General features: G+C 60.2%; 53 protein-coding genes and 3 pseudogenes (1 of these 56 only partly in view). 33 read left to right on the top strand and 23 right to left on the bottom strand.

Going from position 1 to position 57,281, the window contains the following annotated elements; all coding sequences use genetic code 11:
- The first annotated feature begins 199 nt into the window (after positions 1-199).
- From AC244_RS18605 to AC244_RS18500, 22 genes and pseudogenes are all read left to right on the top strand, one after another.
- A complete protein-coding gene (locus AC244_RS18605; RefSeq protein WP_053250304.1) occupies positions 200-586 on the top strand; it encodes a hypothetical protein in 387 nt (128 codons plus the stop codon).
- A gap of 211 nt (positions 587-797) precedes the next feature.
- A pseudogene (locus AC244_RS18600) lies at positions 798-1,205 on the top strand (LysR substrate-binding domain-containing protein); the annotation flags it as partial.
- Between the two features lie 94 nt (positions 1,206-1,299).
- Complete coding sequence (locus tag AC244_RS18595) at positions 1,300-1,788, top strand: GAF domain-containing protein (RefSeq protein ID WP_053250302.1); 489 nt, start codon at positions 1,300-1,302, stop codon at positions 1,786-1,788.
- 58 nt (positions 1,789-1,846) lie between these two features.
- Complete coding sequence (locus AC244_RS18590) at positions 1,847-2,977, top strand: NAD(P)-binding domain-containing protein (RefSeq protein WP_082366913.1); 1,131 nt, start codon at positions 1,847-1,849, stop codon at positions 2,975-2,977.
- A gap of 313 nt (positions 2,978-3,290) precedes the next feature.
- Entirely contained in the window at positions 3,291-4,310 is a 1,020-nt protein-coding gene (locus tag AC244_RS18585) for a winged helix-turn-helix domain-containing protein (protein WP_053250301.1), read from the top strand.
- The gene (locus AC244_RS18580; protein WP_063934116.1) at positions 4,261-5,028 is read left to right on the top strand and encodes a hypothetical protein; all 768 of its coding nucleotides are present in this window, start codon (positions 4,261-4,263) and stop codon (positions 5,026-5,028) included. The genes AC244_RS18585 and AC244_RS18580 overlap by 50 nt, the downstream gene beginning before the upstream one ends.
- Before the next feature lie 106 nt (positions 5,029-5,134).
- Positions 5,135-6,271, top strand: a pseudogene (locus AC244_RS18575) (M20/M25/M40 family metallo-hydrolase); the annotation flags it as partial.
- 272 nt (positions 6,272-6,543) lie between these two features.
- Positions 6,544-7,803, top strand: coding sequence for a plasmid partitioning protein RepA (repA, locus tag AC244_RS18570; RefSeq protein ID WP_053250300.1), 1,260 nt, complete (start codon positions 6,544-6,546; stop codon positions 7,801-7,803).
- 5 nt (positions 7,804-7,808) lie between these two features.
- Positions 7,809-8,873 carry a plasmid partitioning protein RepB gene (repB, locus tag AC244_RS18565; protein WP_053250299.1) on the top strand — a complete coding sequence of 355 codons (1,065 nt, stop codon included), beginning with the start codon at positions 7,809-7,811 and terminating at the stop codon, positions 8,871-8,873.
- Positions 8,874-9,223: 350 nt separating this feature from the next.
- Positions 9,224-12,136, top strand: a complete 2,913-nt coding sequence (locus tag AC244_RS18560) for a DNA translocase FtsK (RefSeq protein WP_053250298.1) — start codon at positions 9,224-9,226, stop codon at positions 12,134-12,136.
- A gap of 364 nt (positions 12,137-12,500) precedes the next feature.
- Complete coding sequence (locus AC244_RS18555) at positions 12,501-13,568, top strand: LacI family transcriptional regulator (protein WP_053250297.1); 1,068 nt, start codon at positions 12,501-12,503, stop codon at positions 13,566-13,568.
- A gap of 26 nt (positions 13,569-13,594) precedes the next feature.
- Positions 13,595-14,341: a transporter substrate-binding domain-containing protein gene (locus AC244_RS18550; RefSeq protein ID WP_053250296.1), complete on the top strand. Its 747-nt coding sequence runs from the start codon at positions 13,595-13,597 to the stop codon at positions 14,339-14,341.
- A gap of 77 nt (positions 14,342-14,418) precedes the next feature.
- Positions 14,419-16,074 carry an amino acid ABC transporter permease gene (locus tag AC244_RS18545; RefSeq protein ID WP_053250295.1) on the top strand — a complete coding sequence of 552 codons (1,656 nt, stop codon included), beginning with the start codon at positions 14,419-14,421 and terminating at the stop codon, positions 16,072-16,074.
- Positions 16,075-16,099: 25 nt separating this feature from the next.
- Positions 16,100-16,762: an SDR family oxidoreductase gene (locus tag AC244_RS18540; RefSeq protein ID WP_053250366.1), complete on the top strand. Its 663-nt coding sequence runs from the start codon at positions 16,100-16,102 to the stop codon at positions 16,760-16,762.
- A gap of 17 nt (positions 16,763-16,779) precedes the next feature.
- Positions 16,780-19,812: an aminotransferase class III-fold pyridoxal phosphate-dependent enzyme gene (locus AC244_RS18535; protein WP_053250365.1), complete on the top strand. Its 3,033-nt coding sequence runs from the start codon at positions 16,780-16,782 to the stop codon at positions 19,810-19,812.
- 202 nt (positions 19,813-20,014) lie between these two features.
- On the top strand, positions 20,015-21,163 hold the full coding sequence (locus tag AC244_RS18530; protein WP_053250294.1) for an ABC transporter ATP-binding protein: 1,149 nt from the start codon (positions 20,015-20,017) through the stop codon (positions 21,161-21,163).
- Between the two features lie 20 nt (positions 21,164-21,183).
- Positions 21,184-22,416: an ABC transporter substrate-binding protein gene (locus AC244_RS18525; RefSeq protein WP_053250293.1), complete on the top strand. Its 1,233-nt coding sequence runs from the start codon at positions 21,184-21,186 to the stop codon at positions 22,414-22,416.
- A 19-nt stretch (positions 22,417-22,435) separates the two neighbouring features.
- On the top strand, positions 22,436-23,392 hold the full coding sequence (locus tag AC244_RS18520) for a carbohydrate ABC transporter permease (protein WP_053250292.1): 957 nt from the start codon (positions 22,436-22,438) through the stop codon (positions 23,390-23,392).
- A complete protein-coding gene (locus AC244_RS18515; RefSeq protein WP_053250291.1) occupies positions 23,385-24,197 on the top strand; it encodes a carbohydrate ABC transporter permease in 813 nt (270 codons plus the stop codon). The genes AC244_RS18520 and AC244_RS18515 overlap by 8 nt, the downstream gene beginning before the upstream one ends.
- A gap of 3 nt (positions 24,198-24,200) precedes the next feature.
- The gene (locus AC244_RS18510; RefSeq protein ID WP_053250290.1) at positions 24,201-25,907 is read left to right on the top strand and encodes an amylo-alpha-1,6-glucosidase; all 1,707 of its coding nucleotides are present in this window, start codon (positions 24,201-24,203) and stop codon (positions 25,905-25,907) included.
- A 14-nt stretch (positions 25,908-25,921) separates the two neighbouring features.
- On the top strand, positions 25,922-26,956 hold the full coding sequence (locus AC244_RS18505; RefSeq protein ID WP_053250289.1) for a LacI family DNA-binding transcriptional regulator: 1,035 nt from the start codon (positions 25,922-25,924) through the stop codon (positions 26,954-26,956).
- Between the two features lie 128 nt (positions 26,957-27,084).
- Positions 27,085-29,097, top strand: coding sequence for a beta-galactosidase (locus AC244_RS18500; protein WP_053250364.1), 2,013 nt, complete (start codon positions 27,085-27,087; stop codon positions 29,095-29,097).
- A 45-nt stretch (positions 29,098-29,142) separates the two neighbouring features.
- Here AC244_RS18500 and AC244_RS18495 read toward each other — a convergent pair whose 3' ends face one another.
- Both AC244_RS18495 and AC244_RS18490 read right to left on the bottom strand, forming a co-directional pair.
- A complete protein-coding gene (locus tag AC244_RS18495; protein WP_053250288.1) occupies positions 29,143-29,637 on the bottom strand; it encodes an SRPBCC family protein in 495 nt (164 codons plus the stop codon).
- 1 nt (position 29,638) lies between these two features.
- On the bottom strand, positions 29,639-30,022 hold the full coding sequence (locus AC244_RS18490; RefSeq protein ID WP_053250287.1) for an ArsR/SmtB family transcription factor: 384 nt from the start codon (positions 30,020-30,022) through the stop codon (positions 29,639-29,641).
- Between the two features lie 107 nt (positions 30,023-30,129).
- Here AC244_RS18490 and AC244_RS38875 point away from each other — a divergent pair.
- A pseudogene (locus tag AC244_RS38875) lies at positions 30,130-30,300 on the top strand (hypothetical protein); the annotation flags it as partial.
- On the opposite strand, the gene pcaF reads toward AC244_RS38875, so the two are convergent.
- Genes pcaF through AC244_RS18475 form a run of 3 tightly spaced genes read right to left on the bottom strand, consistent with a single transcriptional unit; the run spans position 30,297 to position 33,156 of the window.
- Entirely contained in the window at positions 30,297-31,502 is a 1,206-nt protein-coding gene (gene pcaF / locus AC244_RS18485; RefSeq protein WP_053250286.1) for a 3-oxoadipyl-CoA thiolase, read from the bottom strand. The pseudogene AC244_RS38875 and the gene pcaF sit on opposite strands and share 4 nt — an antisense overlap.
- The gene (locus AC244_RS18480; RefSeq protein ID WP_053250363.1) at positions 31,503-32,285 is read right to left on the bottom strand and encodes a CoA-transferase subunit beta; all 783 of its coding nucleotides are present in this window, start codon (positions 32,283-32,285) and stop codon (positions 31,503-31,505) included. It lies immediately after the preceding gene.
- 10 nt (positions 32,286-32,295) lie between these two features.
- The gene (locus tag AC244_RS18475; protein ID WP_053250285.1) at positions 32,296-33,156 is read right to left on the bottom strand and encodes a CoA transferase subunit A; all 861 of its coding nucleotides are present in this window, start codon (positions 33,154-33,156) and stop codon (positions 32,296-32,298) included.
- Between the two features lie 240 nt (positions 33,157-33,396).
- On the opposite strand from AC244_RS18475, the gene AC244_RS18470 reads away from it, so the two are divergent.
- Together AC244_RS18470 and AC244_RS18465 are read left to right on the top strand one after the other, a co-directional pair.
- Positions 33,397-34,152, top strand: a complete 756-nt coding sequence (locus tag AC244_RS18470; RefSeq protein ID WP_053250284.1) for an IclR family transcriptional regulator — start codon at positions 33,397-33,399, stop codon at positions 34,150-34,152.
- Positions 34,153-34,224: 72 nt separating this feature from the next.
- On the top strand, positions 34,225-34,887 hold the full coding sequence (locus AC244_RS18465; protein ID WP_053250283.1) for a sulfite oxidase-like oxidoreductase: 663 nt from the start codon (positions 34,225-34,227) through the stop codon (positions 34,885-34,887).
- An 80-nt stretch (positions 34,888-34,967) separates the two neighbouring features.
- Here AC244_RS18465 and AC244_RS18460 read toward each other — a convergent pair whose 3' ends face one another.
- The 5 genes from AC244_RS18460 to AC244_RS18445 form a co-directional block, all read right to left on the bottom strand.
- Positions 34,968-35,171, bottom strand: a complete 204-nt coding sequence (locus tag AC244_RS18460) for a hypothetical protein (protein WP_053250282.1) — start codon at positions 35,169-35,171, stop codon at positions 34,968-34,970.
- A gap of 424 nt (positions 35,172-35,595) precedes the next feature.
- On the bottom strand, positions 35,596-36,057 hold the full coding sequence (locus AC244_RS18455; protein ID WP_053250362.1) for an acyl-CoA thioesterase: 462 nt from the start codon (positions 36,055-36,057) through the stop codon (positions 35,596-35,598).
- 196 nt (positions 36,058-36,253) lie between these two features.
- A complete protein-coding gene (locus AC244_RS18450; RefSeq protein ID WP_053250281.1) occupies positions 36,254-36,532 on the bottom strand; it encodes a GNAT family N-acetyltransferase in 279 nt (92 codons plus the stop codon).
- A 52-nt stretch (positions 36,533-36,584) separates the two neighbouring features.
- The gene (locus tag AC244_RS36560) at positions 36,585-36,743 is read right to left on the bottom strand and encodes a type II toxin-antitoxin system VapB family antitoxin (RefSeq protein WP_152976007.1); all 159 of its coding nucleotides are present in this window, start codon (positions 36,741-36,743) and stop codon (positions 36,585-36,587) included.
- Positions 36,744-36,819: 76 nt separating this feature from the next.
- On the bottom strand, positions 36,820-37,119 hold the full coding sequence (locus AC244_RS18445; protein ID WP_234716973.1) for a hypothetical protein: 300 nt from the start codon (positions 37,117-37,119) through the stop codon (positions 36,820-36,822).
- A gap of 336 nt (positions 37,120-37,455) precedes the next feature.
- Between AC244_RS18445 and AC244_RS18440 the strand changes: the two genes are divergently transcribed.
- Entirely contained in the window at positions 37,456-38,043 is a 588-nt protein-coding gene (locus AC244_RS18440) for a TetR/AcrR family transcriptional regulator (protein WP_053250280.1), read from the top strand.
- Between the two features lie 77 nt (positions 38,044-38,120).
- Here AC244_RS18440 and AC244_RS18435 read toward each other — a convergent pair whose 3' ends face one another.
- Complete coding sequence (locus AC244_RS18435) at positions 38,121-38,672, bottom strand: Crp/Fnr family transcriptional regulator (RefSeq protein WP_234716972.1); 552 nt, start codon at positions 38,670-38,672, stop codon at positions 38,121-38,123.
- Positions 38,673-38,742: 70 nt separating this feature from the next.
- Between AC244_RS18435 and AC244_RS18430 the strand changes: the two genes are divergently transcribed.
- Positions 38,743-39,261 carry a hypothetical protein gene (locus tag AC244_RS18430; protein ID WP_053250279.1) on the top strand — a complete coding sequence of 173 codons (519 nt, stop codon included), beginning with the start codon at positions 38,743-38,745 and terminating at the stop codon, positions 39,259-39,261.
- Between the two features lie 157 nt (positions 39,262-39,418).
- On the opposite strand, the gene AC244_RS18425 is transcribed toward AC244_RS18430, so the two are convergent.
- From AC244_RS18425 to AC244_RS36555, 9 genes are all read right to left on the bottom strand, one after another.
- Positions 39,419-40,633 carry an acyltransferase family protein gene (locus AC244_RS18425; RefSeq protein ID WP_053250278.1) on the bottom strand — a complete coding sequence of 405 codons (1,215 nt, stop codon included), beginning with the start codon at positions 40,631-40,633 and terminating at the stop codon, positions 39,419-39,421.
- 581 nt (positions 40,634-41,214) lie between these two features.
- Complete coding sequence (locus AC244_RS18420; protein ID WP_053250277.1) at positions 41,215-42,570, bottom strand: adenylate/guanylate cyclase domain-containing protein; 1,356 nt, start codon at positions 42,568-42,570, stop codon at positions 41,215-41,217.
- A gap of 118 nt (positions 42,571-42,688) precedes the next feature.
- Positions 42,689-42,973, bottom strand: coding sequence for a copper-binding protein (locus AC244_RS18415; RefSeq protein ID WP_053250276.1), 285 nt, complete (start codon positions 42,971-42,973; stop codon positions 42,689-42,691).
- A 23-nt stretch (positions 42,974-42,996) separates the two neighbouring features.
- A complete protein-coding gene (locus tag AC244_RS18410; protein WP_053250360.1) occupies positions 42,997-43,476 on the bottom strand; it encodes a plastocyanin/azurin family copper-binding protein in 480 nt (159 codons plus the stop codon).
- 39 nt (positions 43,477-43,515) lie between these two features.
- Positions 43,516-44,865 (bottom strand): multicopper oxidase family protein, encoded by a 1,350-nt coding sequence (locus AC244_RS18405; protein ID WP_053250275.1) that lies wholly within the window; start codon positions 44,863-44,865, stop codon positions 43,516-43,518.
- Between the two features lie 14 nt (positions 44,866-44,879).
- On the bottom strand, positions 44,880-46,283 hold the full coding sequence (locus AC244_RS18400; RefSeq protein WP_053250274.1) for a TolC family protein: 1,404 nt from the start codon (positions 46,281-46,283) through the stop codon (positions 44,880-44,882).
- Positions 46,280-46,507 carry a hypothetical protein gene (locus AC244_RS38180; RefSeq protein WP_082366910.1) on the bottom strand — a complete coding sequence of 76 codons (228 nt, stop codon included), beginning with the start codon at positions 46,505-46,507 and terminating at the stop codon, positions 46,280-46,282. Before AC244_RS38180 ends, AC244_RS18400 begins: the two co-directional genes overlap by 4 nt.
- A gap of 88 nt (positions 46,508-46,595) precedes the next feature.
- Positions 46,596-46,973: a hypothetical protein gene (locus AC244_RS35490; RefSeq protein WP_082366909.1), complete on the bottom strand. Its 378-nt coding sequence runs from the start codon at positions 46,971-46,973 to the stop codon at positions 46,596-46,598.
- Between the two features lie 322 nt (positions 46,974-47,295).
- Entirely contained in the window at positions 47,296-47,790 is a 495-nt protein-coding gene (locus AC244_RS36555) for a hypothetical protein (protein ID WP_152976006.1), read from the bottom strand.
- 118 nt (positions 47,791-47,908) lie between these two features.
- Here AC244_RS36555 and AC244_RS18385 point away from each other — a divergent pair, with 118 nt between their 5' ends.
- The 5 genes from AC244_RS18385 (at position 47,909) to AC244_RS38175 (ending at position 52,219) form a co-directional block, all read left to right on the top strand.
- The gene (locus tag AC244_RS18385) at positions 47,909-48,820 is read left to right on the top strand and encodes a CheR family methyltransferase (protein WP_053250271.1); all 912 of its coding nucleotides are present in this window, start codon (positions 47,909-47,911) and stop codon (positions 48,818-48,820) included.
- A gap of 105 nt (positions 48,821-48,925) precedes the next feature.
- Positions 48,926-50,452 (top strand): oligosaccharide flippase family protein, encoded by a 1,527-nt coding sequence (locus AC244_RS18380; protein WP_152976005.1) that lies wholly within the window; start codon positions 48,926-48,928, stop codon positions 50,450-50,452.
- 54 nt (positions 50,453-50,506) lie between these two features.
- Positions 50,507-50,977, top strand: coding sequence for a YqaA family protein (locus AC244_RS18375; protein ID WP_053250269.1), 471 nt, complete (start codon positions 50,507-50,509; stop codon positions 50,975-50,977).
- Between the two features lie 446 nt (positions 50,978-51,423).
- The gene (locus tag AC244_RS18370; RefSeq protein WP_053250268.1) at positions 51,424-51,852 is read left to right on the top strand and encodes a DUF305 domain-containing protein; all 429 of its coding nucleotides are present in this window, start codon (positions 51,424-51,426) and stop codon (positions 51,850-51,852) included.
- A 31-nt stretch (positions 51,853-51,883) separates the two neighbouring features.
- A complete protein-coding gene (locus AC244_RS38175) occupies positions 51,884-52,219 on the top strand; it encodes a four-helix bundle copper-binding protein (RefSeq protein ID WP_053250267.1) in 336 nt (111 codons plus the stop codon).
- 65 nt (positions 52,220-52,284) lie between these two features.
- On the opposite strand, the gene AC244_RS18360 is transcribed toward AC244_RS38175, so the two are convergent.
- The 3 genes from AC244_RS18360 to AC244_RS18350 form a co-directional block, all read right to left on the bottom strand.
- On the bottom strand, positions 52,285-52,791 hold the full coding sequence (locus AC244_RS18360; protein WP_234716971.1) for an SRPBCC family protein: 507 nt from the start codon (positions 52,789-52,791) through the stop codon (positions 52,285-52,287).
- Positions 52,788-54,998 carry a copper-transporting P-type ATPase gene (locus tag AC244_RS18355; protein ID WP_053250266.1) on the bottom strand — a complete coding sequence of 737 codons (2,211 nt, stop codon included), beginning with the start codon at positions 54,996-54,998 and terminating at the stop codon, positions 52,788-52,790. The genes AC244_RS18360 and AC244_RS18355 overlap by 4 nt, the downstream gene beginning before the upstream one ends.
- 106 nt (positions 54,999-55,104) lie before the next feature.
- Entirely contained in the window at positions 55,105-56,586 is a 1,482-nt protein-coding gene (locus AC244_RS18350) for a multicopper oxidase family protein (protein ID WP_053250265.1), read from the bottom strand.
- A 577-nt stretch (positions 56,587-57,163) separates the two neighbouring features.
- Here AC244_RS18350 and AC244_RS18345 point away from each other — a divergent pair.
- Positions 57,164-57,281 carry the 5' portion of a cytochrome c gene (locus tag AC244_RS18345; protein ID WP_053250264.1) on the top strand. The gene runs 455 nt beyond the window's last position, so the window shows 118 of its 573 coding nt (coding positions 1-118); it begins with the start codon at positions 57,164-57,166; its stop codon lies off the right edge, out of view.

The raw sequence follows: 57,281 nt of genomic DNA, 5'->3' as shown, positions 1-57,281 counted from the left end.
CCAAGACTGTCGTCTTGGAAAAATTTCAAAAAACTTGCCAGTCGGTTGGAACCATTGCTGCGTTTTTGCATTTCGCCATGGCCTGCAGTCTACCGATTGTGTGGTCGTCAAAGTACCGGCCACACGGCACGATGACAAATACATGCTGACAGAATTGGCCATTCGCGTTTCCCGGCCTTAACCACTGAAGGAGACACAAATGACGAATTTGCTGCCCGCTCTTCATGAAGGGCATGCCTCCATCATCCTGCAGAATCTCTTTAGAGATGCCCTTGAGGCCTATGATGATTGGGGCGAGGGGATGCCTGAACCCGTGGTTTCGTTTGAAGGCAAGTTGCTGCCGATCAGTATCGCCTTCGACTGGATGAAACCTTGCACCGACATCATGCCGGCAAACATGATCGGCATCGTCACCGACGGGTTGAGTAAACCCTGGAGTGGCGACGGCCCACTCGATGAAATGACGTTTTCGACGGCGGCGCGCGTCATGTCCGTTCTGACCAAACGTCAGTTGCGTCGTTATGGCCGCGGCTCGATCGAGGTCTTTGCCGAACGCTTCAAGCCATCGCTGCGCGTCGACGTCTGATCGACGACAAGGCAGCCTGAACAAGCCGGAGAGCGCAAGCGTGCTCTTCGGCAGACGCATCCATATATTCTTCCGGTCCATCGGCGCATTGCGCACCCGTGCGATCCGTCGCCGCAAGGAGCCTGTCCGCCCGCTGCCGTAGAATCCGGCTTCCTAGATCCGTCGCCTTTTCGTAAACACGAAGGAGAAGACGGCAATGGGATGGATGCGGGGTCGGCATGTCTGCGTTATGGCGAAGAACCATCCGTTGACCGCGCTCGACCCCGTCACCCCGAAGGAGCTCAGAGGCACACCGCTGATCCTGATCGGCCGCCGCCGGCCGACGCGGGTCATGCTCGACGAGATCTTTCGAAAGGCAGGCGTACCGCAGAAGGTCAAGATCGAGACGCACAGCAACAGCTCGGCCTGCGCCTATGCCGCCCATGATCTCGGCGTGGCGACCATCAGCAGCTTCTTCGCCAACCTGCATCGGCACCTGCCGATCGAGATCAGAAGCTTTTCGCCGCACCTGACCCAGGACTTCGGTGTCGCAACCGCCGCAGGCGTGCCGCTGTCGATTGCGGCGCAGGCGATGATCGATTGCCTCAAAAGACAAGTCGCCGCTTCGCAGCAGCCGTGAGCACCTAATTCGTCGGGGCAGATGCGCTGCAATTGGCAAAATGTCGAGCGTGACACTACATTGCCTGTCCACGCGTTAAGAGAGTGAAGAGATCATGTTCCAGCCAGCGGTCATCGACACAGGCGACAAGGCCGAATTCTACAGGGAATTGGCGCAGCAACTCGAATCCCTGCTGCATGGCGAGCCCAATATGATCGCGAACGCGGCCAACACCTCGGCGCTGATGTACCAGGCGATGCCTGACCTCAATTGGGCCGGCTTCTATTTCCTCGATACCGATGACGAATTGGTGCTCGGGCCATTTCAGGGCAAGCCTGCCTGCGTGCGCATTCCTGTCGGCCGCGGCGTCTGCGGCACGGCTGTCAAAGAAGGGCAGTCGATCCTCGTGGAAGACGTTCACGCCTTCCCGGGCCACATCGCCTGCGATGCGGCGTCCCGCTCCGAGCTCGTCGTTCCTGTCCGACGCCATGGCCGGGTGATCGGTGTCATCGACCTCGACAGCCCAGAACCCGCGCGCTTCGACCGGGACGATCAGGCCGGCATCGAAAAACTGGCGGCGATCTTTGCTGCGGCGATTGGTTGAAGGCCGCCGCCGTGGATGATCTGGCAGGGAACGATCGGCTTTCGAATTTGACCGCGCGATGACGGAGATCCAGCATCCCTTTCCGCCCGCCGTCGAGGCCGAAACGCATGCGCGCGTGGCCCGCAAGATTGATATCGTCGTCATCGGTGCCGGACAGGCGGGCCTGTCTTCGGCCTACCACCTGAGCCGGCTCGGGCTGTCGCCTCAGATGCAATACGTCGTTATCGACCGATCGCCACTGCCGGGAGGCGCCTGGCAGTTTCGCTGGCCGTCGCTGACGCTGAGCACCGTCAACGGAATTCACGATCTTCCCGGCATGAAGTTTGCCGACGCCGTCGACACCAGCAAAGGTGAGGTCCATGCGGCGGTTGCCGTGCCGCAATATTACGGCGCCTACGAAAAGGCGTTCGACCTTCCCGTGCGCCGCCCGGTTGCCGTCAAGGTCGTGTGCAAGCGAGGTGAAGGTTTCAGGGTAGAGACGGACGCCGGCGTCTATGCCGCGCGTGGCATCATCAACGCGACCGGCACATGGGAGTCTCCCTACATTCCGCCCTATCCGGGAGCGGACCTTTTCAAGGGGCGCCAACTGCACACGAAGGATTATCAAACCGCCGAGCAGTTTGTGGGGCAACACGTGCTGGTGGTCGGCGGCGGCATCTCCGCCATCCAGCTGCTGGATGAAATATCCCAGGTCACATCGACCACATGGGTAACGCGCGAGGAGCCGGCGTTCCGTGACGAGCCGTTCACGCCTGAGGTCGGACGCGCGGCTGTTGCGATGGTCGAAAACCGTGTCCGCCGCGGTTTGCCGCCGGGCTCGGTCGTCTCCGTGACCGGCATTCCGGTGACGCCGGCGATCATGGCCGCCCGTGCGCGCGGTGCACTCGATCGCCAGCCGATGTTTGCCGGGATCACTGAGCACGGCGTGCGCTGGCAGGACGGGCGCGAGCAATCCGTTGATGTCATTCTCTGGAGCACCGGCTTTCGAAGTGCGCTCGATCATCTGGCACCGCTGCAGCTGCGCAATGCCGACGGCGGCATCCTGATGGCTGGCCGGCTTGCGACACAGGTGGCAAAGGACCCGAGAATTCATCTGGTCGGTTACGGCCCCTCGGCGTCCACCATCGGTGCGAACCGGGCAGGGGGTGCTGCCGCCCACGAGCTCGCCGATTACCTTCATCTGCTTTAATGCCCGCTGCTACGATCCCTTCGGAGTTGACGGTCGAGGTGGGCATAGCGTGTGCCAGACATATGCATCGGCTCTTCACGGCGCCGACCTTCGCGCAATGCGTTCAATGGATGCGATCTGCGATATCAGACTAAAATTCCGCTTGAGCCGAACCTTGCGTCATACCTTAAGCACGATTCCCGAAGGCGCTATGAAGAACCAACCGTCGGGCAAAGGCGAGCAAGCTTTTCAGACCCTTGATTCCGAGGCTTTGTAACTTTTATTTGCGATGATAACTTTTTTTCGTTACGATCGCAAAAAAAGGTTACGATCCATGAAAATCAATGAGGCTTTGCTCAATTCGTATCTGCAGTCGGTGGTAAACGAACCAACGGACGTTACGCGCGCGCACGACCGGCAAGCGAGGTTCATCGAGAATGCTTACGACAGATATATATTGAAATTAGGGGAACATTCCTTCCTCGCCATAGTCGTCAAGGACGCGAGAGAATTCACTCCGGCAGTCTTCCGGAAACACCTCAAGGCCCTCAAGCAATCTCAACCGATGGACTGGGTGTTAGTGTTTGAAGACCTTCCCCCTTACGTCGCTCACCGGCTGAGAGCCTACAACATCCCATTCATGGTGCCTTTTCAACAACTGTACTGGCCGTTCATTGGGCACGTGGTATCGAGCAGAGCCGAGCGGACCGCGCCCGCTCGGCTAGTGGAAAAGCTTACGCCTGCTTCCCAAGGAGCCGTTATTGCCACGCTCACCGGCAAGCTACCATCGCCGGTATCGGTGACCGAAATTGCCGCAGCTCTTGAGCTCTCAAAAATGTCGGCATCTAGAATAGCAGACGAACTCGTCGCGGCGGGCATCGCAGAGGATAGCCGTGTTGGTCGCGAACGTATGCTGACTCTCCCAAACGGTACGGAGCTCTGGGAAACAGCGCTGCCCTACCTAACATCTCCAGTTCGGCAATCGTTCTTCGTTTCTTTAGACGACGTACCATCCGAGCGGCGTCTGCAAGCAGGGGAGACGGGGTTGGCCGCGAAGACGATGCTCGCCCCTCCGACAATCCCGACGTTCGCAACGGGGAGGGATTTCGCCAACGACCTCCAATCACGAGCACTCAATAATGTGGACGATGGCGACGAGGTCTGCTTGGTCGAAAAGTGGAAGTATGACCCGCGGACAACTGCTGACGGTAACGTGGTGGATAGATTTTCTCTCTATCTCAGCTTGAGAGACCGCCCGGATGAACGAATTCAAATTACCCTTGAAGAATTAATGGAGCAGTATTTTGATTCACGGCATCAACCTATTCAGAACCCATTTCGCCGACCATTCTGATAAGTACGTATTGATTGGTGGTTCAGCCTCGTATCTCCTCATGGAAGAGCAAGGCCGCAAACCGCGTTTGACTAAGGATTTGGATATTGTTCTGACGCTTGAGGCGATCGATCAATCATTCATGAAGGATTTCTGGAAGTTCATCGCGGATGGCGGCTACCAACTTCAAGAGAAAAGCACTGGCGAGAAACGATTCTACCGGTTCCAAAAGCCGACGAATGAAGAATACCCGTTCATGCTAGAACTGTTTTCCCGCGCGCCGGATGGCCTCGACCTCCAAGAGCATGCGACGCTAACCCCAATTCCCGCCGACGAGGAAGTCTCTAGTCTATCCGCAATCCTTCTCGACGAGGACTATTACAAACTAATCCAAGCTAACCGGAAAGAGGTTGACGGAGTCACAATCGTACATGAGGGATGCCTGATCCCGTTGAAGGCTTACGCTTGGATCGATTTGCGAGCACGGCGCGAACGCGGCGAACAGGTCGACTCCAAAAACATAAAGAAGCACGAAGGCGACATTCTACGGCTCTCCCAGTTGCTGTCTGATGACGACCGCTTCGAAATTCCTGAGCTGGCGCAGGAGCATCTGAAACAGTTCCTTGAAACGGTGGAAGACAGGTCCAGGCGTGATCTCGCGGACATCGGGGTTTCCGACACGATGGAGCAAGTAAAAGCCGTCCTGTCGAGCGTCTTTCTAACGAAAGCTGAAGCGTAAAGGTGACGCTGATCCAGCCCATTACGAAAACCGAACGAAATGAGCGCAAATTTGAGGTATCGTCGCTGAAGCCGATGGGCACTAGACGGGGCTTGCTTGAAAGCCACGGGGAACGGCCGATATCGAAACCGCCTTCACCGGTGAAGCGGGCGAGGGCGGCCCGGTGATCGCCCTTCTCGGCGAGTTCGATGCGTTGGCGGGTTTGAGCCAGATCGCCGGCGTCGCCGAGGCAAGGCCGCTTGAAGACGGCGGCACCGGACACGGCTGCGGGCACAATTTGCTCGGCACCGGGTCGCTAATGGCCGCAGTCGCGCTTGCCCGTTACGTCCGCGAAAACAATCTGTCGGGAACGGTCCGTTACTATGGCTGCCCCGGCGAAGAGGGTGGCTCAGGCAAGACCTTCATGGCGCGTGCCGGCGCCTTTGCCGATGTCGATACCGCGCTCACCTGGCATCCCGCGCCATTCAATGGTGCGCGCTCCACCAACAATCTCGCGGTCCTCGAAATCTACTATCGCTTCAAGGGGGACGCCGCACATGCCTCGAACGGCGCTCGTGCAGGCACGCGCCGAAGCGCTCTATCTCGTCCGCGCGCCGCAGATGCCGGAAGCGCTCGCGCTGGCCGCCCGCATCGACAAGGTCGCCAAGGGCGCTGCGATGATGACTGAGACGGAGGTCGAGATCGTCTTCGATCGCGCCGCCACCAATCTGTTGCCGAACATCACGCTGGAAACGGCGATCCACCAGAACATGGTTGCGCCCGGGCCGGTTCCCTTCGATGAGGACGACCTCGATTTCGCCCGCAAGATCCAGAAGACCATGACGCCGGAGGCGATCGCCAGCAGCATCCGGCTCTACCAGATCAAGGGCGACGTGTTCTCCAACAGCCGGATGGATGGATCGAGCGGTCTGCACCTCGGGCTTCGCGATTTCGAGGGGCAGTCGCATTTCCGCGCCGGTCGACCGATGTCGGCGATGTCAGCTGGGTCACGCCGACGGTGCAATGCTGGGCGCCCGCCTGGGCGATCGGAACTGCCCCGCACACCTGGCAGGTGGTCGCGCAGGGCAAGAGCCCCGCGGCCCACAAGGCCTTCGCCCACGCCGCCAAGTCGTTGGCAACGACAGGCCTCGATCTCATTCTCGATCCGGAATTGCTTGCGCAGGCAAAGGCCGAGTGGCGTGAAAAGACCGAGGGCAAGCCCTACCAATGCCCGATCCCGGATCATATCGGTCCCAAGCTCTGATCATCTGACGGCAATCGCCGTCACGCGCTGCCACGACGAAGCCGCCGCCCTCGGGCCGGCGGCTTTTTCGTTTCCTCCGCGTCGCGATAGCGCTGGATCATGCCGACCGGGATGTGCGAATTCGGCCCGACGCCTTGACGCGAATCATTGTCTGCGGCATCCCTGTTACGGAATTTTCTGAATATATGCCATTTAGGCGTATCTGAATTAAATCTCTGTTAGTGCTTCCCGGTGTCAATGGCGCGGGAAGGCGCGCAAGGAGCACGGCGGGAATGGACATGACGGTAACACAGACGCGACCCGGGATGGATCTTTCCCACGCCCGGCAGCCGGCCGACGAAGCAATCGCAGCCGATGCACGCGCCCTTTCCGAACAGTTGAAGGCAATGCGCGAGCGGCTGTTCCCGCCGACCGCGATGAAGACGCTTCGCAGCTTCACCTCCGGCGAGGCGGCCAAGCTGATCGGCGTTTCCGATGGCTACCTGCGCCAGCTGTCGCTTGCGGGCGAGGGGCCGCAACCCGATACCGGTACCGGCGGGCGCCGCTCCTATTCGCTCTCCGACATCAACGCGCTTCGCCGCCATCTTGCCGAGCAGGCACTTGCCAAGGGCAATGCCGCCAAGGCACGCAGTTATCTGAAGTGGCGCGACCGCGAGCGCGGCGAGCACCTGCAGGTGATTTCCGTCACCAACTTCAAGGGCGGCTCCGGCAAAACCACCTCGTCGGTCCATATCGCGCAGTATCTGGCCATGACCGGCCACCGCGTTCTCGCCGTTGACCTCGATCCGCAGGCGTCGCTTTCGGCGCTTTTCGGCTACCAACCGGAATTGGACCTCACCGGCAACGACACGCTCTATGGCGCCATTCGCTATGACGCCGAAGCACGGCCGCTGAAGGACATCATCCGCCCGACCTATTTCGACGGGCTCGACCTGGTGCCGGGCAATCTGGAGCTGCAGGAGTTCGAGCATACGACGCCGCAGGCGCTCAGCGCCCGCCATAACGGTTCCGATGCCGGCCCGCTGTTCTTCGCACGGGTGCAGTCGGCGCTGGCAAGCGTTGCCGACGACTACGACGTCGTCGTCATCGACTGCCCGCCGCAGCTCGGCTATCTCACGCTGTCGGCGCTTTGCGCCTCGACCTCGGTGCTCGTCACCGTGCATCCGCAGATGCTCGACGTCGCGTCGATGAACCAGTTCCTCTACATGACCTCGGACTTGCTCAGTGTCGTGCGCGAAGCGGGCGGTGAGCTCAACTTCGACTTCCTGCGCTATCTCGTGACCCGCTTCGAGCCGAACGACGGCCCGCAGGCACAGATCGTCGGTTTCATGCGCTCGCTCTTCGGAGACCGTGTCCTGACCTCGGCCATGGTCAAGTCGACTGCGGTTTCAGATGCCGGTTTGACAAAGCAGACACTCTACGAAGTGGGCCGGGAGAATTTCACCCGCGCCACCTACGACCGCGCGATTGAATCGTTGAATGCCGTCAACGGCGAGATCGAAGCTCTCATTCATGCGGCCTGGGGGCGCTAAAAGACATGGCTGGCAACCGCAAGAACGAACTGCGCGCACTCTTTTCCGGAAACGTGGCGCCGGTAGCACCCGCGCCGGCGGCCGAAGCGAATGCAGCAACGTCCGCTGAGGTAACGGCACTGACACCCGCGACGCCTCCGGCCGATACGCCTCGGGCGGCCTCGGGTGCCATCAAGGCCATGGGCCTGTCGCTCGGCAGTATCACTCGGGAGGCCGAAGAGGCCCGATCGCTGCGCGAGGTGCTGCATCAGGGCGAACGCGTCGTGGAGCTCGATCCCGATCTGGTGGACGCCTCCTTCGTCGGCGACCGTCTGACCGACGGCGAACTCGACGATCCGGACTTTCTGGCGCTGGGCGACAGCATCCGCGAGAACGGCCAGCAGTCGCCGATCCTGGTGCGACCGCACCCGGAAAAGCAGGGGCGCTATCAAACCGCCTATGGCCACCGCCGGCTGAATGCCGTCCGCAGCCTCGGCATCAAGGTCAAGGCCATCGTCCGGTCCTTGAGCGATGACGAACTCGTGCTGGCGCAGGGCAAGGAAAACGCCGAACGCCGCAACCTGTCGTTTATCGAGCGGGCGCTGTTTGCCTCGGCCCTGGCCGAGCGCGGCTTTGACCGCAAGGTCATCGGCGATGCGCTTGCTGTCCAGAAGAGCGAACTGTCGCGGCTGATCCAGGTCGCAGACAGCGTTCCGTTGGCAATCGCTCGTGCGATCGGTCCCGCTCCCAAGGTTGGTCGCGAACGCTGGATGGCGATCGGCGGCCTGCTCGAGGACGATCCCGCGCTACAGAAGGCAGAGGAGGAGATCGGCCTGAGGCGATTCCTCGAGGCCGACAGCGACCGACGCTTCCAGCTCGTGTTTGCGCGCCTGTCGCGCACCGACAGCCAGGATCCGGCCAAGTCGGAGGTTCTCACCGACGAGAACGGCCGGGCCTTTGCCAAATTGAAGCGAGACGGAAAGAGTGCCCGGATCGAGTTCTCGCCCGATGTCAGCCCGGCTTTTGTCGATGCGGCGATCGAGCTCCTTGCCAAGCATCACGCGGCTTTCGTGGCCGCGCGCCGGAGCTGATTGCTCGGGATTTTCGCAAGCCTATCGCAGTCTTTATCGGGCCGGCGTGACGAGGTCACGCCGGCCCGATTCGTTGTGGTCTGTATCTGCGGCCGAAGCGGGTCACGTCGCTATGCCGCGGCGTCCCAAAATGACGATCCGGAAGAAATATTTTCGACCACGTGCCGCCAGCGACAGAATGGCGCGATGCCCTTGAGCGGGATGGGGATTGCGGCCGTTTCAGAGGCTGTCTTGCCGGATTGAACGGCGCGCCCGATGTCTTTCAAGCGGCCCTTGGAAGGGACTTGTTAACCTTCATTTTCTATCGCTTAGCAGGCCCCTCGGCGATGTCTCTAGCTCTTCCAGGACCCATGCGTATTCCCAGGACAAACTTCTCTCAGGCAGCTTTGCATGATGCAAACCAGGCGGATTATTATGACGATCCGCAGGACGGTGCGTTGAGCGATATGCCCACCCATGACGCGGATCCCGTCGATCCCTACCAGTTGTACGAGGCGCCCGCAGCGCCTCGTAGGCCCGCCAACCAACAATCGGACGCGACGGCGCATGTCGGCCGCGCTGCCCGCCTTTATGGCCAGGGCACGGCCTATGCCCCCGCCCAGGTGACGACCTCGACCGACGAGCCGCTGCCGACCCTGTCGGAGATCGCCGGCCACTACGGCGATGCGACATGGGAGAGCCATTTCTTCCTGGCGCCGAATGTGCGCTTCACCCGCACGCCGGAACGGGAGTTTACCAAGCGCCGCGCGCCTTCGGGCAGCGAGAGCGATGTCGCGCCTGAAGAAAACATCGCGCCCGGCGAAAATGCCGTTGTCGAGACCGAGTCGGTTGAGGTGGTGCCCGTGACTATTGAGGGTGCGATCCCCGTCGCATCGCCGGTGGTCGACGTTGCGTCGGCCCCCGCGCCTGAGCCTGCCTTGCCATCCTACAGCCCGTCCGAACTGCTGCGCGTGCTCACGAGCCAGTTGCCGCATTGGTCGTCGGCACCAAAGGCGGACGCTGCCAACGCGGCGTCCGGCGCCACCGTTGCTGACGCTGCAATCGCTCAGAGCCTGCCGGAGCAGCCCGTAAACGAAGCGCCTACAGCCATCGCGACGCAGGCTGCACCCGTTGAGCCGGCGCCGATCGTCGAGCCACTGCCAGCCATGGCAGAAGCCCCGACCGACACGCACTTGTCGTTCCTGTCGGATTTTGCGTTCTTCGAGTTCGGTCCGTCCGCCCTGGATGACGGCTCGGTCGAGGCAGCTACCGTGCAACCGAAGCCCTTTGTCGAAACGGCGGTGCCCGCTTCCTTTACTCCCGCTCCGGCCGTGTCTATGCCGCCACCGGTGTCGACCCCCGCAGCCGTCAAGGCAGTGGAAATCAGACGCATGCCGCCGACGGCGATCACGTCGCTTTTCCGCGTTGTCGAATGCCGACCGGCAGCTGAAGCGCCAGCGACCCCAGCCGCCGCTGTCGCAACGCCGGAAGAGCCCGTGTCGGTCGAGCCCGCGCGCGACGTGCCGGAGCCAATGGTCGTTCCCTCGGAAATCGCATCCGTTCCGCCGGCCGCGGTCGAGCCAGCCGAGATCACCTCGCTCATGGCCGAGGAAGAGCCGGTCCGCACAGTTGCGACGGTCTCCAAGGCTGCGATCACCATGCCCGCACAGGTCTCGCGCGCACCTTCGCTGTTGCCGCCAATCGGTGCGACCGAGCGTTTCGCTCACGCCGACGGCTATGAATTTCCGGCCGAGGATCTGTTGCAGGAACCGCCGGAAGGCCGCGGCTTCTTCATGTCGCAGGAGCAGCTCGAGCAGAACGCCGGGCTCCTCGAAAGCGTGCTCGAAGATTTCGGCGTGCGCGGCGAGATCATCCATGTCCGGCCTGGTCCGGTCGTCACGCTTTATGAATTCGAGCCGGCGCCTGGCGTCAAATCCTCGCGCGTGATCAATCTGGCCGACGACATTGCCCGCTCGATGTCGGCACTGTCTGCCCGCGTCGCGGTCGTGCCCGGCCGTAACGTCATCGGCATAGAACTGCCGAATGCGACGCGCGAGACGGTCTATTTCCGCGAGCTGATCGAATCCGTCGACTTCCGCAAGACAAACTGCAAGCTGGCGCTCTGCCTCGGCAAGACGATCGGCGGCGAGCCCGTCATCGCCGAACTCGCAAAGATGCCGCATCTGCTCGTTGCCGGCACCACCGGTTCGGGCAAGTCGGTGGCGATCAACACCATGATCCTGTCGTTGCTCTACCGGTTGAAGCCGGAAGAGTGCCGCCTGATCATGGTCGATCCGAAGATGCTCGAACTCTCCGTCTATGACGGCATTCCGCATCTGCTGACGCCTGTTGTTACCGACCCGAAGAAGGCCGTGATGGCACTGAAATGGGCAGTGCGCGAGATGGAGGATCGCTATCGCAAGATGTCGCGCCTCGGCGTGCGCAACATCGACGGCTACAACCAGCGTGCCGCTGCCGCCCGCGAAAAGGGCGAGCCGGTGATGTGCACGGTTCAGACCGGCTTCGAGAAGGGCACCGGCGAGGCGCTGTTCGAGCAGCAGGAAATGGATCTGGCGCCTATGCCCTATATCGTCGTCATCGTCGACGAGATGGCCGACCTGATGATGGTCGCCGGCAAGGAGATCGAGGGTGCTATCCAGCGGCTGGCGCAGATGGCGCGCGCTGCGGGCATCCACTTGATCATGGCAACCCAGCGTCCTTCGGTCGATGTCATCACCGGCACGATCAAGGCGAACTTCCCGACCCGTATCTCCTTCCAGGTGACCTCGAAGATCGACAGCCGCACCATCCTTGGCGAACAGGGCGCCGAACAACTGCTCGGCCAGGGCGACATGCTGCACATGCAGGGCGGCGGGCGGATCGCCCGTGTCCACGGACCGTTCGTTTCGGACCAGGAAGTCGAACATGTCGTCGCGCACCTGAAGACCCAGGGCCGGCCCGAATATCTCGAAACCGTCACGGCGGACGAAGAGGAAGAGGAGCCTGCGGAAGAGCAGGGCGCCGTCTTCGACAAGACCGCCATGGCCTCGGAAGACGGCAACGAACTCTACGATCAGGCCGTCAAGGTGGTGCTGCGCGACAAGAAGTGCTCGACCTCCTACATCCAGCGTCGTCTCGGCATCGGCTATAACCGCGCCGCTTCGCTCGTCGAACGCATGGAAAAGGAAGGCCTTGTGGGTGCCGCCAACCATGTCGGCAAGCGCGAAATCATCCATGGCAATCGCGACCATGCGATCGCGCCTGATAGCGACGACATGGATTGAGCAACGCGCCTCCTCGGCGCAGAGTAATGCTTAGTAAAAGACCGCGAAGCGACTGTTTCGCGGTCTTTTTCATGCGCGTAAAATTATCCTTCGGTTGAAAGTCCGTGACGCGCGGCGACCAGATGGAGCGTGGTCTAGGGCCTTGGTGCGGTGGTCGCCGAGCGGCCGGCCGACACTGTCCTCCCTGTTCGTGGTTCCACCCGTATTGCTGCCCAGATCGACCTATCGCCCCGCGCGACTAGAGATGTTGGTCGAACTGGAGTTCTCCCCATATCAAAATAAAAACGTTTATATTTTTCTTGAAAACGTTTTTATTGGCTGTTACGCATATGTTCAGAGTGAGCCAAGGGGCCTGGGAGGGTGCATGGCAGCGCATATGCACAAAACCCGGCGCACGCCGGCGCCGACGATCAAGACGCTGGCCGAAATCACCGGCTATTCCATCGCGACCATCTCGAAGGCGCTCAGGGATTCGCCTGTCGTGGCGCCCGTGACCCGCGATCTCATCTTCAAAGCGGCGCGTGAAGTCGGCTACCAGGCCAATGCACGCGGCATGGCGCTTCGCACCGGAAAGAGCTTCCAGGCGGCAGTGCTGATGCCGGTGACGGCAGCGCGTGATTATGAGTGGGACGGCGTCGAATATACTCAGGTCTTGAGCGGCGTCAGTCAGGCGCTGGAAGGCACGGACTACCGCATGTCCGTGCACGTCATTCGTGACGCTGCCGACGGCGCCGAAACGGCGCGTCGTATCGTCGATCAGGGGCTGGCCGACGGATTGATCTTTTCGGGTATTCTTGCCGACGACCCGCGCATCGATCTGCTGGTCGACCAGCACTTCCCCTTCGTTTCGATGGGGCGTTGCCGCAAGGACCTCGACTACGCCCATGTCGACATCGACAACGAATGGGCAGCGCACGCTGCCACCGCGCGGTTGCTCGCTGGCGGCCATCGCCGCATCGCGCTCGTCAATCCCGAGCGCCGTCTTTCCTATGCGCTGGACAGGCTGGACGGCTTTGATCGCGCCTTCCGCGAGGCCGGCATTGCCGCCTCTACCGACCTCGTTGTCGAAGGCGATCTTTCCACCCATTTCGGGCGGCAGAGCGTGATCGCTCTCTTGCAGGTGGCTGAGCCGCCGACCGCCTTCGTCTGTATCAACGAGTCGACGACGCTCGGGGTGCTTTCGGGCCTCGGCAGTCTCGGGCGGCAGGTGGGCGTCGACGTCGACGTGATCGCCTATGACGACATCAACGTCAGCGCCTATTTCACGCCGCCGATCACCACCTTCTATCAACCGATCGAGGTCCTCGGACGGACACTCGGGCAATTCCTGTTGAAGCGCATGGAGGGTGAGGACCCGAAGGCGCTCAGGCAGGTCTTCAGGCCAACCCTGATCGAAAGGCAGCCGGACAATCTCGGCGGCAGGTTGGTCTGAGCATTTATCATCCAAGGAGGAGAACCATGAAAAAACTGATCATAGCGCTGACCTTTGCGGCTCTTGCCTCAAGCGTGTCCCATGCCGCCGACCTCGGCGGCAAGCTGCTCAAGGTGGGGTCCGACACGACCTCGCCGCCGATGGAAAGCGTCGATCCGGCAAGCGGCCAGATCGTCGGTTTCGACGTCGATGTGGTCAATGCGATCTGCGCCAAGATCAACTGCCAGGCCGAGTTCGTCACCACCGGCTGGGACGGCATCTTCGCAGCCCTCGACCAGGGCAATTTCGACCTCGTCGCGTCAGGCGTCTCGATCACCGAGGAACGCAAGAAGGCCATGGATTTCTCGGACCCTTACATCGTCAACAGCCAGGCCGTGCTGATGCGCGTTGAAGACCAGGACATCACGCTCGACCGCTTCAAGGAGGCCGGAAGAAAGCTGTCCGCCCAGGCGAACACCACCGACGCGCAGGTCGCCGAAGGTGTTGTCGGCAAGGAGAACGTTGCCGCCTATGACACCTTCAGCGCCGCCATCATCGCGCTCAAGAACAAGGACGTCGACGGCGTCGTCATCAACGGCGCCAATGCGGCGGCCTACGAGCGCGAATTCGCCGGCGAACTGGTGGTGGCGATCAAGGATCTGGAATCCGATCCGCTCGGCCTTGTCTTCCGCAAGGGCGACGAGAACGTCGCGGCTTTCAACGAGGGCCTGAAGATGATCAAGGACGACGGTACGCTCGACCAGCTCGTCAACAAGTACTGGGGCCTGAAGTAAGCCTTCCGCAATTCTCCCAGAGCGCCATTGGCGCTCTGGGACCACAGCCTGTTCCATTCGATATCCCGGAGGAATGAATGTCGTTCCTGAGAAGCGTGCGTCCGAGCAATCTCATCATCCTGACCGCGCTGCCCTTCATCATCTATCTCTTCGTATCCTCCGGAGATTACCAGCGGTCGCTTCGCGCCATCCTCGGCGTCGAGAACGGCTCGTCTGCCTTCGTACCCGGTTTTCTCACGCTGGCGATTGCCTTTTCGGCCGGCCTTTGCGTACTCCTGTTCTCGCGGCCCAAGGCGAGCCGCCCGAAATGGGCCGTAGCTGCGGCGGTGGTGAACCTGGCCGCGGCCGTGGTCCTGCTGTTCGGGCAGAGCATTCATCCGTTCATCGCCTCGGTGGTGGCAAACGGCGTCGATGCATTCAAATCGGACCTAATCGTCAAGGGCGTCACACCACGGCAACTGACGGAGGCGGCCGATCTGTCGGTGCGTGGCGTCGAGGCGTGGCTGTTTCCTGCCTATCTGCTTCTGAGCATTCTCGGCCTCGGGCTGTTTTTCGCAGGGGCGCGCGCCGGCGAACCGCTGGACAGTCCGTTGCGATGGATCGGGCGCTGGATCCTTGGCGTCGTCAACGGCGCCGGGCTGGTATTCGTGTTCTTCTTCGCCCATATCGCTTTTGCCGCTGGCGTGGCGACGACCATCCGCGCGGCGATTGCCGCCTATATTCTGGCCGCGGTGCTGGGCCTGGTGTGGGTCGGGCTCCTGCAATTGCGCTCGACGGTGCGCACCAGCCTCTATTTTGCCGTGGCGACACTGGTTCTCGCACTCATGGCCGCCTGGTTCCTGCTGCAGCCGCGCGACGCTTACGTGCTTGCCGGTACGCTTGAGGGCAAGGTCGGTATCGTCACCAATACCCCGGCGGGTCTGATAAGCGCGGTACGGTTCGGCCAGTATGACGGCGCGCCGCAGACGGAGACGCCGGTGCGCACCTTTGTCGGCCCGACCGAGGCGCTCGCCTCCATCGCCAAGAACGAAGGCGTCAGTGCCGCCTTGCTGCCGGCCGCATCGGCGCCCGTCGGTCTGCCGGTGCTCTGGAAGACCGAAGCGCTCAACGACCGCGATCGCGCGACCGGCATCACTGTTGCCGTGCTCGCGATCATACTCGGACTTCTGACGTTCGGCGGCTATCTGCACCAGCGTCACCCGCTGGCTGTCGGCTCAGAGTTCATCGTCGACACCATCCGCGGCATTCCGATGCTGGTCATCGTGCTCTACGTCGGATTGCCGCTCAGCGGAGCGTTGAAGGACGCCACGCAAGGCGTGCTCGATCCGCCCAATCTGGTGCGCGGCATCGTCGCGATGGCGCTTGCCTATTCGGCCTATCTCGCCGAAATTTTCCGCTCTGGCATCAACGCCATTCCGGTCGGCCAGGTCGAGGCGGCGCGCAGCATCGGCCTCAACCGCTGGCAGACGGCACGCCTCGTCATCCTGCCGCAGGCGTTCCGGATCATCATTCCGCCGCTCGGCAACGAACTGATCGCGATCCTCAAGGACACCTCGCTGTTGTCGATCCTGTCGATCCGGGACATCACGCAGCGCATGCGCGAGTTCCAGTCGGCAAGCTTCCTGCCGTTCGCGCCCTATAACTCCGCGGCGATCTTCTACATCTTCCTGACGCTTGCCGCGGCCAGCCTCGTGAACATGGTCGAGAGAAAATATGACATCAAGCATCGATAAGGCGGCGAAACCGGCCCGCCGCACCGTGCTGATCACCGGCGCCTCGCGTGGTCTGGGTCGCAAACTCGCGGAGCTTTATGCGGCCGATGGCTGGCGCGTCATCGCCTGCGTCAGAGGGGAAGCGTCTTTCGACAGAGCAATAGAAGCGCTGTCGCTCGATGTCTCTGACCCCACTTCAATCGCAGCCCTCGGTAGAGCGCTTGAAGGCGTGGCCATCGACGTTCTGATCAACAATGCCGGCACCCGTGGCGACACCGGCGGGCTGGCGACGCTCGACAGCGACGATTTCGTCGCGGTGATGCGCGTCAACGCGCTCGCCCCTTTGCTTTTGGCTGGTGCCCTGCATGCGAACCTCCTTGCCGGCGACAACCGGATCGTTGCCAACATCAGCAGTCGCGCCGGCTCGCTTGCCGAAGGCACGCTCGACGACGATGACGGCGACTATGCCTATCGCTGCTCGAAGGCGGCCTTGAACATGGCGACGGTGAAGCTGGCGCAGGACTTCCGCAAGGACGGCATCGCCGTCCTGTCGCTGCATCCCGGCTGGGTGACGACCGACATGGGCGGCGACGAGGCGAATGTTCCGGTGGCGACAAGCGCTGCCGGACTGAAAGCGATTATCGACGAAGCGGGCATGGCCGATAGCGGCAGCTTCCGCAGCTATGATGGACGACGGATTTCATGGTGACGGGACAGGCAGCAGGCATGGCGCAGGAAAATTTGAAGGCTGAGCAGGGACTGGCGGCAGTCCGCACACTGCTCAGCGAGACCTACGGCATCGAAGGGGACGTGTCGCCACTGCCGGGCGAACACGACCTCAACTATCGCGTTCGTGCACAGGACGGCGAACAATATCTCTTGAAGCTGCACGCGTCCGGCGATCCCGACGACCTCGACATGCAGGTCGCGGCTCTCGACCATCTCGCGAAGACGGCGGCCGATCTGCCGGTCTCGCGGCCAGTGCTGGGTCGCACCGGTGCGTCGACAGTAAAGGTAACGGTGCGTGGTGAGCGCACCGCGCGGCTTCTGACCTGGCTGCCCGGCAATATCTGGGCGAAGTCGCCATCCCGCAGCCTGACAAGCGCAGAAACGCTCGGGGACTTGCTCGGCCGGCTCGATCACAGTCTCAAGGGCTTTGGTCATGCCGGCGCGAAACGCGTCTATTCCTGGGATATCGGCCGCGCCGACATGCATCTGAAGCATTTGGATCTGATCGAAGGCGACGACAAGCGGGCGGCCGTTCGCGCTATTCTCGAACGGTTTGCATCGTCGGTTCTTCCAAGCCTCGAAAGCTGCCCGCGTCAGGTCATTCACAACGACGCCAACGACTACAACGTGCTGCTTGACGATGAGGGGCGCGTCAGCGGATTGCTTGATTTCGGCGATATGGTCGAGACTTGGCGCGTCGTCGAAATTGCGGTCGCTGCGGCCTATGCCCTGATCGGCACGACCGATGCGGTCGGCATGACCGCGGCGCTCGCGGGCGCCTACCACAGGGCGAACCCGATCAGCGAGACCGAGGCAGGACTGATCTTCGATCTGGTTCGCACCCGCTATGCCGTCAGCATGTGCATGGCGGCCAAGCAGATCCGCGAAAACCCTGAGAACACTTACCTGCTTGTCAGCCAGGAGGATGTCTGGCGCGAGCTCCAGCGTTTCGAACGCGAGAACCGCGCGATTGCCATCGCCCGCATCCGCGACGCATGCGGCTTTGCGCCGATCGCCCATGCGGCCGCCGTCGTGCGCTGGCTGGAGCAGAATGCCCATCACTTCTCCGCCATCGTCAAGCCGGCCGTCGCCAAGCCACAAGTCGCCGTCTTCGATTTCTCCGTCTCCAGTTCCGAGGCCGCGCAATGGGCGGTACTGGATGCCAGGGGTGCCGAGGCGCGGATTGCGGCCCGTATCCGCGAGCAGAACGCGGACTTCGGTATCGGCCTTTATGGCGAGGATCGGGCGATCTATCAGGGCGAGGCCTATGAAACGACAACTCCGGGCGAGCGCCGTTCGATCCATCTCGGCGTCGACATCTTCGCGCCGGTATTGGAGCCGGTGCATGCGCCATTCGCCGGCAAGGTCGCCTTCCTTCATGACGACGCCGTCGCCTTCGGTTTCGGCCCGACAGTCCTGCTGGAGCATGCAACCGATGACGGCGACGTCTTCTGGACGCTCTACGGCCATCTGTCGTGCGACTCGATGGCCAGGCTGACGATCGGCCAGCACGTCGGGACAGGCGAGAGGTTCGCTACGCTGGGTGCCGCCGAAGAAAACGGCAACTGGGCACCGCATCTGCATTTCCAGCTGGTGACCGACCATCTCGGTCTTGAGGGGCGCATGTTCGGCGTCGGTGTGCGCGATCAATGGCAGGTCTGGCGCGAGGTCAGCCCCGATCCGAGCGTCGTGCTTGGGTTATCCGTGCCGGTTTCTGTCATCGTCGCGCGCGACAAGGATTTTCTCGCGCGCGAGCGTCATCGGCGCATCGGCCGTTCGCTCAGCATCGCCTATAGTGCAGCGCCGCTGAAAATCGTCGGCGGCGAAGGCGCCCACCTGATCGACGAGGATGGCACACGCTGGCTCGACATGGTCAACAATGTCTGCCATGTCGGCCATTGCCATCCGCGCGTCGTGAAGGCGGCGCAAGCGCAGATGGGGCGGCTCAACACCAATTCCCGTTATCTGCACGATTCGCTGGTCGAATATTCCAGGCGGCTGGCCGCGCAGTTCCCTGACCCGCTAAACGTCTGCTTCTTCGTCAATTCCGGCAGTGAAGCCAATGACCTGGCGCTCAGGCTTGCGCGCGCCTATACGGGAAACCGTGACGTCATCACCGTCGATCACGCCTATCACGGGCATCTGTCGAGCATGATCGACGTCAGCCCCTACAAGTTTGCCGGCAAGGGCGGCGAGGGGCGTCCCGCCCATGTCCAGATCGCGGAAATGCCGGACCTCTATCGTGGCCGTTATCGCTACGGCGACGTCGATGCCGGCCATAAATATGCCGACGATGTACGCAATCAGGTTCTGGCGCTGGCGGCCACCGGCCGTCGTCCGGCGCTGTTCTTCAGCGAAGGCATTCTGGGGACGGGCGGGCAGCTGACATTGCCGGAAGGCTATCTGCGCGAGGCCTATGCCCATGTGCGCGCCGCCGGCGGCTTGTGCCTGGCCGACGAAGTGCAGGTCGGCTTTGGCCGTGTCGGCAGCCATATGTGGGCGCACCAGACGCAAGGGGTGGTTCCGGACATCGTCACGATGGGCAAGCCGATTGGCAACGGCCACCCGATGGCGGCGGTCGTCACCACCGAGGCGATTGCCGCATCCTTTGCCAACGGCATGGAATACTTCAACACCTTCGGCGGCAATCCAGTGTCGGCCGAGATCGGCCTTGCGGTGCTGGACGTCATTCGCGACGAGAGGCTGATGCACCATTGCCGGGTTGTCGGCGACCGCCTGATGGACGGCGCCCGTGCGCTCGCCAAGCGCCATGCCATCATCGGCGATGTGCGTGGCTACGGTCTCTTCAACGGCATCGAATTGGTGCGCAACCGCGAGACGTTGGAACCCGCCGCAAGCGAACTCGACTTCGTCATTGCCGAAATGAAGCGCAAGCATCGGATCCTGCTCAGCAGCGAGGGGCCGCACCACAACGTGCTGAAGGTGAAGCCGCCGGCGCCATTCAGCGCCGAGGATTGCGACTATTTCCTTGAGGCGCTCGACGAGACGCTCGGGCGCCTAAGCCCTTGATCAAGATGAGATACGGCCGGTCATGAACCGGCCGTATTGGTTTAGGCCCCTCCGTCGTGCACAGCAATTTCCAAGCACCCGATTTTTTCCCTTTACAACGAAGTTAAACGTTTTTATCGTCCATATAAACGTTTAACACGAGCAGTGGGTAAGTTGGTCATCGAGCCAACAACCGCAATGTTCGCCTTCAGGGGAGGGCCCGTTGGCAGCTATCCGTATTGAAAATCTGCGCAAAGGCTTTGGTTCGCTCGAAGTCTTGAAGGGCATCAATCTCGATATCGCCGACGGCGAATTCGTTTGCTTTCTCGGGCCGTCGGGTTGCGGCAAGAGCACGCTTCTGCGTTCGATCGCCGGCCTCGAGGAGCTTGATTCCGGCTCGATCCGTCTCGGCGATCGCGATATCACCGATCTGCGCTCGGCCAAGCGCGATATCGCCATGGTCTTCCAGAATTACGCGCTCTATCCACACATGAACGTGCGCAAGAACCTGTCCTTCGGCCTGGCGTTGAACGGCATGAAGCGCGACGAGATCGATCGCCGCGTCAATAACGCCGCGGATATCCTGCGCATCTCCGAGCTTTTGAACCGTAAGCCCCGACAGCTCTCCGGCGGCCAGCGCCAGCGCGTCGCCATCGGCCGCGCGATCGTTCGCGAGCCAAAACTGTTCCTGCTCGACGAGCCGCTGTCGAACCTCGATGCCGGTCTTCGCGTGACCATGCGCGTCGAGCTTGCCGCACTCCACGAGCGCCTTGGCGTCACGATGATCTACGTGACCCACGATCAGGTCGAGGCGATGACGCTCTCCGACCGTGTCGTCGTTCTGGACAGGGGCAAGGTCAGCCAGTTCGGCACGCCGCTGGAGCTGTTCTACCAGCCGGCGAACCTCTTCGTTGCCGGCTTCATCGGCTCGCCGCGGATGAACTTCGTCACCGCGAACGTGGTCCGCCAGGACCGCTCCGAACTGACGCTTTCCGGCGGCGGTCTGGCGCGGGATCTGACGCTCGAAACACTGTCCTCGGCCGTCATCGCCAAGGACAAGCCGGTGACGATCGGCATCCGCCCGGACAAGCTCGAGCTGGTTTCGCCTGAGGAAGCGCACTTGATCGGCGATGTCCGCCTGGTCGAGCGCCTCGGCACTGAAAGCCATGTTCACATCGGCCTTGAGAACGGCGCTGACATGACGGCAGTCGTGCGCGGCACGCACCCGGTTTCAAACCGTGAGCGCATCCATCTGCGCATCCCTGCCGAGCACTGCCATCTGTTCGATGCGGACGGCAAGGCCATTGCCAGGGCGCTCGATACCGAGACGCAGATGCTGATCAATCAGGAAAAAAGCAAAAGGGTCGCGTGACCCGAATGAGGAGGAGAAGCATGCAGAACAAGACGAAGTCGCTCATCGGCTCGCTCATGGTATTGGCGATGACCGGAGCTGCCACGGCCCGCGCGGAAGAGACCTTACGCTTTGCCACCTGGGACACGGATGAGAGCCTGGCCATCCAGCAGGCGATCGCCAAGAAGTTCGAGGAAAAGCATCCAGGCGTGAAGGTGCAGGTCGAGCCCTACGCGGATGGTTACGATCAGAAGCTGATCGCCGCCTTCGGCGCCGGCAGTCCGCCCGACGTCATGTATATGTGGAACTTTCCGCAGTACTACACTTCGCTGATGCCGCTCGACGACCTGATCGCGCGCGACGCCGCAGAGGTGAAGCCGGACGACTTCCCCAAGGGCCTGATGAACACGACGCGCGTCGAAGGCAAGACCTACGGCATGCCGTCGGGCTTCACGACCCAGGTCGTCTTCTACAACAAGGACATGTTCGCCAAGGCCGGCGTCGAGGAGCCGAAGGACGGCTGGACCTGGGACGACCTGCGCGCCAAGGCCGCCAAGTTCCGCGACGAGAAAAACAAGGTCTACGGCTTTGCCGTCGACGCCAAGCCCGACCCTTACGACTTCGAGCAGTTCCTGTGGTCGAACGGCACCAAATACATCTCCGACGATGGCAAGCAGATCGACGGCTACATGAACAGCGATGGGGCTGCTCAGGTCCTCGACATGTTCGGCGATATGGCCAAGAAGCAGGAAGCGATTACGCTCAACCTCGGCGACGACACCTCGGGCAGCACGCTGTTCAAGGGCGGCAAGATCGCCATGTTCCAGAGCGCCATGTGGTCGAAGGCAGGCATCGATGCCGCCGGCTTCAAGTATGGCGTCGCACCACTGCCGAAGTTCGGCGACAAGACGGCGCATTCCGCGCTTGGCGTCTCGGCGATCTCGATCGCCAAGGATGCGGCGCATGCCGACCTCGCCTGGGAGTTCGTCAAGTTCTTCTCCTCGCCTGAAGCCGTTGCCATGCGGACCAACGACCTGCCGGTCCGCATCAGCGTTGCCGAGGAAAAGGGCATGACCACGGACCCGATCTACAAACCGTTCTTCGACATTCTCGCGACCTCCAACACCGAAACTCATGCGTTCCTGAAGAACGCCAACTGGGGCAAGGTGCAGGACAATCTCGCGCGCGCCATCGAAGCAACCATGATCGACCAGGGCAACGCCAAGCAGCATCTCGACGATGCCGTCAGCCGTTCCAAGCGGTTGATCAAGTAAGCGAAGGGAGTACAGGGAGATGGATATGACCTATGCCGGGGCAGAGGCCAAGGTGGCAAGGCGCAAGCGCTCTGCCATCGCGCGCTATGCAGCGCCCTATCTGTTCATCTCCCCGTGGATCCTCGGGTTCCTGTTCTTCACGCTCGGTCCGCTCGTCTTCTCGCTGACGATGAGCTTCTACGACTGGCCCGTGGTCGGGGAGCGGACTTTCGTCGGTCTCGACAACTACCGTTCGATGCTGTTCGACGATCCGCAGTTCTGGGAGAGCCTCTGGATCACGGTGAAGTTCGCGGCGATCTATGTGCCGTTCAACATCATCATGTCGTTCCTGCTGGCGCTGATGCTGCACAACATCACCTTTGCCAGCGGTTTCTTCCGCACCGCCTTCTATCTGCCGAGCGTCATTTCCGGCGTCGCCCTGGTGACGATCTGGAGCTGGATCTACAGCAAGGAATACGGTCTCCTGAACTTCATGCTGTCGCTCGTCGGCATCGACGGGCCGAACTGGCTCGGCGACCCGAACCTGGCGATCGTCGCGATCATCATCGCCAGCCTCTGGGGCCTCGGCGGCACCATGCTGATCCTTCTGACGGGCCTCAAAGCCATTCCGAAGGAGCTTTACGAGGCGGCGACCGTGTCGGGCGTTCCCGGATGGGCGCAGATGCTGTTCATCACCCTGCCGATGCTCGGGCCGATGCTGCTCTTCACCTTCATCACCTCGATCATCTCGGCCTTCCAGCAGTTGACCATCGCGTTGCTTCTGACCAAGGGCGGCCCGCTCGGCTCCACCTATTTCTTTGCCATGTATATCTACGACAACGCCTTCAAATATTTCGACATGGGTTATGCCGCCGCGGGCTCCTGGGTGATGTTCATCATCGTTTTGGCTCTCAGCCTCGGCGTCATGCGCTGGTCGGCCGCCTGGGTCTACTACGAAGGCGAAGTCCGCCAGAACGATGGAGAAGGCCATGCGTAAGACGCTGCTCTATTCCGCGCTGATCCTGCTCTCGGCGTTGTTCATCGCGCCGTTCTACTGGACCTTCATGACGGCGATCAAAAACACCGCCGATCTCTACCAGTTCCCGCCGGTCTTCTGGCCGTCGGAATGGCATTGGGAGAACTTTGCCGCCGCCTGGAACAAGCAGCCCTTCGGCACCTATCTGACCAACTCGGTCATCGTCGTCGTGTTTTCGACTATCGGGCAGCTGATCTCGAGTTCACTCGTTGCCTATGGCTTTGCCCGCTTCCGTTTCCCCGGCCGCGACCCGTTGTTCATCGTGCTTTTGGCCACCATGATGATCCCCTGGGACGTCAAGATGATTCCGCTCTACATGGAATTCAACATGCTGGGCTGGATCAACACGTTGAAGCCGCTGATCGTGCCGGCCTATTTCGCCGACGCCTTCTTTGTCTTCCTGCTCCGCCAGTACATCATGACCGTGCCTATGGAGATCGACGAAGCGGCGCGCATGGACGGCGCCAACGCTTTCGACATCTATTGGCGCATCCATCTGCCGCTGATGATGCCGGCTCTGGTGCTGGTCGGCACCTTCCACTTCATGAATGCGTGGAACGACTATCTCGGGCCGTTGATCTTCCTCAACGACCAGTCGAAATACACGCTGACGCTCGGGCTTTCGATGTTCAAGGGCCTGCATGAAGTCGACGTCACTTCGATCGCGGCGATCACGGTGATCCTCTGCCTGCCGCCGCTGGCGCTCTTCTTCATCGCCCAGCGCTACATCATGGACGGCGCGGTCGGCTCGTCGGTGAAGGGATAAACGATGCTGTTCGATATCGATCATATCCCGTTCAGCCGAAGGGGGCGGTTTCTGACGCTTTCGATGATGAAGGTGCCGGGTGGTGACGGCGCGCGTGCTGCCCTTTATCTGCGCTTTGTTGCCGGCGGTGACGAGCGGCCCTCGCTTGGCCGCCTCTGCCGTGTCGAGTTCCTCGACGCTTCGGGCAAGCCGGCTGAGGCGACCTTCGACTTGGCGCCGGAGCGCCTGATTGCCCACCTCGATACGGGATCGCTGACCTTCGTCATCGGCGAGGGTGAGCGGCTGCATGTCAACGGCGAAAACGCCGGTGTGCGCTTCCATCTCGAAGGGTCGCGCTACGACTATGTCTATCGCACGCCAACCGGCGACGATTGCCTCGTGGCGGCCGTCGAAAACGTCAAGTTCATCCCCCGCGCAGTGTCGGGCGCCCTTGAAGTGTCGGGCGCCTGGCAGCGCGACCACTCGGCTGACGTCTCCTTCGCCTTCACGGGCACAGGCGTTTTCGAGGGCAATGTCGACTTCTTCCGCACCCTACCGCCGACAACGCCGCTTGAGAGTTTCGCAGAGGCACTTTCCGGCGTCGCGGCCGAGTTCGAGCAGTGGCACGGCAATGTACCGAGGGGGGCGCACGGACAGGACGAGGCGCATCGGCTGGCGAGCTATCTGCTGTGGGCCAACGGCGTACCAACAGGCGGTCAGCTGACACGGCCGGCGATCTATATGTCCAAGAACCACATGATCAACATCTGGAGCTGGGACAACGCCTTTTCAGCATTGGGTGTGGCGGCCATTGATGCCGAACTCGCCTTCGATCAGTTCGCGGCGATTTTCGACCACCAGGACGCTTCCGGTCTGCTGCCCGATTACATCAACGATCGCGACGTGCTCTTCGCATTCACCAAACCGCCGGTGCACGGCTGGGCCGTGTCGCTGATTGCGGCAAGGCACCCGGATTTCCTCACAGTGGAGCGCAAGACTTACTTGCGCGATGCGATCGCCAGGCAGGTCGATTATTGGCTGACCTACGCACGCACGGACGCAACGTCACTGCCGAGCTATTTCCACGGCAACGACAGCGGCTGGGACAATGCGACCTTCTTTGCCGAAGGCGGTCCGGTGATCTCCCCCGATCTGCCGGTGTTCTTGATCCTTGCCTGCGAGACGCTTGCGACCTTGCTTGAGAGCGATCCCGAGCGCGCGGCGGAATGGAACGCCAAGGCGGACGCTTTGCTGGCGCTGCTGTTTAAGCGTCTGTGGACCGGCGAGACTTTCGGCGCACGGCTTGCTGGTGAACCGGATCGTGTTCTACCTGGCGAAAATCTGATCCAGTTCATGCCGCTGCTGCTCGGCACGCGCCTGCCGAGTGAAATGCGCGAAAAGCTTGTTGCCCGTCTTGCCTCTGGCGGCTTCATCACCGCGTGGGGGCCGGCGACGGAAAGCCCGAAAAGTTCGTTCTATGAGGACGACGGCTATTGGCGCGGACCGATCTGGGCGCCAACGACATTGCTCCTTTGGGATGGCCTTCGCCGGCAAGGGGAGATTGAGCTGACGCGCGAAATCGCGGAAAAGTTCTGTTCACTTGCCAGCAAAAGCGGTATGGCCGAAAACTTCGATGCGCGGTCGGGGAGGGGCCTTCGCGATCGGGCGTTCGCCTGGACATCCGCAGTCTATCTCCTGCTGGCGGCATCGCTCAGCGACGACAACCCGTGACGAGCCGAAACGCCATGCAGAGACCGACGATCAAGACCATTGCGCAGGAAACAGGGCTGTCGATTGCCACCGTTTCGAAGGCCCTGAAGCATTCGCCTCAGGTTCGCCCGGAGACGCGCGCGATTGTGATCGAGGCGGCAGAGCGCGTCGGCTACGAGTTGAACATGCATGGCGTGCAATTGCGCACCGGCAAGACCTACCAGGTCGCGGCGATCATGACGGCGCCGGGCCCGAAGCAGAACGAGTGGGAAGGCGTGGAATACGCCCAACTCTTGAGCGGCATTTCCTGGGCGCTGGAAGACAGCCCCTACCGTGTCTCGCTCTATGCCGTCAGGAATTTCGAGGAAAGCCAGGCGATCATTAAGCAGATCGTCTCGCTCAAGAAGGCCGACGGCATCATCATCTCGGGCACGCGCGCCGACGATCCGCGCATCCGCACGATGCAGGCGGCGGACTTTCCCTTCGTCACCTATGGCACGAGCGTGCACAACGCGCCGCATGCCTATGTCGATGCCGACAACGAGCAGATGATCCGCGTTTCGATGGCGAGACTGGTCGAGCGCGGCCACCGCCGCATCGCGCTTCTCAACCCATTGTCGGATCTGAGCTACGGCATAACCCGGTTTGAAAGCTACAGGCGCGCGCTCGAAGTCGCCGGCCTGCCCTTCGATCCGGCTCTGGTCGCGCATGGGCGGCTGACGCCGGCCTTCGGGCGGGAAAACGTGCTGACCATGTCGGATCTTTCCAATCCGCCGACTGCCTATATCTGCGCCAATGAGGCATCCGCGCTCGGCGCCTTCTCGGGCTTCCACGAGCGCGGCCTCGTGCACGGCCGCGATGCCGTCATCAACGCCACCGACGATCTGAACGTCAGCCAGTACTTCGCGCCGCCGATCACCACCTACTACCTGCCGATCAGCGAGCCGAGCAGCTTGCTCGGAACCTACATCCTGCGCCGGATGGAGGGCGAGCCGCCGGAGGCGCTGCAGACGCTTCTGATGCCGAAGCTGATCGAGCGCTGCGACGACCGCCTGACCCCGAAACGCTGAAGACGAAGACCGACCCGACGACCAAACGACTGCGCCCGGTGATATAAACGTTTATATCCCGGAGGGCGCTCGCATCGAAGACGAAGTGCCGGGTGAAACCGGCCAAGAGCATGACGAAGGACCCGATCTTGCATATGCCCCTGACGAGACCGAACCGTTTCAACCCCGACCAGCAGGAGACCGACATGCTCGAACTCGGCGTCTGCTATTACCCGGAGCAATGGCCGCGCGAGAAATGGGAAGAGGACGCTCGCCGTATGGTCGAACTCGGCCTGACTTGGGTGCGCATCGGTGAATTCGCTTGGGCGAAGATCGAGCCGAGGTCGGGTGAGTTTCATTGGGAGTGGCTCGACGATGCGATCGACGTGCTCGGCAGTGCTGGTCTGAAGGTCATTCTCGGCACGCCGACCGCCGCACCGCCGAAGTGGCTGATCGATCGCCACCCCGACATCCTGCCGGTCGACGTCAAGGGCGTGGTGCGCAAGTTCGGCGCTCGGCGCCATTATTGCTTCTCCAGCCGCACCTACCATGCCGAGGCCGCACGGATCTGCGAGGCCATGGCCGAACGCTACGGCAAGAACGCCTTCGTCCATGCCTGGCAGACGGACAACGAATATGGCGACCACGATACGATCTACAGCTATTCCACCGAAGCCGAGCGGGCGTTTCGCCTGTGGCTCGCCGAGCGCTACGGCACGACGGACGAGCTGAACCGCGCCTGGGGCACTTCCTTCTGGGCAATGAACTACAACAGCTTCGACGAAGTGGAACTGCCGAACAATCTCGTCGAGGAGCCGAGCCCGACGCATATCGTCGACTTCATCCGCTTTTCGTCCGACCAGGTGAAGAGCTTCAACAAGGCGCAGGTCGACATCATCCGCAAGCATTCGCCGGGCCGTCCGGTGACGCACAATTTCATGTCGCAGAACACCGACTTCGACCACTACAAGGTCGGCGAAGACATCGACATCGCATCCTGGGACGTTTACCCGATGGGCGGGCTGTTGAACGGCCGCCTTTCTCCGGAGGACAAGGGACGTTACCTGCGTGTGGGCGACCCGGACCAGCCGGCCTTCAACCACGATCTCTACCGCGCCGTCGGCCGCGGACGCGTCTGGGTGATGGAACAGCAGCCGGGTCCGGTCAATTGGGCGGCGCACAACCAATCGCCGGCCGATGGCATGGTGCGGCTTTGGACGTGGCTTGCCTATGCGCATGGCGTCGACATGGTCTCCTATTTCCGCTGGCGGCAGGTGCCGTTTGCGCAGGAGCAGTTCCATGCCGGCCTCTTGCTTCCCAACAGCGAGCCCGACCAAGGCTATCTCGAAGTGGCGCAGGTCGCAGAAGAGATGAAGCGGCTACCGAAGGGCGAGGCCCGCGCCAGGGCCAAGGTCGCGATCCTGCTCGACTACAACTCACGCTGGGCGACGCGCGCCCTGCCGCAGGGTCGGACCTATTCGGCCTCGGCGACGGCGCTCGACTGGTACTCGACGGTCTCGCGCCTCGGCGTCGATGTCGATTTCATCGGCCAGCATTCCGACCTCGACGGCTACCAGCTGGTGCTGGCGCCGGATCTGGTCATCGCCAACCAGGCCTTCGTCGAAAAGCTGGCGAGGTCTGAGGCCAAGGTGTTGTTCGGACCGCGCAGCGGCAGCAAGACCGAGGACATGCACATTCCTGAAGGGTTACCGCCCGGCCCGCTCGCGGCCCTCATCGACATCAGTGTCGCTCGCGTCGAGTCGCTGCCGGAATTCCATGGCGAGACGGTGCTTTACGGCAACGAGACCTATCCGGCCGGCATCTGGCGGGAGACCGTGCGCACGAGCGAGACGGTGCTGGCGACCTTCGAAGGAGAATACCGCAACGGCGCGCCGGCACTCGTCGGTAACGACAAGGCCCGCTACATGGCGGCGGCTGCCCGTGGTGAGCTGCTCAAAAAGGTGATCAATGACGCACTGGGCTGGGCTTCGGTCGAGGCGCTCGCCGATCTCGGCGACCTGCGCATCACCCGCCGCGGCAAGCTCAACTTCGCCTTCAACTACGGCAAGGTGCCGGCTGAAGTGCCGGCTGGCGCTGGTGCTGTCTTCCATGTTGGTGCACGCAAGCTCGGTCCCGTCGACGTGGCCGTCTGGACAGACTGAGAATTGGGCCGTGGGCGGATCATTCCGCCCATGGTCCTTGCCTGACTATTTAGCAAATTCGGAGGTGAGAATTCCTTCGAGGCGGTCATAGCCTATGGCAATGCCGCTCTCCATCGGCGACTTCAGCACGGCATCGCGCGTCTCCGTCGAGGAGTAGACGACGGCCGTCGTCACCGTGGTGCGCCCGCCGTCCTCGACGAAGTGCGTGGTCACCAGCGTCTGACCACCGGTCCAGTCCTCGTCAAAGAGCTCTTCATGCACGATCCGGTCCGGCGCATCGATCTCGCGATAGGTACCACCCATGCCCATCTCGGTGCCTTCGGTGTTCTTCCAGACGTAACGGAAGGTTCCGCCGGGTCTCAGGTCGATCTCGCAGACGGGCAGGGACCAGCCGTCAGGGCCGGTCAGCCAGCGCTTGACGAGAGCCGGTTTGGTGAAGGCGTCGAAAACCAGCCGGCGCGGGGCGTCAAACGTGCGAACGATGCGAATCTCCCGATCGCCGTGGGCTGTGACGACAAGTTTGTTGGCTGCAGCAGTCATATCAGTCCTCCTTCGTGGTGAAATCGTTGGGTTGCACGGACGACACCTGTGACGCGGCATCGGCCTTCAGTTCCTCAAGCAGCGTGTCGAGCCGGGAAAAATTCGCTTCCCACAGCTTGCGATATTCCTCCAGCCAGTCGGTTGCCTCAGTGAGTGGGTCGATCTCGATACGGCAGGGTCGACGCTGCGCAGCCCGACTGCGCGAAACCAGTCCGGCGCGCTCCAGAACCTTCAGGTGCTTCGACACCGCCGGCTGGCTCATGGCGAAGGGTTCGGCAAGCTCGAGGACCGACGCCTCGCCCAGTGCCAAACGGGCAAGGATGGCCCGTCGTGTCGGGTCCGCGAGAGCTGCAAAGGTGGCGTCAAGGCGTTCGGATGGGGTCATTTATATAACCAAATAGTTTTAGAACTATTTGGTTATCTTATAATGCCTTATGAGAGTCAATACGCAACCCGGGAACGTGAGGGCACAGGTCCCGCCTATGGCAGGCCAGGTACATATCAGGTGCTGGCGAACGGTTCGGGATGTGGATGTCGAAACAGCGGAACAGCTTCCGCTTCTTCGTGACGATCCTATTGCTGCTGATCGTCGCGGCGCCGCTGAAGGAAAGGTCGTGTGAAGGGAAAGGGGAGCCGTCATCGAACGGCTCCCGGTCTGCCTAGACGCGCTCGAGAGCTATTGCGATGCCCTGGCCGACGCCGATGCACATGGTGGAAAGTGCGTAGCGCCCACCGGTTTCCGAAAGCTCAAGCGCCGCTGTTCCGGTGATCCGGGCGCCGGACATGCCGAGCGGGTGACCGAGCGCAATGGCGCCGCCGTTACGGTTGACGCGGCCATCGTCGTCGGCAATGCCGAGATCGCGCAGTGTCGCCAGCCCCTGCGAGGCAAAGGCCTCGTTGAGCTCGATGACATCAAACTGCTCCTGCGTGAGACCCAGACGCGCCATTAGCTTCTTCGATGCCGGGGCCGGGCCAAAACCCATGATGCGCGGTGCAACGCCAGCGGTGGCACCGCCGAGGATACGGGCGATCGGCCTGAGGCCGTATCTTTTGGCCGCCGCCTCGGAAGCGATGATCAGTGCAGCTGCGCCATCGTTGACGCCGGATGCATTGCCGGCGGTGACCGTGCCGCCTTCTCGTCTGAAGGGCGTGCCGAGCTTGGCAAGCGCCTCCATCGTCGTGGCGCGAGGATGCTCGTCTCTCTCGACGACTGTCGGGTCGCCCTTGCGCTGCGGGATGGTGACGGCGACGATCTCCTTTGCGAGGCGACCGTTGCTCTGGCCGGCCGCTGCCTTCGCCTGGCTGCGCAGCGCAAAGGCATCCTGGTCTTCGCGGTTTACCTTGAAGTCTTCGGCGACGTTTTCGCCGGTCTCCGGCATGGAATCGACGCCATATTGCTTCTTCATCAGCGGGTTGACGAAACGCCAGCCGATAGTGGTGTCATAAATCTCGGCGTTGCGCGAAAAGGCGCTTTCCGCTTTCGGCATCACGAAGGGCGCCCGCGACATGCTTTCCACGCCGCCGGCAATCATCAGCTCGGCTTCGCCCGCTTTGATGGCGCGCGCGGCCGTGATGACGGCATCCATGCCTGAACCGCAGAGGCGATTGATGGTAGTGCCCGTTACGCTTGCCGGCAGCCCAGCCAGAAGCAGCGACATGCGTGCGACGTTGCGGTTGTCTTCGCCAGCCTGATTGGCGCAGCCGAAGATGACGTCATCGACCGCTTCCCAATCGAGCGACCGGTTGCGGTCCATCAGCGCCTTCAGCGGGATTGCGCCGAGGTCGTCGGCCCTGACCGACGAGAGCGCGCCGCCGAAGCGACCGATCGGTGTGCGGATGTAATCGCAGATATAGGCATCGGCCATTTATGCGGCCTCCTTGTTGCCCTGGTGGGCCTTCTTTGTGCGGGCATTGATGTCGCGAAGCGTCGCCAGTTCGATCTCGGTCGGCACCGGCGTATCGATCACGTCTTCGGCGAACTTGATCGGCCAGCCGCAGTTGTCGACGATCTCATCGCGCGTCACGCCTTGGTGGATCGAAACGACCGTCAGCTCCTTGGTTACCGGATCGGGCTCCAGAATGCAGAGGTCGGTGATGATGCGGGTCGGCCCCTTGGTCTTCATGCCGAGGCGTTCGCGATGATCGCCGCCTTCGCCATGGCCCATCGAGGTGATGAAGGGTAGTTTTTCGACGAAGCCGCGTTTGGAAAGCGCCATGGTGATGAAGATGCGGCCGCAATTCGACGCGATCTCGGGAGCGCCGCCGCCACCGGGCAGGCGGACCTTCGGATGGTCATAGGGACCGACGACCGTGGTGTTGAGGTTGGCGAATTTGTCGATCTGCGCGCCGCCGAGAAACCCGGTGGTGATGCGGCCGCCCTGCAGCCAGTAGCGAAACATCTCCGGCACGGAGACGGTGAAGAGTGCGGTATCGCAAAGCTCGCCGTCGCCGATCGACAGCGGCAGCACGTCCGGCTTGGTGCCGACGGTTCCGCTTTCGTAGATCAGGGTGATATCGGGCGCGTGTGTCAGCCGCGCCACGTTGCAGGCGGCCGATGGCGCGCCGATGCCGACAAAGCAGACGTCGTCGTTGGAAAGCTCGCGCGAGGCCGCGATGGTCATCATCTCGTTGGGGGTGAAATCGGTCATCATCGCCTCCTCAAGCGGCCTTCGCCGGCTTCTTGCCAGCGTGTCGTGCAAAGTCTTCAGGGCTCGCCTCGAGCACGTTCTCCTTGATCCAGGCCGTAAAGCTGTCGCGGTCGCGGGCGATTTCATCCCAGCCGATGTAGAAGGCATTCGAGCGTGGATAGTAGCCGTGGGCGTAGGAGGGGAAGGCGCCGCCCGGTACATGCGAGACCGCGGTTACAGCCCAGGTGGGCAGGACAACCGAGTTGGGCGACGGTGGCGCAAGCTCGTCGACGATTTCCTCGACGGTGACGATCGAACGCCTGGCCGCAAGCACCGCCTCCTTCTGCACGCCGACGATGCCTTCGAGCAGCACATTGCCCTTCCGGTCGGCCCGCTGGGCATGGATGATGGTGACGTCGGGCCGGATCGCCGGAACGGCGGCAAGCACTTCTGAGGTAAACGGGCAGGTGACCTGCTTGATGTTCGGGTTCACCTTCGGCAGGTCGGCGCCGATATAGCCGCGCAACATCGCGAACGGCAGATTGGCGGCACCAGCCTCGTAGGCATTGGCCATGGCCGCATGGGAATGTTCTTCGATTTCCAGCGGGCGCGGCCACTGATTTTCGACCGCATCGCGGAAGCGGTGCAGGGAGCCGACACCCGGATTGCCGCCCCAGGAGAATTTCATGCCGCGGGCAGCGCCGACGCCGATCAGCTGATCATAGAGAATGTCGGGGGTCATGCGTACGAGAAACAGGTCCTTGCGACCCTGGCGGATCACCTCGTGTCCAGCGGCATAGGGGATCAGGTGGGTGAACCCCTCCATGGCAACGGTGTCGCCATCCCTGACATTGTCGCCGATTGCCTCGGCGAGTGAAACGATCTTCGCCATGTTTCCTCTCTTCTGTTCTAAGTGCTGCCGCCAATTCGGCGGGCGCTTGATTGTCTGCCGGCGGATGGAAAGAGCTGTCGCGGTCCCCCTCGCTGGACCATCGGCCGGTCAGTGACGCTCTCTTGCCTGCAATGGCACGAAATAGGCTCTCAAAAAGACGAAGCGTCAAACACTTTGTGCGTTATTTGACATTTGTTCATATATCGCACAAACTGCTCGCTGATAGATTGAGGATGAACCATGAGAGAAACCGATTTTGTCAGCGGTTTTGCCCGCGGGTTGACCGTCATCGAGGCATTTGGCGAGACGCAGCAGAAGTTGACGATCACCGAGGCGGCAAAGATCACCGGACTGGACCGGGCGACCGTACGCCGTTCGCTGCTGACGCTCTCGGAACTCGGCTATGCCGACTACGACGGAAAGTTCTTTTCGCTGACGCCGAAGATCCTGCGGCTCGGGCATGCCTATCTCTCCGCGACGCCCTTGCCGGCGATTGTCCAGCCCTATCTCGACCAGCTCTCGGAAAGGGCCGGACAGAGTGCCTCTGCCTCGGTGCTCGACGGCACGGAGATTGTCTACATCGCGCGTGCCTCGCAGAGGCGGGTGATGTCGATCAGCCTGATGCCGGGGTCGCGGCTTCCCGCCTATTGCGCCTCGATGGGGCGCGTGTGGCTCGCCGCCTTGCCGGAGCCGCAGGCGAGGGACGTGCTCGCCCGCTCCGACCTCAAGGCGAATACGCCTTACACGAGGACTGACACGGAAGAACTGATGGCCGAGATCGGCCGCGTGCGTCACCAAGGTTATGCCATCATCGACCAGGAGCTGGAAATCGGCCTTTGCTCCATCGCCGTTCCGCTTCAAAACGACCGCAACCAGATCGTGGCAGCACTCAATATCGGTGCGCCGGCGGCCCATGTGCCGGCTGCCGAAATGGTCGAGCGCTATCTGCCGCTCCTCAAGGAGACGCAGGCGGCTTTGCGGATCGTCCTGCGCTAGAGGCGATGCCCGTATCGATGCTTGACGGAAACCGCAACGGGTCTTCTAATCCGGGCAAACCGGAGCAGGACCATGACCGACGAAGAGCGCTCAACGGAAACCAAGCTGACGAAGACGAAACGGCGCTGGGCGGCTGATGGTAAGTTCCTCACCGGGCACGCTGCCCGGCCACAGGATGAACGTTTGCCGCCGGGCCAGCACCTCGTCAAGGATTGGCCGGTGCTGGACCTTGGCCAGCAGCCCGCGATCGGTGTGGAGCGCTGGCGTCTTGACGTGACCGGGCTCGTTGAACAGCGCCTGTCGCTGGACTGGGCTGCGTTCAAGGCCCTGCCGCAGAGCGACAGCCTCTCCGACATTCACTGCGTTACCACCTGGTCGCGTTACGACAACCGCTGGCAAGGGGTTCTGGCGCACGACCTGCTCGACATGGTCATGCCGAAACCGGAAGCGTCCCATGTCATGCTGACGAGTTACGATGGCTATACGACCAATCTGCCGCTTGCCGACTTTGCCTCGGAACACGCGATCCTTGCGACGGACTGGGAGGGGCAACCGATCAGCCGCACCCATGGCGGGCCGATGCGGCCTGTCGTGCCGCATCTCTATCTCTGGAAGAGCGCGAAATGGCTGACGCGCATCGATTTTCGGGCCGGCGACGAGGCCGGCTTCTGGGAGCGCAATGGTTACCACATGCGTGGCGACCCGTGGCTCGAGGAGCGCTACTCCGGCGACTGACGGTCGAGCGTTGTTCTCGGTCTAGCGAGGCGCCCATTGCGCTCCGCTATCCGCCGCAACCGGTGGCGAGGCAGTAGCCTCTACTTCATCAGATCCATATGCTGGTCGGCCCGGGCCTTGATCAAAGGGTCAAGGTCCGACTTGTAGGGCCCGTATTTCGTGAACATTTCGTAGGCCTCGAGCGGCGGAATGCCGGACGCCCGGATGAAATCCTCCAGATCGTACCGGACCTCGCCGTTGGCGACGCCCTCTGTATACTGAAGTCCGGTCTGCGATGTGGACATTTGAATCTCCTATATCTGGAGCCCGCAACGACGGTGTTGGTTTCCCGCGGCGGCAGGCGTTGCTAGGTGGCTTCGCTTGTTCACGAAAACGGCGCCAGATGCAGAACTCGGCGCGATGACTTTGAACGCGTCACTGTGGTCTTCAGAATGCGGTGGTGCGCTCTCGGCAAATATACGCGGGAACCACGCTGCAGAAGACGCCGAACATACACTAAGGGTTTCAACAGGCTTAAGGGGCCAAGCCTCCGCCTGCCCATGCGCAGGCTCTGAGGCGTGCCACTCCGTCTGGCATTCAACCTCGGCCGGCGAAAGATACACCATCAAGCTGCCAGCCCAAACACAGGAGTGGCCTTTGCGGGGGCATGTTTCAAAAAGTGATCTTGGATCCGACACAGGGCGAAACCGATAAGTGAGCACACGGCGGTCAGGATTCGGTGGGCGAGCCGGCGGCTTGAAAGCGGGCCTCGAACTCACGCCGCAAGTTTCTCCTGACCTCCGCCGCGCGCTGGCGTCGCTTTCGGATGCTGGTTACGGCATTGTACGGCGGAACATTGGTCGGACGCCCCTCGGCATCGACGGCAACCATGGTGAAATAGCAGGAGTTCGTGTGTCTGCGCTCTCCGGTCCGGATGTTTTCTGCTTCGACGCGGATCCCGACTTCCATAGAGGTTCGCCCGGCATGATTGATCGAGGCGCGAAAGGTCACCAGTTCCCCGACATGGATTGGCTGGCGAAAGACGACCTGGTCCACCGACAGGGTCACCGCATACTCCTGCGAATAGCGCGAGGCGCAGGAAAACGCGACGCGGTCGAGAAGATTGAGGAGGGCACCGCCGTGGACCTTGCCGCTGAAGTTGGCCATGTCGGGCGTCATCAAGACGACCATTTCAAGCTCGCTGGTGTCATGCCCCGCTTCCACGGCAACTCCCTCTCAGATGATCGCAGCCCTTCTGGACCGATGCGCGCGCGACGATGCCAGCATTCCAAGCCATGGTCCAGCGGTGAGTGAGGCGTCCGGCTCAATCGGCGACCGCGGGACTGAAGTTGGCCAAGCGAAGGCGGCGGGCCAGCATGGTGGAGACCTAACCGTCGAGCATGGCGCTATATTCCGGATGTTTTGCCGCGAAGGCGGCCATAAACGGGCATTTGGCGATAATGCGAGCTTGCCTTTGGCGGAGCGTCTCGAAGATCCCACGGGCCAGCCGTGTGCCGATACCCTGTCCGGAAAGCGCCTGCGGAACCTCCGTATGGGTCAGGACGATCCTGCCGTCCTCCTTGCGATAATAGGCAACAGCTATCTCGCCGCCGATGGCAAGCTCGAAGCGTGATGCCGCGACATTGTCGGTAATGGTGTCGTTCATTGTCTCGCTCCGAGCGTTCTTTTCGCTGACTGTCACGTGGGGCGGTTCTCGCTCAATTCTGCGTGCGGCTCTTTTGTTGGCACAGTTCGCTGCCGTAACGCTCGAGTGCGCTCTCTACAAGTTTGCTCATGGCCATGCCGGTCCGGTGTGCCAAGGCGTGCGCCAACTCCTTGGCCTTGGCGCTGCGAATGGACAATTGAGGTTCGGACATCTTCGCGCCGCGCCCTGTTTCACGAGTAAGATAGCAAGGAAGCCATCCGAGATGGCTCACTATCGATACTTGAAACCTATCGATAGTGAATGGGATAAAATTGGCGCCTCTGGATGACGAGGACCCAACAGTGCCTGAACAGGCCCCATGTGGTGCCCAGCGATTGGATGAGTCCTGTCATCAACGAGGCGAAGATCAAAGGCAGGATGACCGAACGCGCGATCACGTCCATCGCGACATAGACGCTTGTCATCGTTTGAGTATCCTCGCTGGCAAGTCCCGCCACCGCGAGCGCAAGGAAGCCTGCGACCGCGCCAAGGGAGCCCACTGACGTGGCGATGAGCGCGACCTTGCGGACGAGGGGCGTCATCATCATCGCGGGTCACCTGCCGGAGGCGTCTGGCTCTCCGTATCAGCAGGTGATAGGTGGCGGCCAGGTCCGTGGGGTCCTCCGATGCCGAATACCATCAGAACGGCGGCGAGCAGAATCAGCAGGCCGAGGATCGTTCCGGCAATTTTTACCCAGCGTGGGGGGCCAGGGTAGGGGGATTGGGCAGCCATTTTCAACTTATCGACGCTTGTTGTCTTGAGTTCCGCAATCGCCAAAATGAACATTGTGTCTGATAACAGACACGATGTTCACTCATGTCAACGAACAAGCGGCCGGGAATGCCCGATCCTGGACGGCGCCCCGATTTGTCCGGGAACAGTGATGAAAACGACCGAGCATACAATCGATCGTCGCGTTGCTCGCACCCGGGCAGCGCTGCATCAGGCCCTGATCTCCCTGATCCTGAAAAAGGGCTACGGCTCGATCACGGTGGACGAAATCTGCGAGGCCGCGAATGTCGGCCGGTCAACATTCTATCTGCACTTCACGAGCAAAGATGATTTGAAGCAGAGCGGCCTGAGCCACTTGCGCAGGCAACGCGTCGAGGCTGCGGCGCGCGCGGCCACGGGTGATCAGGGGACAGGGAGATTGAGCTTCAGCCTTGCGATGTTCGAACACGCCCGTGATCATCTCGATCTCTATCGGGCGCTTGCGGGCAGCCGTGGCGGCACTGTCGCGCTCGACACGATCCGCCAGATACTCTCCGAGCTGGTCCGTGCCGAACTCGAACCTGCCGCCGCGAGTTCGTCGGACGCCATGCCGAGAGAGTTCGTCGTTCAATACATCGTCGGTGCCTTCATGGCCGTCCTGACCTGGTGGTTGGATGGTGGTGCCAAGATGCCGCCCGAGCGGATCGATGCGATGTTCCGCCGTCTCGCATTCGACGGGGCGATTGCGAGGAACAGTTAGAAGCCGGATCCAGCGGCAGATTCATTTTATAGGCGTAAGGACCCAATGGGTGAACGACAGGTGCGGGAAACCTCGTGTTACCGTCCCCAGGACGACGTTCGGCGGAGCCGCGAAATCTCCCTGTACAGCGCTTCCGCCGAGACACCGATTTCGTCAGCCACCCCCCGCCACTGACCTTTGGGAGGAAGTTCACCGTCGTTCCAGGCGAGCCAGGCACTGAGGCGGGCTCCGACCGTTTTCAGGGTCGCGATCTCGGCGCGCTTCCTGGCGCTTTGAAGCTCCCGCGATAGATGCGCCATCCATTCCGCCGCGAAGGCGGCGTCGTGTTCGAGCAGCGACCGAACGTCGCCAATGGGCACAAGCAGCGCTTCCGTGGTCGTCGTCGCGACGGCGTCGCAATGATACCGCTCCGAAAACAGGGACGCCTCGGCCAATATAGTTTCCGACGTCGCTCGCTGCAAAATTGCCGGGTTTCCGTCCGCCTGGTAGCGGACGAGGTGCACGCACCCATTCGCGACAAGGAAAAGAACCCGTACCGGATCGCCTCCGTGGAACAGATGCTCGCGCTTTGCGAAGGACTTTCGAGCGACTGCCTTGGGAAGGAGGTGGGTAATGATCTTCGCGGACATGATAGCTATCATGTCGCCAGTGGTCATTGGTTGGCAAGCTGATGTTCCCCAAACAGCCAACTGGTGCGCCATGAAATCCCTGTTTTTTGTATCTCTCGCCGTCCTTCTGCCTTTGCCCGCCGTCGCGGGGGGAGGACACGATCACAGCTCGCCCTATGCCGGACAGCAGACGCGCGAAATAAAAAGTCTGTCCTCCGAAGACGTCGCCAAACTGGAGAAAGGAGAAGGCTGGGGGCTTGCGAAAGCGGCCGAACTGAACGGCATTCCGGGGCCTTCGCATGTTCTGAAGATGAAGCGCGAGCTGGGGCTGACTTCTGATCAGGAGGCCTTGGCTGAAGGCATATTCGAGAAGATGGAACACCAAGCCATCGTCGAGGGGAGAAAGCTCGTGGCCGCGGAACTGGCGCTGGACATCGGCTTTCGTTCACGCTCGATCGACCTGCCCGATCTTAGAGAGCGTCTTCACGGGATCGAAACGAGTCGGGCAAACCTGCGCTACATCCATCTCGCAGCGCATCTGGAGATGATCCGGGTGTTGGATGAGCGCCAGATCAAGCAGTACAATGAATTACGGGGATACGAGCAATAGAGGCGATCAGTGTCGCCCTGAAGGCAAAGGTCGGTCTTGGAGCCCGACCTTGCACCGAAAGTTCCGTTCAGTTCTGTTCGCCACCAACATTTGGCGTGAAAATCGTGGAGTTGCACGACAAGGTCAGCTTCGCGTGAAGCTGAAGCTGACAGTCAGGTCATTTTCTCGGAGAGAGAAGACGATCCCGGAGCAAGAGGAAAGACCTCTCCACGCAGAACCAGAGCACGGTTGCCGCCGCAAAGCTGGTCACCAGATAAACCATGAAGCCGAAACCGCCCTGAAGGTTCTCTTCCCCGAAGACAAGCCTGGCGACATGGAAGACCGACTTGTGGGTCAGATACAGGCTGTACGACAAGGTGGCGACGATCACGGCACCTGGAACCGGCCACCGTCTCATGACCTGCTCAAGGTCGAGCATAGCGCCGAGAATAAGAGCGATACCGATCGAGATTAGCGGGAATCCGGCAACCGTACCAAGCTGCGCCTGAAAGACAAGAAACAGATTTGTGCCCGCAAGCGGCCCGCGAATAGAGAACAGCACAAGCGCGGCTACGACGAGAGCAACACCGACGGGCAGGGCAACGCGCGGAGGTGCGTAACGCTTGTAGAGCTCGGGCTTGAAGAACCGCGCCGCGGCAAGGATCACGCCGAACATCAGGCCATCCAGGCGCGTGTATGTCGGATAGTAGACATCTCTCAGATAGACGGCGAAGGCCTCTCTCAGTTTGCCAGCATCGACCAGGACCCCAACCTGGCTCTCCCAGATCGTGTAGCGCAGAACCAGTCCGGCAATTAATATCGAACCTGTAAGGAGAAGCATCCAACCCGTGCTGATCCGACGATGCAAGAGCAAGACGAGTAGCGGCAGAACCAGGTAGAAATGCTCCTCGACACAAAGCGACCATGCCTGCGAAAAGGCTCGGCCTACGCGCGGGTCAAAGTCGAAGTTCACAGTGAAGGTCGCAAAGCTCAAGAACGATTGCATCGTCGGGGCGTCCCGAAGCACGGGGAAAATCGCATAGAGACCAAGAACAACGAAGAACGCCGGGAAGATGCGGAAGGCGCGGCGGAGATAGAAGGATTTGAGGTCTACACTTCCGGTGCGCGAGACCTCCTTGAAGAGCTGAGTTCCGATCAGGAACCCGCTCAGAACAAAGAAAATGTCGACTCCTAGCCACGCATAGGTACGGACACCAACTAGCGTGGCCGGCGTCGCCTCGACGGGCAGATGCACCAGCATAACGAGAAGGATCGCCAGCGATCGGAGAACATCAGGGCCGACCGCCCTGGATTGCACCTTCTCTATCTTCTCAGAGGAGAAACTTCGCGCTGACGGAAAATAGGCAGAATCCGAATGGGCAATAGCATTCATTGCGACGATCCACGGCTGTGTCTGATGGGTTTGGGACACGTCAGGGACGTGTTAATGAAAGTTTTAGCCTTCTTTGTTCAGACCGAAATAGGCAGATTGAGATCGATAAAATTAAGCTAAATTTTTCGTAAACTCTGACGTGTCGCAACTCTCGAGGGGACAGTTCGCCGCCCGGCTTCATCCAACCATCGCGACATTACGTTTGGCACGTACTGAATAGTACCCTGCAAAAACTCCAATACCCTGCCGCCACGGAGGTGTTATCATGCTGCCTTCGCTGAACCATGGGAGGTGGGAATGCGTTGTCTTGTGCTCACCTTTGCAGTCGCAATGCTTGGCTGTTCGCTGGTGATGGCCACCGAACCCGTCATTTTCCATACGGCTCACTTTAACGACGATACGATCGTCAGCCTCAGTCTCGTCACCAATGGCGTTGCCGGGCGCGTGGGCTATGACTACGACGTCACCATATCGCTCTCGCAGACGCATCCGGCAACCGGGGCTAGCTATCGAGACCCGGGCAAACATAAGGCGCTGGTCAAATGCGGTGAGCCTGCCAGGGTCCACGTGAGAGGCATAGATTATCCGATCCCGACGTCCGGCGCTGCAAATGGCGCGGATTGGAAGGACGATCTCTGGAGGGCCGTCTGCACACCACCTGTCTCGTAGGTTTCTTCCGAGGGGACAGTGCGACGCGCTTCGTGCTGCAAATACCAGATATCAATCGGCAACCGCCGTCCAGGAAGCGCCACTTCACTCTGTGCCATCCAAAGCGCCGGAGGAACAGGTTTACGCAACTGGTTGACCAGCGCCGACGAGATCACAAGTGGAGAATTTAAAGCCTTCGTAAGCGCCTCAAGACGCTGCGCGACATTTACCGCGTCCCCTATGACTGTGAATTCGCTATGGCATCCACTGTCCAGGACGCCGCCGACGACGGTGCCATAGTGCAATCCTATGCCCGCGTTGAGGGCAGGATGGCCGTCTACTCGACTCTGGTGCTTCCAATCGCTCAACGCATCGACGAGGTCGAGAGCGCACGCGAGTGCCCGATCCGCGTCATCTTCCATTGGTGTAGGTTGGCCGAACACCGCCATGACGCCATCGCCGATAAATTTGTCAACTGTCCCGCCGTGCGCGAAAATGGTTCCGGAAACCAGATGGCGGTATTGCGCCAGCACTGTCGCCAATTCGCGGGCGGGGGCCGTCTCGGCAAAACTGGTGAAGTCACGCAGATCGACAAACATGATCACAGCATTGCGACGTTCGAGTTCGAGGGCCGAGCTTCCTTCCTGAAGGTCGGCGACGACAAGCGGTGAGAAGAATCGCGAAAGATTGAGACGTCGCCTGTCTGCCAACAGAGCCTCCTTCCGCGTTCGGTCGTGATCTTTGGCAAGCAGATAGATTGCAAAGGCGGTGAAGCCATAGCTCACCGTCAAACCCAGGTCCTGATTGAAAAAGGAAGCGACAAACGAAACTGCGTCCGCCGTGTGGTGTCTGGCTGCGGTAACTGCCAGCATCCCGATCCAGGCAACAAGGACGATGCAGGAAAAGACAAGGACCAGCCGACGGTCAAGCTTCAGACCAACGTGATTGAGGAGAATAAATGCGACCACGAGGCTGGTCGTGGTCACGTTGTGGTTCTCGGTAACTGGGCCACCAAGAATATGAGCGTAGAGGAGCAACGCGACCAGCGGCGCGTCCAGAACGACAAACAGCGTTTTCAGCCAGGACCGGCCCGGCAGGAAGCGGGCACTCGCCACAGATGCGATGCTGATGACCAAATAGCAAATGACGACCGCTAAATGTGTGCCTTCGGCCCCTTCGTCGCCGCCTAGCAAGAGATTGGCGAGAAGGATGGTGAAGGCGACGAACCGCAGAAGGATTGAACGGATTTCCCGCTCGAAGTCCCAGTCAGCGCTGAGTGAGGACGTCATGTTCTTCTCTGAACGAACGGATCGGTTTCGCAACTTCACGGTCAGCCGAGTCCGCTTGCTCTCGCTGCCATGAGGAAGAAAGCGCGGTCAAACTGGAGGCCGCGCCCTCATTTGTTGGTTACTTGACCTGTGTGACGGTCAGCTTTCCGTTAACGCGCTCGGCGATGAACTCAACGCTCGCACCTTCCTTGAGCTTGTCCATCAGCGTGTCGTCCTGGACGCGGAAGACCATCGTCATCGCTGGCATTTCAAGATCTTTCAGTTCTTCATGAATGAGCGTGACTTTTTTCGCCTTCACGTCCAGTTTCTTAACAGTTCCTTTGGTGAACTCCGCCGCGAATGCCCCGTATGCAGTACCAAGGGCGAGCGCGGAGGCCAGCGCAATTTTGATGATCGTTCTCATTGTTTAGTTCCTTTCAAACTTGATTACTTGGCCGCGACACTAACGTCGCCGTGCATCCCGGCGTCGTAGTGGCCGGGTACCAGGCACGCGATCTTGAACGTGCCGTCATTCGTGAACTTCCAGATGATTTCGCCCGACTTTCCTGCAGCAAGTCGGATGGCGTTCGGATCGTCGTGTTCCATGTCCGGAAATTTCTCCATCACGGCTTTGTGCTCCATGATCTTGTCTTCCTGATCGAGCACGAATTCATGATCGAGTTCGCCAGCGTTCTGAATGGCGAACCGGACAGTCTGCCCCTTCCGAACCTTGAAGGTAGATGGCGTAAAGATCATCTTGCCGTCGTCGGTCTCCTTCATGGTGACACGGATCGTCTGCGTGGCCTTCGCCTTAACGCCTGGCTCGCCGACAGCCATCGCCTCACCGTGTCCGCCCGCATGCGAGCCCGAGGCCAATGCCGGGGAGCCGAGGGCAGCAATGAGCATTCCGAAAATTGCAGCTTTCATGGTGTATTCCTTCGTTTGATTGGAGTTCGGCATGCGGGATCACCCGTGGTTCTTATGCTTCGGTGTGATCTGGGTCTTCGCGTCTTTGGCCTTGGTCGTGTCGGGAAGATCGCCCGTCCACTCCCAGGCCTGGGTTCCGGGTGGGTTTTCGTACCAACCAGGATCGGAGTAATCGTCCGCGTTGATCCCTTCGCGGACTTTGACAACGGAAAACATGCCGCCCATCTCGATCGGACCATGCGGCCCCCAGCCGGTCATCATCGGGATGGTGTTGTCGGGAAGCGGCATTTCCATTTCGCCCATGTCGGCCATGCCTGCGGTGCCCATCGGCATGTACTCAGGGCGGAGCTTTCTGATCTTCTCGGCGACTTCTTTCTTATCGACACCGATGAAGGTCGGGATATCGTGGCCCATCGCATTCATCGTGTGGTGCGACTTGTGGCAGTGGATCGCCCAGTCACCGACGTATTTGGCATCGAACTCGTAGGCCCGCATGGCACCGACGGGAATGTCGATCGAGACTTCCGGCCAACGCGCCTCGGGGCGGACCCAGCCGCCGTCCGTGCAGGTCACCTCGAAATCGTAGCCGTGCATGTGAATTGGGTGGTTGGTCATGGTGAGGTTGCCGACCCGCACCCGCACCCGATCGTTCTTTGAAACAACAAGTGGACTGATGTCGGGGAAGATGCGGCTGTTCCAGCACCACATGTTGAAATCCGTCATTTCCATAATGCGCGGAACGTATGAGCCGGGGTCGATGTCATAGGCGTTGAGCAGGAACACGAAGTCCCGATCGACCGGCATGAACTTCGGGTCCTTCGGATGAATGACGAAGAAGCCCATCATGCCCATCGCCATCTGAACCATTTCGTCGGAGTGCGGGTGGTACATAAAGGTCCCGGACTTCACGAGATCGAACTCGTAGACGAAGGTCTTGCCAACCGGGATGTGTGGTTGCGACAGGCCGCCAACGCCGTCCATACCCGACGGAAGGATCATGCCGTGCCAATGGATGGTGGTGTGCTCCGGCAGTTTGTTGGTGACGAAGATACGGACCCGGTCGCCTTCGACGGCCTCGATCGTGGGGCCAGGCGATTGGCCGTTGTAACCCCAAAGGTAGGCGGTCATGCCGTCTGCCATTTCCCGTTCCACCGGTTCGGCGACCAGGTGGAACTCCTTGACACCATTGTTCATCCGGTGCGGCAGCGTCCAACCATTAAGTGTGACGACTGGCGTATAGTCTGGCCCTGAGCTGGGCCGGACAGGTGTTTGGGTCTCTGCCGTTTCCATGACGGCAGCTTCGGGGAGCCCCATGTTCGAGGTTTTTGCCCAGGCGGCGGTCGAAACGAGCGCGGCGCTTGCGCCGAGTATTTGTCTTCTGTTGAACATTGTCCGTTCCTCTCTCAATGACCGCCAGCGCCGCTTTCGGCGGCTGCCGCGACTTCAGTTCCGCCGGAAGCAGATCCTTGGCCACCGCCGTAGATGGCGGGGGCGAGATTGGCTTCGGCTAACCAGAACTCACGCTTTGCATTGACCGCGAGGATGATCGAGTTAATCTTCTCTCGGCTGTCGGCGAGCAATTCGAAGGTGTTAGTGATCATACCGCTATAGGTAAGGAGCGATTCTTCCTCGATCTTGGTTCGAAGAGGCACGACACTGTTGCGGTAATGGCGAGCGATGTCGTAGTTGGAGCGGTAGGCTTGATAGGCAGACCGTGCCTCGGAGCGGACGTTCACTGACTTCTCGGCAAGCAGATTAGCCGACCGCATGTAGGCCAACTCGGCCTTGCGCATTCGAGCTTTGCCCGTGTCAAAGATCGGAATGACGAATTCAAGTTCGGCCTGGCCCGTCGTCTTGCGCGTTACGTCACCGTCCTCTACTTCTCGTTCCGTCTCGAAACCTGCGAGAATTTCGAGATCAGTGACGTATCGCGTTGCTCCCGTCAGCTTGTAGGACTTCGCCGTTGCTTCGAGATCGAGCTTAGCCATTTGCAGATCGACACGGCGCTGCAACGCCTCGGCTTCAATGAGGTCGCGCTTCATCAAGCCATTCGGCAACTGAGGCAACCGGTTGGGCACCTGATAGTCTGTGTCGGCCCCCCAGAGCCCCATCAGCCGGGGCAATTCTTCCTTGGCGAGGCGGGCTGCAAGCCGCGCCTGGGCGGACTGGCCAGTCAACTCAGCATAGAACACGTGTTCCCGAGCTTGGGCTTCCTTTGTCATTGCGCCCGTCTCGCCAAGCTTTCCGGCAAGGTCAGATGCGGCGTCCGCCGCAGCCTGAGCCTGATTGAGCTGGGCCACGGTTTCCCAGGAACCAACGGCGTTGATCCAGGCGCGGCGCGTGTCGGCAATCTCGACATTGCGCTTATGCGTTGCCAGCGCCAGGATATTTGCTGCAATCATTCCCTCAACGGATTTGAATGCTTCAAGGGCAGGGGCACCGATGCCGTTGAATCCGACCGAGACCGTAGGATTGATCAGCATCGTTGATTGCCAGGCATCTGCCGATGAATCACCGAGATCGGCGTAAGCCGCCTGGAGCCCCTTGTTATTCAACAGGGCCACTTGAACGGCGGTTTCGACGTCGATGGTTTTCTTAGCCATCAACGTCTTCACGCGATCGGACACCACCTGAGCCTGTTGTTGGTTTTGAACCCAGACGGACTGTTTTCCGGTCGCCTCGGTGGTTTTCGCCTCGACAGACGAAAACCCTACATTGTTCGCCGCGTACTCGTTCGCAGATACACAACCGCCGAGAAGCAGCGGTAGCGCCAGAATTGCGGTCATCTTGAACTTGAATCCGGTCATGACGCGTCTCCTTCAGGAGCTTGCGCGTCATTCTGATTACGCCACGGCTTGGGGTCGACCGGAGCGCGGTGCGTGTAGCCCGTAACCGGACTGTGGTAGTGAACAGGGCGGACTTCGGCCGGGGAAGTGGCGAGGTTGCCCGAAGCAATAACGTCAGGAGGCAATGTGGCTGCGCATCCACTCAGGAAGAGCGGCAGGGCGGCCACCAAAAACATACGTCTCATGGTGTGATCCGGATAGGAGATTGCAGCGGCGTAGGGAGCAAATCACGCCCACAAACGCACGATTGACCCGTAAAAGGGTGTCTCTAATTCAGATATTCGGGGGCCGGTGCAGTGCCGGAAGCTGGCCAATGACGTGGGCGTCGTCAATGAATTCGCGAATGGGAGCAACGCGTGGCCCACCAACCATATCGACGTGCGCGACAATCGCCATGCTGACACAGAAGCCTTTGCAGCATTCTTGCTTCGAAATTTTCTCTGCATCCTCGGGGGAGGAGGCGTGATCACCGTGAGAATGCTGGTCGCTTGCCATCTCGTGATGATCGCCGGGCTGCACAATTTCCGGATTTGATGAAGTGCCGTGCATAGCAGCTGAGGCAGTTGGCAGGGCATAGCTCGCCAGTGACAATACAATCACCAAGCGAAGCAGAACCAGCATTTTTTGCAATGTGATTCGAAACATACCCATGCCCGAGGACTACCATCGGTCGTTAAGTTGTCAATTGTCAGGTTTTACTAATAGACGATTCGCGTCGATTCTGTGGCGCCGGACGACCCGCCTTTTGTCGAAACAGCGCTTGGGGGTCCTGGGAGAGTGCGAGGGCCTGCGAAAAGGGACAGGCTTAGAACCAATTACGCATTTTGGCTGAATTTCTTGGCCAGACGACGGAGTTGATCGCATGCGCCAACGAACCTAGAAATGCGAGATGGCAAAGCTATGGATCTCATATCTGAGTGGTTTGATGAAGGTAGCGATCATTTTGTCGTTCGCTGTATTCACCTTCCATAACTCAGAACAGGCGGCATTCTTTGCTGCCCACAATAGCGCCGCCATTGTTGAAGCCGCGAATGATGTCGACCCTTCGCATCACTGCGTGAGTATGGCAGATGAGAATAGCGATCACCACAAAAGCGAGCATGGCAACGGCAAGTGCTGCGGTGCGATGTGCTCGGTTTTCGCGGTCCTGACCGACGTCTCGACGTTGGCTGACCGGGTGCCAGCCACAATGCAGCCACCCGCTGTTTGGTCGGAGCCGAATTCGTTCTTTTCCCCCAGCCTCTATCGCCCCCCAATCGCCTGATTTTGTGAAATCGCGCCGTATCCGCAGCGCGTAGTCGCGTAAGCCGCTCAGTTGGCTCACGCTATTGGAGATTTCACAAAACTCAGGTTCAGAGATGAACGGGTGCTCACATCCGGTCTGGCGCAGGTGGCCATCCAGCACGCGTCCGAAAGCTGATGGCTGGCGCCTATGCGCGGCCGGACCGGACTCGTTCCGCGCGTTCATCGACCGAACTCACTTTGCTCCTCGCTTGGACACCGGGTGGCGCGAACCTTTCGCCAAAGAGAGGTCGTTGCCTTTCGGGATTGCGCGGCGTCGGAGCAACTCATCAGGAGTTCAGTACATGTCCGCTGTAAACTTCACCGAAGTCGTTTTCCAAACGCCGCGCCGTGTCTGCCACAGTATCTGGGACGGGCTGCCTGGCGCGATTACGCAGACTCGCGCTATGCGCCGTTTCGGCAAATTCATTTACCGCAGATTCACCCGCAACACGGTTCGCATCCAAAGTCATTATACGCAGTTCATGCGCAACCCGCCGCTGTTGGATGTCTTGGCGAGGCTTTTGTCCGCGTACCAGATTGGGTCGACCGTCAAACTGGCGTCAATTGGATGCAGTACAGGCGCGGAACTATACTCGGCCCTGTATGTGCTGCGCCGAGCACGGCCAGACTTAAGCATTCTGGCGACTGGCGTGGATATTTCGAGCGAGGTCGTCAAAGCTGCCGAACGAGGCATCTATTGTCCAGGCCAGTCCGCCGCAATAAACGGCTTGTATCTGGAAGGGCGGCCAGAAGTCTTCCGGGAAGATATCAATGCTCTTGGCGAGGTGCTTGAAGTTCAGCATGGTGGGACGCTCCGGGTGCAGGATTGGCTTCGCAAGGACACCAACTGGCTTACAGCCGATGCAACGGAAGTTGGGCTCGCTGCCACCCTCGGGCCGCACAATATCGTTCTTGCAAACAATGTGATGGGTCCGATGGACGACCCGTTTGCCGAAGTCTGCTTGCGGAACGTGATGAACTTAGTCGAGCCCGGGGGATACCTTGTTGTTGATGGTATCGACCTCGATTTGAAGACGCGGGTTTTGGCAACGTCCGATTTCAAGCCGGTCCTGCTGCGTCAGGAAGACGTATGGACGGCTGATGGGTCGAAGGACGGATGGCCGTGGGTCCGTTGGGGGCGCGAACCTTTGGATTGGACTGAACCATGCTGGGAGTTGCGATACTCGATAATCTTCCAGCGTGCCCGAGTATGAGGCGCGGGAGAAGGATAGGCGAAGGGTATGCGCTTTGGTGTATTCCCCTCACGTATCAACCATTCGCTCTGCCAAGTCTCCGCATCTTGATGGAGGACCAGTCCGTTGAATGACAGATCGGTAGGCCAGCCAAACCAGTCGCTAGATGAAGACGGTGCAAGCGCAAGAAACTTGAAGACCGGCGGATCAATCATGGCCGGAGGAGCTTGGGTGATTGCCGCCAAGGCGATTGCTCAAGTCACACAGCTTTGTACGTTCTTTGTTGCCGCACGACTTCTCGCGCCGACCGAATTTGGATTGTTCGCATTCATTTCGGCCATAGCCATTCTCTGCGTTGTTCTTGCGGAAGGGGGCTGGGCCGAATTCATAATGAAATCCGGTGACGACCGCGATCGTTTCGACCAGGTGGCGACAATCGCTTTGCTGAGTGGTCTGTTCTTTACAATGTTGGGGTTGGGTGCCTCGGCAGTTCTTTATCTCTGGACGGAGAGATACTGGGAAAGCGCTCTTCTCGCGCTCTTCAGTTGCTGGATGCTGCCAGCCGCCGTTTCGACCGTATATGACGGCACCCTCGTTGTTCGTGGTCAGCTGCGTCAGCAGGCGGGTATTCGCATCGTGGCGGAGGTGGTCGGCGTTGGTGCAACCATCACAGGGCTTGTTCTCGGATGGCATGCGGCCGCCCTGGTCGTCGGCAGAATTGCCATCCAGCTGATGGTACTTATGGGGTCAGCCCGGATCGTTGGCTGGAGGCCGCGTTTATCTATCACGCGATCGGTGGTGAAGGACGTTATTGAGTTCTCACGGCATATTGTCGCGAACCGGATCATCGTCTTTTTCAGCTCATATTCTGGAACGCTCGCAGTCGGTAGTTTCCTTGGTGTAACCGAGGCCGGGTACTATCGCGCTGCGGAACGAATAGTCTCGGCCATCTCCGAGTTTTTAGGCGAGCCAACCCGGGCACTTGGTTGGATCGTCTTCAGGCGTGCCCGGGACCGGCAGGCCGAGCATCAGGACAATTCAGTTGCCGAAGCGAGCGGTCGCTTTCTGACAGTCCTGCTTGTCGTTGCTTCACCCATCTATCTTGGGCTGATGCAGGTGTCGGACGCCCTGGTTTACTTCGTACTTGGCGAGCAGTGGATGCCTGCCGCACTCATCGTGTCAGTCCTATGTCTGAAGCAACTACTGCTCCTACCGGGTTACATCACCGAACCGTTGCTGTCCGTGATGGGGAACGTGAGCAAGAGACTGCCGGTCACGCTGTTGAACGTCTTCGTGTCGTTGTCACTAATTGTCGCGCTCGCGCCATTTGGTCTGCTGCCGTTGGCGGTGGGACAATGCGTCAGCGCGGCCTTTGCAGTGACGACGTCGGTCAGATTACAGATACGGTTCGGCGGCGTTGACTGGCGAAGCGTGATGAAGAATATCGCAATCCTAATCGCGCCAGCCGCTTCAGCAATGGTCGCCGTTGTTGTTGTTCTTCGTGGCAAGTTGGAGGTGCCGTCGATCCCGTTGATGTCGACATTCCTGTTACAGGTTGGGATTGGCGCTGCGGTCTATTGCTCGATCTTCCTGCTGCTTGCTCGATGGACAGGGCGCGTGAAGCTTGCCCGGCAAGGTGAGTTGTCATTGTAGAGGTCGGCGAACTGGGTCTCCGCGCCGGTTCGATCGCCAACCCATCACCGCTATATGTTGGTCTTTTTTGCTGTGATCGATCTCACTGCCTACATCGGACTTTTTCTGGTTGCATTCGGTGCGGCAACCGTTTTGCCGTTCCAATCGGAGCCTGTGCTCGTCGGCCTTCTTCTATCCGGCAAATTCTCCGTGGCGGGATTGATCGCCGTCGCCCGCCTCGGGGATGTTTTGGGGGCTGTTACGAACTGGGTTGTCGGCCGCTTCATTGATCGGTTCCATGACGCAAAATGGTTTCCGGTCAAGGCGGCCTCGCTGGAACGAGCCAGCGGATGGTATCGACGCTATGGACGATGGTCGCTCCTTCTGTCGTGGATGCCCCTTTTCGGCGATGCGTTGACCGTGACGGCTGGTGTATTGCGCGAACCGCTATGGTCTTTTGTGGTGCTTGTAACCCTGGCGAAGACGGGCCGATATCTGGCTCTGACAGCAGCGACGTTAGGTACCCAAGCCGTCCTCGGGTTGTGATCGGGGAGGGCGTTCGCCGCGAGTTTTCGGGAACATTCTCGTTGCAGGTACGTTTTGAGGCGAATGGGAATCTGCCTCCATGCCAACCTGGAGCATAATTTACCGCTGGGTCAAAGTCGCGGCCCTGTGCATCATGGTGGTAAACCTCCATGTTGCGGCAGTCGCAGGCAACGGCAATAGATATCTCAGCTGTCCGACGGTCACAGAAACAACCCATGGGTCTGGATCTGCGTCTCATCATAATGCCTGCTGTGCCGGTGTGCAGTGTTGCCCCGTTCTTCCGGCGCTGCCATGTGCTGACCCGCCCGCCGCTCTCGTCCAGCTGCCAACGGCCTATCTGGACCAGACACGCCCATTCCTCATCGTGCGCGGGCTGGACCCACCGCCGAAGTCTTCACCCTCCTGAGATGAAATACGATTGACGTTCAAACCAACAGGAGAATCCAATGAGAACCGTCCTCAAGTTCGCGGTTGCCGCAGCGGTCGTACCGTTCGTCGTTCTTTCCGCAGGCACAGACGCCAAAGCTCAAATGCCTATGCCGGATGCATGCAAAACCGAAGCTTCCGCCATGAAAGACATGAATACGTCGGGTGGTGGGATGCAGATGGGCGAAATGGCCGATCATCAGAAAGCGACAATGGAAAGCATGCAAAAAATGCACCCAGCGATGATGCAGGCCATGAGGGCGAAAGATCCGGACGTCGCGTTTGTTTGCGGGATGATTGCCCACCACATGGGCGCAATCAGCATGTCCGAAGTTGAGCTGAAGTACGGCGATGACGAGCAGGCCAAGTCGATGGCGCAGAAGATCATCGACGCGCAGAAGAAGGAAATCGAGGAAATGACCACCTGGGTGAAGGAACACGCCAAGTGATGCTCGAACTTCCCTCGAAAGGACACAACTCATGCATCATCATCAATCGTCAGAGATGAAATCGTGCATCCAGGAGTGCTTGGCCTGCTACCAGGAATGCCTTTCCACAGCCATGAATCACTGCCTCGAAATGGGCGGTGAACATACTCAGCCCAAGCATTTCACGCTGATGATGGCTTGCGCAGAAATCTGCAGGACGTCGGCGCATTTCATGCTCATCGGGTCGGAGCACCACAGGCATGTGTGCCGGGAGTGCGCCGAGATCTGCACGCAGTGTGCTGAAGATTGCGAGCGAATAGGGGAGATGCAAAACTGCGTGGATGCGTGCCGCCGTTGTGCGGAAAGCTGCCGTAGAATGGCAGCATAGATGTCGGTCCCGAGGGCGCCTTCGATGGGCACCCTCGGGAATTTTGTTGTCCCTTGACGGCAGTATCAGGGCGCGACAACACTCGACTGAAATTTGGCTGCGGCATCCTCGGACATCCGACGAAGGCACCAACGTACGTAGGCCCTTCCAAACATCGTGCCAATGAACTTGCCAAGGATGGAGCTTGGATAGTTGTAGTTGATGAAAATTCGCAGTCGGCAAAACCCTTTTGCGGGCGTGATTTCGAATCCGACTTGATGAGCGCCGATAACGAAAAGACGTGTTCGGCCGAAGGTCCGCCAGGTTTTGAGGTGGGGCGGACGGCGATCGACGATCACTTCTTCCACTGCCAAAGGCAGGCCGAGGAGGCTTCCGTGCATCTTGATCACGGAGCCAGCCGCTCGCCCTCCGCGTTCGTCAAGCTCGTAGATCATCCTTGCGCCCAGCATCATCATGGAAGGCTCTCGCATGTGGCTCCCGATACGCGCGGGATCATCCATATAGCCGAACAACGCTTCGGCTGACGTTGAAACATCCTTGAGGACTTGTGCTGAATGGTCGTACAGGATCACTTTCGCACCACCTCCACGGCTCTCAATCTGAGCGCATTCGCGATAACACTCACGGATGAAAGGGCCATGGCCGCAGCGGCGATTATGGGGGACAGGAGAATCCCGAAGGCCGGATAGAGAACGCCAGCCGCCAAGGGTATGCCAGCGGCGTTGTAGATGAAGGCGAAGAAGAGGTTCTGCCGGATGTTTTTCATAGTAGCGTGGCTCAATTGTCGTGCCCGCGCAATGCCTTGAAGATCACCCTTCAGCAGGGTTACCCCGGCGCTTTCAATGGCTACATCCGTGCCGGTACCCATGGCGATACCGACATCAGCGGCCGCAAGGGCCGGGGCATCGTTCACTCCGTCACCCGCCATCGCGACGATCCGACCTTCGTTGCGCAAACGCGTCACGATCTCGCTTTTGTGCTCTGGAAGGACCTCCGCCTCGACTTCTGTAATTCCGAGCTTTCGTGCGACGGCGTTGGCGGTCGTCTTGTTGTCTCCTGTAAGCATGACCACCCGGACACCTTCGCTCAGCAAGGTCTGAACGGCAGCCGGTGTCGTCGCCTTGATCGGGTCGGAAATTGCGAACAGGCCGCCGACACGTCCATCAAGGGCGACAAAAATCACGGTCGCTCCTTCACCGCGCAGCGTCTCAGCCTCCTGCGTTAGGACCGATACGTCAACTCCAACCTCCTCCATGATACGGTGGCTGCCGATGACAAGCTTGCGTCCATCGACTGAGCCGGTGACTCCCTTGCCTACCGGACTGTCGAAATCTTGCGGCGTGGCGAGGTTTAGTCCTCGCTCGGCGGCGGCATCCACGATTGCGGTGGCTAAGGGGTGTTCGCTCGCGCGTTCCAGGGACGCGGCCAATCGGAGTAGTTCACTTTCCGCCAGCCCTGCTGTGGTCGCAATCGATGTGACCTTCGGTTTGCCCTCCGTCAAGGTTCCGGTCTTGTCCACGACCAGCGTATCGACCTTTTCTAAGCGCTCCAATGCTTCCGCATTTTTGATCAGCACACCAAGCCGTGCGCCACGTCCAACGCCGACCATAATGGACATGGGGGTAGCAAGGCCCAAGGCGCATGGGCAGGCGATGATAAGCACCGCGACTGCCGCGACCAACCCGTGTGCGAAACGCGGTTCCGGGCCTAGCCACAACCAGGTAGCAAAGGCCACGAGAGCAATCGCTATGACTGCGGGCACGAACCAGCCTGACACCTCATCGGCCAGACGCTGTATCGGGGCACGCGAGCGTTGGGCGTCGGCGACCATACGAACTATCTGCGAAAGCATGGTATCGCGTCCGACTTTGCCAGCCTCCATCACGAAGCCCCCGGTCTGGTTCATCGTCCCGCCAATGAGCTTTGAACCGACCTCTTTGGTCACTGGCATAGACTCGCCCGTGATCATCGATTCATCGACCGAACTGCGACCTTCGACGAGGGTGCCGTCGACCGGGACTTTTTCGCCCGGCCGAACTCGCAACCGTTCGCCGACGGCAACTTCTTCGAGCGGGACGTCTTCGTCTGTCCCGTCACTGCGAACCCGGCGGGCCGTCTTTGGAGCGAGATCCAAAAGTGCCCTGATCGCGCCGCCCGTCTGCTCGCGAGCCCGCAACTCCAGAACTTGTCCAAGAAGAACAAGAACAGTGATGACAGCGGCGGCCTCGAAGTAAACCGCGACCGATCCATCCACAGATCGGAATGTGGTTGGAAACAGCCCTGGCGCGACCGTAGCGACCACGCTGTATGCCCATGCCACCCCTGTACCCATTGCGATCAGTGTGAACATGTTGAGATGACGTGTGACGATCGATCGCCAAGCCCGTTCGAAAAACGGAGCGCCTGCCCATAGAACGACGGGTGTTGCCAACACAAGTTGAAGCCAGTTCGATGCCTGTGCACCGAGCAACATGTGAAGGTTGGTAAGGTGGCCGCCCATTTCCAGGGCGAGGACCGGCAATGCGAGAACAAGGCCAATCCAGAACCTATGCGTCATATCAACCAGTTCGGGGCTCGGGCCTGTCTCCTCGGTCACGACTTCTGGCTCAAGAGCCATCCCGCAGATTGGGCAATTGCCGGGACCGATTTGCCTTACCTGCGGATGCATCGGGCAGGTATAGATCGCGCCCTCGGCCTGGCCGGGCACCGCAGCATCTGACGCCCTTTCTTGCGCTGGTTGTCCGTGATGATGGACCGAATGCTTCTGTTCGTTGTTCATCGAACTGAACTCCGTCGTGGCCGGTGTTTCGTTGGTGAGGCGTGAGGCACCCGTATTTGCTCAAAAAGGTGGCTGATCACGCCCACACCCGCATTCGGGGATCTGCTCACGTTGCATCTTCGTAGCTTACGAACGACATCATCCCAGCCGCCATATGATAAAGGTGATGACAATGGAGGGGCCACCGACCGGGATTGTCGGCATCGAACGCTATGACAGCGCTTCCCATCGGGGGAATAAGAACTGTGTCTCTGACCGCGCCGGAGAGCGGATTCCCATTGATGCTAATCACCTGGAAATGATGACCATGCAGGTGCATCGGATGCGCCATCATCGACATGTTGTGCATCGCCACTTCGACCCTTTCCCCTTGCTTCACGTGCAGACCGTCGCCTCCATTTATCTGCCACTTGTAGCCTGCCATGCTGCCAGCGAGCGTCAGGGCGAAACGCTGATCTGCTGGACGGGCGGGAAGGGCATTGGCGGGCCTTAGCAGTTTCTCAAGATCGAAGCCGATCACCGGACCTTTGGCGCCTCCTTTGGTGGAATGCTTGACCACGTTTGCGCCAGGGGAGGCGAGGATGATGCCGGTGCGTTCGTCGGAACCTTCGCGCAAGGCAAGGATCGAATACGCTCCTCCGCTTACCGGTAGCTCAAGCCGTATGTCCAGGCGCTGCCCCATCGAGATAGGGAAGCGGTTGGCCGAGAGCGGCCGTATCGCTTGACCGTCTACGGCTACCAGTTGCCCAAGTAAAACGCCCGTATCAACGGTGAACGCCGTGGCCGTGGCTCCGTTAATGATGCGGAGACGAACCCTGCCGCCTTTCTCGGTCGCGACAACCTCTGGGTCGTCCAGCGTGCGGTCATTGGCAAGATACGCGTCATACTCAATATCGTTGAGGTCCATGGCCGCCATCATGGTTCCAGACATGTGCCCCGCATCCATGGTGGAACCTGCCATGCCCTGCATCATGCTGCCATGGTCCATGGCCGTGTCGTCGTGCTTGGAGCCGGAACCTTGCAGATTGGCGAGCAGTTCCTCGGCAGGCGTGAACGAGAAATCATGTAAGAGGATGACGACCTCCTGTTCGTCACGTTTTGCATCTTCGGCGGTCCTGACGATCAGCGGCGCGGCCAGGAGATTCTGCTCTTGGAGGGTGTGAGCGTGCATCCAGTGCGTTCCTCCGCTTCCCACGGGGAACGTGTAACGCCGCGTTTCGTTCGGTTCTATTAAGGCCGCCGGGTTGTCGGGCACGCCATCCATCCTCCAAGGGGGCGTCAGGCCGTGCCAGTGAATGAGCGTGGGATCACCGATGTTGTTGGAAAGAGTCACGTCAAATTGACTGCCCGCATCCAAGGTGATCCCCGCTGTCCCGTCGGCTTGAACGAGCCCGAAGACGTTGGCAGCCTTCCTATTTACCTCGATCACCCGCTTCGCAATCAAAAGCGAACGGGTCCCGATGCCCGATGACGCAGTTAGTTTATCTGTGGTCGCCTGCGACCACGCACTCGTAGGAAACCAAGCGGGAGCCGAACCGACAGTTGCTGCACCCGTCACCATTTTTCCTAAGAATTCACGACGTTTCATCTGTTTGACTTTCTTTCCCGTGTCGGCATTGCCGACGGAATGGTCGCCGTGAGGAGATCACGGGCAACCGACGATCATTTCGCGGCTGGCGGAATGTTCAGGCGAGGGATCGGGGAGGGCCAAGAGCAGGTTGAAAGGTGAGGCCGGTAAGGGACTGCTGTGGATCCAGGTGCCGCTGAGCGCTGGAATCCAGGTGAAAAACAACAGGAGTCGGAACTAAGACGCTGCACAAACTGCAGACGCTCTTGCCGCAACCCTTATGATCGACAGGATGGGCATCATGCTTGCGAGCGAAATCGCTTTGCGATGTTTCAATATACGCAGTTTGAGTGGAATTGTTTTCGCATAGAACAGGAGCGCCCTCGGCCATCGGTGCGACAAGAACCATAATTGTGACCAAAACGGCCAGCAACTCTCTTCCGCATCTTCGAATGGTTTGGCTTACGGCGATCATATTCTCGCTCGAACCGAATTCATCAATTCAAGCACAGTGCCGTGCAGTTGCAAGAGTTACATTGATCCTGATCAAATGGGAGCTCGTCGGTGAGAACGGGCATTTTGGGGTGTGGAAGAAGGCATGAGCGCCAATACAAACGCGACCAAATTAGCGTCTCTGATGCTCGAGACGATTGCTTTCATCACCGCAATCTCTGTGGCGCCTGCGCAAACCGCCGCAAGGAGTGACGTTCCACAAA

The organism is Ensifer adhaerens, assembly GCF_001270265.1.
Taxonomy (GTDB): domain Bacteria; phylum Pseudomonadota; class Alphaproteobacteria; order Rhizobiales; family Rhizobiaceae; genus Ensifer; species Ensifer adhaerens_B.
The sequence above is the reverse complement of the archived record's forward strand: the minus strand, read 5'-3'. Positions and strand labels throughout refer to the sequence as shown.

Excerpts from the sequence above, each read along its gene's own strand:
- AC244_RS18605 (WP_053250304.1), top strand. The coding sequence starts at position 200 with ATGACGAATTTGCTGCCCGCTCTTCATGAAGGGCATGCCTCCATCATC.
- AC244_RS18595 (WP_053250302.1), top strand. The coding sequence starts at position 1,300 with ATGTTCCAGCCAGCGGTCATCGACACAGGCGACAAGGCCGAATTCTAC.
- AC244_RS18590 (WP_082366913.1), top strand. The coding sequence starts at position 1,847 with ATGACGGAGATCCAGCATCCCTTTCCGCCCGCCGTCGAGGCCGAAACG.
- AC244_RS18585 (WP_053250301.1), top strand. The coding sequence starts at position 3,291 with ATGAAAATCAATGAGGCTTTGCTCAATTCGTATCTGCAGTCGGTGGTA.
- repA (WP_053250300.1), top strand. The coding sequence starts at position 6,544 with ATGGACATGACGGTAACACAGACGCGACCCGGGATGGATCTTTCCCAC.
- repB (WP_053250299.1), top strand. The coding sequence starts at position 7,809 with ATGGCTGGCAACCGCAAGAACGAACTGCGCGCACTCTTTTCCGGAAAC.
- AC244_RS18560 (WP_053250298.1), top strand. The coding sequence starts at position 9,224 with ATGCGTATTCCCAGGACAAACTTCTCTCAGGCAGCTTTGCATGATGCA.
- AC244_RS18555 (WP_053250297.1), top strand. The coding sequence starts at position 12,501 with ATGGCAGCGCATATGCACAAAACCCGGCGCACGCCGGCGCCGACGATC.
- AC244_RS18550 (WP_053250296.1), top strand. The coding sequence starts at position 13,595 with ATGAAAAAACTGATCATAGCGCTGACCTTTGCGGCTCTTGCCTCAAGC.
- AC244_RS18545 (WP_053250295.1), top strand. The coding sequence starts at position 14,419 with ATGTCGTTCCTGAGAAGCGTGCGTCCGAGCAATCTCATCATCCTGACC.
- AC244_RS18535 (WP_053250365.1), top strand. The coding sequence starts at position 16,780 with ATGGCGCAGGAAAATTTGAAGGCTGAGCAGGGACTGGCGGCAGTCCGC.
- AC244_RS18525 (WP_053250293.1), top strand. The coding sequence starts at position 21,184 with ATGCAGAACAAGACGAAGTCGCTCATCGGCTCGCTCATGGTATTGGCG.
- AC244_RS18520 (WP_053250292.1), top strand. The coding sequence starts at position 22,436 with ATGGATATGACCTATGCCGGGGCAGAGGCCAAGGTGGCAAGGCGCAAG.
- AC244_RS18515 (WP_053250291.1), top strand. The coding sequence starts at position 23,385 with ATGCGTAAGACGCTGCTCTATTCCGCGCTGATCCTGCTCTCGGCGTTG.
- AC244_RS18510 (WP_053250290.1), top strand. The coding sequence starts at position 24,201 with ATGCTGTTCGATATCGATCATATCCCGTTCAGCCGAAGGGGGCGGTTT.
- AC244_RS18505 (WP_053250289.1), top strand. The coding sequence starts at position 25,922 with ATGCAGAGACCGACGATCAAGACCATTGCGCAGGAAACAGGGCTGTCG.
- AC244_RS18495 (WP_053250288.1), bottom strand. The coding sequence starts at position 29,637 with ATGACTGCTGCAGCCAACAAACTTGTCGTCACAGCCCACGGCGATCGG.
- AC244_RS18490 (WP_053250287.1), bottom strand. The coding sequence starts at position 30,022 with ATGACCCCATCCGAACGCCTTGACGCCACCTTTGCAGCTCTCGCGGAC.
- pcaF (WP_053250286.1), bottom strand. The coding sequence starts at position 31,502 with ATGGCCGATGCCTATATCTGCGATTACATCCGCACACCGATCGGTCGC.
- AC244_RS18480 (WP_053250363.1), bottom strand. The coding sequence starts at position 32,285 with ATGACCGATTTCACCCCCAACGAGATGATGACCATCGCGGCCTCGCGC.
- AC244_RS18475 (WP_053250285.1), bottom strand. The coding sequence starts at position 33,156 with ATGGCGAAGATCGTTTCACTCGCCGAGGCAATCGGCGACAATGTCAGG.
- AC244_RS18470 (WP_053250284.1), top strand. The coding sequence starts at position 33,397 with ATGAGAGAAACCGATTTTGTCAGCGGTTTTGCCCGCGGGTTGACCGTC.
- AC244_RS18465 (WP_053250283.1), top strand. The coding sequence starts at position 34,225 with ATGACCGACGAAGAGCGCTCAACGGAAACCAAGCTGACGAAGACGAAA.
- AC244_RS18460 (WP_053250282.1), bottom strand. The coding sequence starts at position 35,171 with ATGTCCACATCGCAGACCGGACTTCAGTATACAGAGGGCGTCGCCAAC.
- AC244_RS18455 (WP_053250362.1), bottom strand. The coding sequence starts at position 36,057 with ATGGTCGTCTTGATGACGCCCGACATGGCCAACTTCAGCGGCAAGGTC.
- AC244_RS18450 (WP_053250281.1), bottom strand. The coding sequence starts at position 36,532 with ATGAACGACACCATTACCGACAATGTCGCGGCATCACGCTTCGAGCTT.
- AC244_RS36560 (WP_152976007.1), bottom strand. The coding sequence starts at position 36,743 with ATGTCCGAACCTCAATTGTCCATTCGCAGCGCCAAGGCCAAGGAGTTG.
- AC244_RS18445 (WP_234716973.1), bottom strand. The coding sequence starts at position 37,119 with ATGATGATGACGCCCCTCGTCCGCAAGGTCGCGCTCATCGCCACGTCA.
- AC244_RS18440 (WP_053250280.1), top strand. The coding sequence starts at position 37,456 with ATGAAAACGACCGAGCATACAATCGATCGTCGCGTTGCTCGCACCCGG.
- AC244_RS18435 (WP_234716972.1), bottom strand. The coding sequence starts at position 38,672 with ATGTCCGCGAAGATCATTACCCACCTCCTTCCCAAGGCAGTCGCTCGA.
- AC244_RS18430 (WP_053250279.1), top strand. The coding sequence starts at position 38,743 with ATGAAATCCCTGTTTTTTGTATCTCTCGCCGTCCTTCTGCCTTTGCCC.
- AC244_RS18425 (WP_053250278.1), bottom strand. The coding sequence starts at position 40,633 with ATGAATGCTATTGCCCATTCGGATTCTGCCTATTTTCCGTCAGCGCGA.
- AC244_RS18420 (WP_053250277.1), bottom strand. The coding sequence starts at position 42,570 with ATGACGTCCTCACTCAGCGCTGACTGGGACTTCGAGCGGGAAATCCGT.
- AC244_RS18415 (WP_053250276.1), bottom strand. The coding sequence starts at position 42,973 with ATGAGAACGATCATCAAAATTGCGCTGGCCTCCGCGCTCGCCCTTGGT.
- AC244_RS18410 (WP_053250360.1), bottom strand. The coding sequence starts at position 43,476 with ATGAAAGCTGCAATTTTCGGAATGCTCATTGCTGCCCTCGGCTCCCCG.
- AC244_RS18405 (WP_053250275.1), bottom strand. The coding sequence starts at position 44,865 with ATGTTCAACAGAAGACAAATACTCGGCGCAAGCGCCGCGCTCGTTTCG.
- AC244_RS18400 (WP_053250274.1), bottom strand. The coding sequence starts at position 46,283 with ATGACCGGATTCAAGTTCAAGATGACCGCAATTCTGGCGCTACCGCTG.
- AC244_RS38180 (WP_082366910.1), bottom strand. The coding sequence starts at position 46,507 with ATGAGACGTATGTTTTTGGTGGCCGCCCTGCCGCTCTTCCTGAGTGGA.
- AC244_RS35490 (WP_082366909.1), bottom strand. The coding sequence starts at position 46,973 with ATGGGTATGTTTCGAATCACATTGCAAAAAATGCTGGTTCTGCTTCGC.
- AC244_RS36555 (WP_152976006.1), bottom strand. The coding sequence starts at position 47,790 with ATGAACGCGCGGAACGAGTCCGGTCCGGCCGCGCATAGGCGCCAGCCA.
- AC244_RS18385 (WP_053250271.1), top strand. The coding sequence starts at position 47,909 with ATGTCCGCTGTAAACTTCACCGAAGTCGTTTTCCAAACGCCGCGCCGT.
- AC244_RS18375 (WP_053250269.1), top strand. The coding sequence starts at position 50,507 with ATGTTGGTCTTTTTTGCTGTGATCGATCTCACTGCCTACATCGGACTT.
- AC244_RS18370 (WP_053250268.1), top strand. The coding sequence starts at position 51,424 with ATGAGAACCGTCCTCAAGTTCGCGGTTGCCGCAGCGGTCGTACCGTTC.
- AC244_RS38175 (WP_053250267.1), top strand. The coding sequence starts at position 51,884 with ATGCATCATCATCAATCGTCAGAGATGAAATCGTGCATCCAGGAGTGC.
- AC244_RS18355 (WP_053250266.1), bottom strand. The coding sequence starts at position 54,998 with ATGAACAACGAACAGAAGCATTCGGTCCATCATCACGGACAACCAGCG.
- AC244_RS18350 (WP_053250265.1), bottom strand. The coding sequence starts at position 56,586 with ATGAAACGTCGTGAATTCTTAGGAAAAATGGTGACGGGTGCAGCAACT.